The 57,671-nt window shown below is 66.3% G+C and carries 50 protein-coding genes (1 of these 50 running past the window's edge); 27 read left to right on the top strand and 23 right to left on the bottom strand.

The features are described from left to right. The 4 genes in view from ABIR17_RS02625 to ABIR17_RS02610 are tightly spaced (at most 11 nt apart) and all read left to right on the top strand, a layout consistent with a single transcriptional unit that may run on beyond the window. Positions 1–26: the 3' portion of a glycosyltransferase gene (locus ABIR17_RS02625; RefSeq protein WP_348002807.1), read on the top strand. Its footprint begins 1,324 nt before the window's first position; only the last 26 of its 1,350 coding nucleotides appear in the window; its start codon lies off the left edge, out of view; its stop codon occupies positions 24–26. A gap of 11 nt (positions 27–37) precedes the next feature. Beyond that, a complete protein-coding gene (locus ABIR17_RS02620) occupies positions 38–784 on the top strand; it encodes a glycosyltransferase family 2 protein (protein WP_348002806.1) in 747 nt (248 codons plus the stop codon). Beyond that, positions 781–1,122, top strand: a complete 342-nt coding sequence (locus ABIR17_RS02615; RefSeq protein WP_348002805.1) for a DUF2304 domain-containing protein — start codon at positions 781–783, stop codon at positions 1,120–1,122. The genes ABIR17_RS02620 and ABIR17_RS02615 overlap by 4 nt, the downstream gene beginning before the upstream one ends. Then, positions 1,115–2,728 carry a DUF2142 domain-containing protein gene (locus tag ABIR17_RS02610; RefSeq protein ID WP_348002804.1) on the top strand — a complete coding sequence of 538 codons (1,614 nt, stop codon included), beginning with the start codon at positions 1,115–1,117 and terminating at the stop codon, positions 2,726–2,728. The genes ABIR17_RS02615 and ABIR17_RS02610 overlap by 8 nt, the downstream gene beginning before the upstream one ends. 13 nt (positions 2,729–2,741) lie before the next feature. On the opposite strand, the gene ABIR17_RS02605 is transcribed toward ABIR17_RS02610, so the two are convergent. The 4 genes from ABIR17_RS02605 to ABIR17_RS02590 form a co-directional block, all read right to left on the bottom strand. Further along, positions 2,742–4,592, bottom strand: a complete 1,851-nt coding sequence (locus tag ABIR17_RS02605; RefSeq protein WP_348002803.1) for a hypothetical protein — start codon at positions 4,590–4,592, stop codon at positions 2,742–2,744. Positions 4,593–4,708: 116 nt separating this feature from the next. Further along, positions 4,709–6,007 carry a nucleotide sugar dehydrogenase gene (locus tag ABIR17_RS02600; protein WP_348002802.1) on the bottom strand — a complete coding sequence of 433 codons (1,299 nt, stop codon included), beginning with the start codon at positions 6,005–6,007 and terminating at the stop codon, positions 4,709–4,711. A 55-nt stretch (positions 6,008–6,062) separates the two neighbouring features. Then, positions 6,063–7,238 carry a glycosyltransferase gene (locus ABIR17_RS02595; RefSeq protein WP_348002801.1) on the bottom strand — a complete coding sequence of 392 codons (1,176 nt, stop codon included), beginning with the start codon at positions 7,236–7,238 and terminating at the stop codon, positions 6,063–6,065. Continuing rightward, positions 7,235–8,374, bottom strand: coding sequence for a hypothetical protein (locus tag ABIR17_RS02590; protein WP_348002800.1), 1,140 nt, complete (start codon positions 8,372–8,374; stop codon positions 7,235–7,237). The genes ABIR17_RS02595 and ABIR17_RS02590 overlap by 4 nt, the downstream gene beginning before the upstream one ends. 102 nt (positions 8,375–8,476) lie before the next feature. On the opposite strand from ABIR17_RS02590, the gene ABIR17_RS02585 reads away from it, so the two are divergent. Beyond that, positions 8,477–9,601, top strand: a complete 1,125-nt coding sequence (locus tag ABIR17_RS02585; RefSeq protein ID WP_348002799.1) for an N-acetyl sugar amidotransferase — start codon at positions 8,477–8,479, stop codon at positions 9,599–9,601. Positions 9,602–9,633: 32 nt separating this feature from the next. Here the strand turns inward: ABIR17_RS02585 and ABIR17_RS02580 are convergent, their stop codons facing one another. Next, positions 9,634–11,445 (bottom strand): ABC transporter ATP-binding protein, encoded by a 1,812-nt coding sequence (locus ABIR17_RS02580; RefSeq protein WP_348002798.1) that lies wholly within the window; start codon positions 11,443–11,445, stop codon positions 9,634–9,636. A gap of 96 nt (positions 11,446–11,541) precedes the next feature. Here ABIR17_RS02580 and ABIR17_RS02575 point away from each other — a divergent pair, with 96 nt between their 5' ends. Further along, positions 11,542–12,744, top strand: coding sequence for a hypothetical protein (locus ABIR17_RS02575; protein WP_348002797.1), 1,203 nt, complete (start codon positions 11,542–11,544; stop codon positions 12,742–12,744). Here the strand turns inward: ABIR17_RS02575 and ABIR17_RS02570 are convergent. Genes ABIR17_RS02570 through wecB form a run of 3 tightly spaced genes read right to left on the bottom strand, consistent with a single transcriptional unit; the run spans position 12,734 to position 15,986 of the window. After that, complete coding sequence (locus tag ABIR17_RS02570) at positions 12,734–13,798, bottom strand: glycosyltransferase (RefSeq protein ID WP_348002796.1); 1,065 nt, start codon at positions 13,796–13,798, stop codon at positions 12,734–12,736. The genes ABIR17_RS02575 and ABIR17_RS02570 overlap by 11 nt on opposite strands. Next, positions 13,795–14,931, bottom strand: coding sequence for a glycosyltransferase family 1 protein (locus tag ABIR17_RS02565; RefSeq protein ID WP_348002795.1), 1,137 nt, complete (start codon positions 14,929–14,931; stop codon positions 13,795–13,797). Before ABIR17_RS02565 ends, ABIR17_RS02570 begins: the two co-directional genes overlap by 4 nt. Further along, entirely contained in the window at positions 14,928–15,986 is a 1,059-nt protein-coding gene (gene wecB / locus ABIR17_RS02560) for a UDP-N-acetylglucosamine 2-epimerase (non-hydrolyzing) (protein WP_348002794.1), read from the bottom strand. Before wecB ends, ABIR17_RS02565 begins: the two co-directional genes overlap by 4 nt. 179 nt (positions 15,987–16,165) lie before the next feature. Here wecB and ABIR17_RS02555 point away from each other — a divergent pair, with 179 nt between their 5' ends. Genes ABIR17_RS02555 through ABIR17_RS02530 form a run of 6 tightly spaced genes read left to right on the top strand, consistent with a single transcriptional unit; the run spans position 16,166 to position 23,230 of the window. After that, positions 16,166–17,128, top strand: coding sequence for an NAD-dependent epimerase/dehydratase family protein (locus ABIR17_RS02555; protein WP_348002793.1), 963 nt, complete (start codon positions 16,166–16,168; stop codon positions 17,126–17,128). Continuing rightward, entirely contained in the window at positions 17,125–18,243 is a 1,119-nt protein-coding gene (locus ABIR17_RS02550; RefSeq protein WP_348002792.1) for a DegT/DnrJ/EryC1/StrS family aminotransferase, read from the top strand. The genes ABIR17_RS02555 and ABIR17_RS02550 overlap by 4 nt, the downstream gene beginning before the upstream one ends. Further along, positions 18,240–18,860 carry an imidazole glycerol phosphate synthase subunit HisH gene (hisH, locus tag ABIR17_RS02545; protein WP_348002791.1) on the top strand — a complete coding sequence of 207 codons (621 nt, stop codon included), beginning with the start codon at positions 18,240–18,242 and terminating at the stop codon, positions 18,858–18,860. The genes ABIR17_RS02550 and hisH (ABIR17_RS02545) overlap by 4 nt, the downstream gene beginning before the upstream one ends. After that, positions 18,860–20,833: a HisA/HisF-related TIM barrel protein gene (locus ABIR17_RS02540; RefSeq protein ID WP_348002790.1), complete on the top strand. Its 1,974-nt coding sequence runs from the start codon at positions 18,860–18,862 to the stop codon at positions 20,831–20,833. The genes hisH (ABIR17_RS02545) and ABIR17_RS02540 overlap by 1 nt, the downstream gene beginning before the upstream one ends. Then, a complete protein-coding gene (locus ABIR17_RS02535) occupies positions 20,830–22,038 on the top strand; it encodes a hypothetical protein (RefSeq protein ID WP_348002789.1) in 1,209 nt (402 codons plus the stop codon). The genes ABIR17_RS02540 and ABIR17_RS02535 overlap by 4 nt, the downstream gene beginning before the upstream one ends. Before the next feature lie 10 nt (positions 22,039–22,048). Then, positions 22,049–23,230, top strand: a complete 1,182-nt coding sequence (locus ABIR17_RS02530) for a class I SAM-dependent methyltransferase (protein WP_348002788.1) — start codon at positions 22,049–22,051, stop codon at positions 23,228–23,230. 70 nt (positions 23,231–23,300) lie between these two features. Here the strand turns inward: ABIR17_RS02530 and ABIR17_RS02525 are convergent, their stop codons facing one another. From ABIR17_RS02525 to ABIR17_RS02515, 3 genes are read right to left on the bottom strand one after another with little or no spacing between them, the layout of a single operon-like run. Continuing rightward, entirely contained in the window at positions 23,301–24,353 is a 1,053-nt protein-coding gene (locus ABIR17_RS02525; RefSeq protein ID WP_348002787.1) for an ATP-grasp domain-containing protein, read from the bottom strand. 29 nt (positions 24,354–24,382) lie between these two features. Next, positions 24,383–25,039 (bottom strand): metallophosphoesterase family protein, encoded by a 657-nt coding sequence (locus ABIR17_RS02520; RefSeq protein WP_348002786.1) that lies wholly within the window; start codon positions 25,037–25,039, stop codon positions 24,383–24,385. Further along, a complete protein-coding gene (locus tag ABIR17_RS02515; RefSeq protein WP_348002785.1) occupies positions 25,036–25,875 on the bottom strand; it encodes an NAD(P)-dependent oxidoreductase in 840 nt (279 codons plus the stop codon). The genes ABIR17_RS02520 and ABIR17_RS02515 overlap by 4 nt, the downstream gene beginning before the upstream one ends. 172 nt (positions 25,876–26,047) lie before the next feature. Between ABIR17_RS02515 and ABIR17_RS02510 the strand changes: the two genes are divergently transcribed. Next, on the top strand, positions 26,048–28,510 hold the full coding sequence (locus tag ABIR17_RS02510; protein WP_348002784.1) for a VCBS repeat-containing protein: 2,463 nt from the start codon (positions 26,048–26,050) through the stop codon (positions 28,508–28,510). 18 nt (positions 28,511–28,528) lie between these two features. On the opposite strand, the gene ABIR17_RS02505 is transcribed toward ABIR17_RS02510, so the two are convergent. Continuing rightward, a complete protein-coding gene (locus ABIR17_RS02505) occupies positions 28,529–29,662 on the bottom strand; it encodes an acyltransferase (RefSeq protein ID WP_348002783.1) in 1,134 nt (377 codons plus the stop codon). A 105-nt stretch (positions 29,663–29,767) separates the two neighbouring features. Between ABIR17_RS02505 and hisH (ABIR17_RS02500) the strand changes: the two genes are divergently transcribed. After that, complete coding sequence (hisH, locus tag ABIR17_RS02500; RefSeq protein ID WP_348002782.1) at positions 29,768–30,376, top strand: imidazole glycerol phosphate synthase subunit HisH; 609 nt, start codon at positions 29,768–29,770, stop codon at positions 30,374–30,376. After that, the gene (locus tag ABIR17_RS02495; RefSeq protein ID WP_348002781.1) at positions 30,373–31,134 is read left to right on the top strand and encodes an AglZ/HisF2 family acetamidino modification protein; all 762 of its coding nucleotides are present in this window, start codon (positions 30,373–30,375) and stop codon (positions 31,132–31,134) included. Before hisH (ABIR17_RS02500) ends, ABIR17_RS02495 begins: the two co-directional genes overlap by 4 nt. Positions 31,135–31,137: 3 nt before the next feature. Here the strand turns inward: ABIR17_RS02495 and ABIR17_RS02490 are convergent, their stop codons facing one another. From ABIR17_RS02490 to ABIR17_RS02480, 3 genes are read right to left on the bottom strand one after another with little or no spacing between them, the layout of a single operon-like run. Beyond that, complete coding sequence (locus ABIR17_RS02490) at positions 31,138–32,118, bottom strand: Gfo/Idh/MocA family oxidoreductase (RefSeq protein WP_348002824.1); 981 nt, start codon at positions 32,116–32,118, stop codon at positions 31,138–31,140. Beyond that, a complete protein-coding gene (locus tag ABIR17_RS02485) occupies positions 32,115–33,212 on the bottom strand; it encodes a DegT/DnrJ/EryC1/StrS family aminotransferase (protein WP_348002780.1) in 1,098 nt (365 codons plus the stop codon). Before ABIR17_RS02485 ends, ABIR17_RS02490 begins: the two co-directional genes overlap by 4 nt. Further along, positions 33,209–33,811 carry an acyltransferase gene (locus ABIR17_RS02480; RefSeq protein ID WP_348002779.1) on the bottom strand — a complete coding sequence of 201 codons (603 nt, stop codon included), beginning with the start codon at positions 33,809–33,811 and terminating at the stop codon, positions 33,209–33,211. Before ABIR17_RS02480 ends, ABIR17_RS02485 begins: the two co-directional genes overlap by 4 nt. 60 nt (positions 33,812–33,871) lie before the next feature. On the opposite strand from ABIR17_RS02480, the gene ABIR17_RS02475 reads away from it, so the two are divergent. Further along, positions 33,872–35,146: a polysaccharide biosynthesis protein gene (locus ABIR17_RS02475; protein WP_348002778.1), complete on the top strand. Its 1,275-nt coding sequence runs from the start codon at positions 33,872–33,874 to the stop codon at positions 35,144–35,146. Here ABIR17_RS02475 and ABIR17_RS02470 read toward each other — a convergent pair. Continuing rightward, complete coding sequence (locus tag ABIR17_RS02470; RefSeq protein WP_348002777.1) at positions 35,143–36,453, bottom strand: O-antigen ligase family protein; 1,311 nt, start codon at positions 36,451–36,453, stop codon at positions 35,143–35,145. The two genes, ABIR17_RS02475 and ABIR17_RS02470, sit on opposite strands and share 4 nt — an antisense overlap. Positions 36,454–36,478: 25 nt before the next feature. Continuing rightward, the gene (locus ABIR17_RS02465; protein ID WP_348002776.1) at positions 36,479–37,657 is read right to left on the bottom strand and encodes an acyl-CoA dehydrogenase family protein; all 1,179 of its coding nucleotides are present in this window, start codon (positions 37,655–37,657) and stop codon (positions 36,479–36,481) included. 81 nt (positions 37,658–37,738) lie between these two features. On the opposite strand from ABIR17_RS02465, the gene manA reads away from it, so the two are divergent. Then, positions 37,739–38,806, top strand: coding sequence for a mannose-6-phosphate isomerase, class I (gene manA, locus ABIR17_RS02460; RefSeq protein WP_348002775.1), 1,068 nt, complete (start codon positions 37,739–37,741; stop codon positions 38,804–38,806). Here the strand turns inward: manA and ABIR17_RS02455 are convergent. From ABIR17_RS02455 to ABIR17_RS02440, 4 genes are read right to left on the bottom strand one after another with little or no spacing between them, the layout of a single operon-like run. Continuing rightward, entirely contained in the window at positions 38,803–40,785 is a 1,983-nt protein-coding gene (locus ABIR17_RS02455; protein WP_348002774.1) for an acyltransferase family protein, read from the bottom strand. The genes manA and ABIR17_RS02455 overlap by 4 nt on opposite strands. A 38-nt stretch (positions 40,786–40,823) precedes the next feature. After that, on the bottom strand, positions 40,824–41,504 hold the full coding sequence (locus ABIR17_RS02450) for a metallophosphoesterase family protein (RefSeq protein ID WP_348002773.1): 681 nt from the start codon (positions 41,502–41,504) through the stop codon (positions 40,824–40,826). Further along, on the bottom strand, positions 41,501–42,295 hold the full coding sequence (locus ABIR17_RS02445) for an NAD-dependent epimerase/dehydratase family protein (protein ID WP_348002772.1): 795 nt from the start codon (positions 42,293–42,295) through the stop codon (positions 41,501–41,503). The genes ABIR17_RS02450 and ABIR17_RS02445 overlap by 4 nt, the downstream gene beginning before the upstream one ends. Next, positions 42,292–43,311 carry an ATP-grasp domain-containing protein gene (locus ABIR17_RS02440; RefSeq protein ID WP_348002771.1) on the bottom strand — a complete coding sequence of 340 codons (1,020 nt, stop codon included), beginning with the start codon at positions 43,309–43,311 and terminating at the stop codon, positions 42,292–42,294. The genes ABIR17_RS02445 and ABIR17_RS02440 overlap by 4 nt, the downstream gene beginning before the upstream one ends. A gap of 216 nt (positions 43,312–43,527) precedes the next feature. Between ABIR17_RS02440 and ABIR17_RS02435 the strand changes: the two genes are divergently transcribed. The 4 genes from ABIR17_RS02435 to ABIR17_RS02420 are packed head-to-tail and all read left to right on the top strand — an operon-like array spanning position 43,528 to position 48,357. Beyond that, the gene (locus ABIR17_RS02435; protein WP_348002770.1) at positions 43,528–44,034 is read left to right on the top strand and encodes an acyltransferase; all 507 of its coding nucleotides are present in this window, start codon (positions 43,528–43,530) and stop codon (positions 44,032–44,034) included. Beyond that, complete coding sequence (locus ABIR17_RS02430) at positions 44,031–45,167, top strand: DegT/DnrJ/EryC1/StrS family aminotransferase (RefSeq protein WP_348002769.1); 1,137 nt, start codon at positions 44,031–44,033, stop codon at positions 45,165–45,167. Before ABIR17_RS02435 ends, ABIR17_RS02430 begins: the two co-directional genes overlap by 4 nt. A gap of 11 nt (positions 45,168–45,178) precedes the next feature. Then, entirely contained in the window at positions 45,179–47,203 is a 2,025-nt protein-coding gene (locus ABIR17_RS02425; protein ID WP_348002768.1) for a glycosyltransferase, read from the top strand. Further along, positions 47,200–48,357 (top strand): glycosyltransferase, encoded by a 1,158-nt coding sequence (locus ABIR17_RS02420; RefSeq protein ID WP_348002767.1) that lies wholly within the window; start codon positions 47,200–47,202, stop codon positions 48,355–48,357. The genes ABIR17_RS02425 and ABIR17_RS02420 overlap by 4 nt, the downstream gene beginning before the upstream one ends. Here ABIR17_RS02420 and ABIR17_RS02415 read toward each other — a convergent pair. After that, positions 48,354–49,331 carry a helix-turn-helix domain-containing protein gene (locus ABIR17_RS02415; protein ID WP_348002766.1) on the bottom strand — a complete coding sequence of 326 codons (978 nt, stop codon included), beginning with the start codon at positions 49,329–49,331 and terminating at the stop codon, positions 48,354–48,356. The two genes, ABIR17_RS02420 and ABIR17_RS02415, sit on opposite strands and share 4 nt — an antisense overlap. Before the next feature lie 220 nt (positions 49,332–49,551). On the opposite strand from ABIR17_RS02415, the gene ABIR17_RS02410 reads away from it, so the two are divergent. The 3 genes from ABIR17_RS02410 to ABIR17_RS02400 all read left to right on the top strand — a co-directional run bounded on the left by ABIR17_RS02410 (position 49,552) and on the right by ABIR17_RS02400 (position 54,506). Then, the gene (locus ABIR17_RS02410) at positions 49,552–49,923 is read left to right on the top strand and encodes a WhiB family transcriptional regulator (RefSeq protein ID WP_348002765.1); all 372 of its coding nucleotides are present in this window, start codon (positions 49,552–49,554) and stop codon (positions 49,921–49,923) included. A 175-nt stretch (positions 49,924–50,098) separates the two neighbouring features. Next, entirely contained in the window at positions 50,099–52,852 is a 2,754-nt protein-coding gene (locus ABIR17_RS02405) for a glycosyltransferase (protein ID WP_348002764.1), read from the top strand. After that, the gene (locus tag ABIR17_RS02400) at positions 52,845–54,506 is read left to right on the top strand and encodes a DUF5719 family protein (RefSeq protein ID WP_348002763.1); all 1,662 of its coding nucleotides are present in this window, start codon (positions 52,845–52,847) and stop codon (positions 54,504–54,506) included. Before ABIR17_RS02405 ends, ABIR17_RS02400 begins: the two co-directional genes overlap by 8 nt. Here ABIR17_RS02400 and ABIR17_RS02395 read toward each other — a convergent pair. Further along, positions 54,503–55,024, bottom strand: coding sequence for a metallopeptidase family protein (locus ABIR17_RS02395; protein ID WP_348002762.1), 522 nt, complete (start codon positions 55,022–55,024; stop codon positions 54,503–54,505). The two genes, ABIR17_RS02400 and ABIR17_RS02395, sit on opposite strands and share 4 nt — an antisense overlap. Positions 55,025–55,138: 114 nt before the next feature. Between ABIR17_RS02395 and ABIR17_RS02390 the strand changes: the two genes are divergently transcribed. The 3 genes from ABIR17_RS02390 to mtrA all read left to right on the top strand — a co-directional run. Then, positions 55,139–55,360, top strand: coding sequence for a DUF3499 family protein (locus ABIR17_RS02390; protein WP_348002761.1), 222 nt, complete (start codon positions 55,139–55,141; stop codon positions 55,358–55,360). Between the two features lie 39 nt (positions 55,361–55,399). Beyond that, complete coding sequence (gene ahcY / locus ABIR17_RS02385) at positions 55,400–56,872, top strand: adenosylhomocysteinase (protein WP_348002760.1); 1,473 nt, start codon at positions 55,400–55,402, stop codon at positions 56,870–56,872. 176 nt (positions 56,873–57,048) lie between these two features. Continuing rightward, positions 57,049–57,671, top strand: a 623-nt coding sequence (mtrA, locus tag ABIR17_RS02380) for an MtrAB system response regulator MtrA (protein ID WP_348002759.1), incomplete at its 3' end; no start/stop codon positions are given.

Below are 57,671 nucleotides of genomic sequence, written 5' to 3'. Positions count from 1 at the left end.
GCGTGGCGAATCGGCTCGGCGGGTAGGCTCGATAGCCATGAGGGTTCTCGTTGCGATCCCCGCGCTCAACGAGGCGGACGCTATCGGTGAAGTCCTCGCTTCCCTGTCGGCGATGCATCCCCTCGCGGATACCGTGGTCGTTGACGACGGTTCGCGTGACGATACGGCGCGCATCGCGCACGCGACCGGCGCGCACGTGCTCTCGCATGCGATCAACCTCGGGGTCGGCGCGGCGATGGGAACCGCGTTCAAATACGCCGCCGCCAACGGGTACGACGCCGTCATCCAATTCGATGGCGACGGCCAGCACCGCCCTGAGCACATCGCCGAACTGATCGCCGCTACGGCCAACGCCGACATCGTCATCGGCAGCAGGTATGCGCCAGGGGGCGACGCTTTCAAGTCGTCTGCGGCGCGACGGGGCGTTCACCACCTGATTGCACGGGTCGTGTCTCTGTACGCCCGTACTCGGATCACCGACGCCTCGAGTGGCTTCAGGATCGCCGGACCGCGCGCACTCGCCGTCTTCGCTGAGCACTATCCCATCGAGTGGCTCGGCGACACTGTTGAATCGATTGTTCTCGCTACTCGCCAGGGACTCAGCGTCGCGGAGATCCCGGTCGGGATGAACCAGCGGGCGGGCGGAGTTCCGTCGCAGTCGGTTTTCCGCTCAATTGGCTACACCGGACGAATCATGTTCATCCTCGTGCTGGCGAGTTTCCGCAGCGTGCCGCCGCAGTTGCGTGAACTCCGAAGGCGTACCGCCGGGAAGTCCGTCGCGTGACCCCTCAGATTCTCGCTATTGCAATGGCGGCGGTTCTGCTGATCGTCGTCATCGTGCTGCTGCGCTCCTACGTGTTGCCCGAGAAATACGCCGTGATCTGGCTCGCCGCTTCGGTCGTGGCGATCGTGCTCTCGGCGTGGCCGGGCTTGCTCGACACCATCGCCATTTTCTTCGGCATCTCCCAGCCGATCAACCTGCTCTTCGTCGGGGCGTTCTTCGTGTTATTCCTCTTGCTCATGCAGGTGAGCCTTGAGGTCGCGAGGACGCGCGACGAGTTGCGCAAGACAGTTCAGAAACTGGCCCTCGAGTTAGAGAAGCGGCGATCCATCGATGACTGATTCGGCCACCCCCGGCCGTGGATTCACCCGCTTCGTGAGACGCATCCGGCTGATCCACCTCGCCCCCGTTTTCGCGTTCCTTGCGCTCTCGGCCTGGGCTTTCGCCTCGCCGATCGGGGCCGCCCCCGACGACGACTACCACTTGGTCAGTATCTGGTGTGCCGACGGCGGGAACGCCGAGTGCCAGCCAGGTACGGATAGCGATCATCGCAAGCTCGACGTCGCATTCGCGGGGGTCACCTGCTACGCCGGACATCAGGATGTCAGTGCCGCCTGTCAGTTCGAGCAACTGAACGCGCGAGGGAGCTACGAGACCAACCGCGGCAACTTCGCAGGGGAGTACCCGCCGGTCTACTACTCCGTGATGCACCTGTTCGCCGGGCCCGACATCCAGGTGAGTGCTCTCACCATGCGACTTGTGAACGCGGCTCTCTTTGTCGCACTGGCGACGGCGCTCGCGGGACTGTTGTCGACTTCTCGGCGACGCACGTTGCTGTGGGGCTGGCTGGTCGCCGTGATACCGCTCGGAATCTTCCTGATCCCGTCCAACAACCCGAGCAGCTGGGCGATCATGGGCGTCGGAACGGCTTTCCTGGCGCTGCTGGGCTGGTTCGAGACCGCGGGGCGTCGGCGGTGGGCGCTCGGTGCCCTCTACTTGGTCGGCGTGATCATGGCGTCGGGCGCTCGAGGTGACGCGGGCGTCTACGTGGTCGGGGCGAGCGTGACGGCCGCGGTACTGTCGTTCGGTCTCACCCGTTCCTGGGCGACGCGGGCGATCCTGCCCGTTGTGGGCATAGTGATCGCGGTCCTATTCTTCGTGACGGCCGGCCAGTCGGGCGTGGGCGCGATCGGGTTCACCAGCGGGCAAGCCTTCGCGGGTCCCGGTGGCGTTGTCGTCGGCATCCCGGCTGATGTTCCACTCACAGGTTTCGCTCTCGGGGCCTACAACCTGCTGATGCTGCCGTACCTCTGGACCGGTGTCTGGGGCACCTGGGCTCTCGGCTGGTTCGATACCGGATTCCCCGCCATCGTGCCCTGGGCGGGAGCGGCGGCGTTCATCGTCGTGGCCTTCGCGGGCCTCGGGCGCCTCGAGTGGCGCAAGGCGATCAGCATCCTCGGGGTGCTTGTAGTTCTGATCGTGCTGCCGGTCTACGTCCTCACCGTCGGCGGCACCAGAGTCGGCCAAGCGCTGCAGCCCCGCTATCTGTTGCCCCTGATCCTGCTGCTCTCGCTTTTGCTGACGACGATGCCGCGCGGCCGCGAGCTGGTGTTCAGCAGGATTCAAACCTTCACGATATTCGCCGCGATCGCCGGTGCGAACTTCGTGGCGCTTCAGGTCAACATCCGTCGCTATGTCACGGGGGCCGACCAGCAGGGCGCGAACCTGGATGCCGGATCCGAGTGGTGGTGGACGGGCCTCCCGGTCGGACCCACCGCGGTCTGGGTACTCGGCGCCCTCGCCTTCGCAGGATTGCTCGCGGTGCTCTGGCCGGTGGCGCGACGGCCGAGTCTTGACCTCGCGACCACGCCACCGAGATTGACATCGCCGTCTAAGTCGCCGGTGAAGTCGAGGGCACCGAAGCCGAAGGCTGCAGCCCGAGCCTGAGCCTTGCGGGGGGTCAGGCCGTGACGTCAGCTCGCGACGGATCCTGTCGGTAGAGCTTGGGCGTGCGATTGATGGTGTTGATCGCGTAGGCGAAGTCCACCCCGACCACGTCGAGGTACCACTTCAGGTTCGGGTACCGCGGGGTGTTCTCCTCCTCAACCAGTCGGAGCGCCTCGTCGCGGGTGATGTCACCCTCGCGCACCTGGTTGCTGCGAAACGTATCGTGCTCGCTGAATCCTGCGATCGTGTAGTACGCGTAGTTGTAGAACGCCGCGGTACCGTCGCCGATGCGCCAGGTGGTCTGGGTGTCGGGCGCGTGCTCCCAGTCGTACTCGGAGTCGAGGGTCTCTTCGATCTGCTTCTCGTCCCAGCGCCAATAGTCGAAAATGTGGAAGTAGTCCGACTTCGTGGTGAAGCTGCGGTAATACTCACCCAAGAGCGTGTCGGGGATCGACCTGTTGAAGTAGCCGAGACTGCGCGTCATCGCCTTGAGACGCAGCGACTGGTAGCGCAACTGCTTCATGGCGCCGTGGCTGTAGACCCGTTCTTCCTCGAAATCAGGAGGAACGCCGAGAAAGCCGGACTTGAAGTGCGTGACCTCGAGCGGATTGATCCCCCAGAGGTTGAGGGTGACGCCGGTCTGGCGCTTCAGGGTCTCGATGTGGCGGAAGAAGTGCTTGTCGCCTGCCGTGAGAACGCTCAGCATCCCGAGGTTCGGAGCTTTCAGCCAGGCTTCCAGGTTGCGACGGATGTAGTCGCGCTTCTTGGTGATGTCGGCCGCGACGATGATGTTCTCCACGCCTAGCTTGGCCGACATGCGGCTGACGTTTCGGCGCCCGAGGTCGGTCACCATTCCCCAGTCGTAGGTGTAGGTCACCGGCCGCAACTCAAGCTCTTTCACGATGAGGTGCAGGCCGTAGGAGCTGTCGCGACCGCCCGAGAACGGCACAAGCACCTCGTCGCCCTTCGCGCGCCGGAAGGGCTTGATCAGCTCGAAAAGCTCCTCTTTCGGACGTGGGTGGTTACGCGGCTTGTAGGTGAGGCAGTAGTTGCAAACGCCTTGATCGTCGAACTTGATGAACGGCATTGTCTCGGGGAGGATGCAGCGCGTGCAACGCCGGAAGTTCGGCTTCGGGTATTGCAGAAGAGCCTCCTCCTGCGCCGACATACCCAGGCCCGGGACGAGGTCGATGGAGCGGCTGGTCCACTCCGTGATGCTGATCGCATCATCCTGGGCCGGCACGTCGAGCACGACGGCCTCACCGCCCTTGATCTGGCGAATGTTCTCGGCGCCGATCTCCCTCAGCGGGTAGCTCTCGGACGAGAAGACAGTTCCTCCGCTCTTGTCGCCGACGTAGAGACTGCCGTTGTTCGAGAACAGCAAGAGCTTGCCGAGATGCGGAACCAGAGCGGCGCAGGCTACAACGCCCTCGGTGACGCTGAGCACCCGTTCGGCCGCCGACTCAACAGTCCCGCCCGCTTCGAGGTGCGACGCAATGATGGCCGGGATGACTTCCGTGTCGACCGTGAGCTGAGGCGACTTGCCCAGCAATTTCCAGACCGCCTCCTCATTGACGACGATGCCGTTGTGCAGCACCATAATCTGCTCGCGAAGTACGGGCTGATTATCGCCGGTGCCGTTGGTGACCAGTCGGCTGTGGCCGAAGAAGAGGTTGCCGAGCGGGGGGATGCGCTTGAGTAGCCAGTCAATTTGGTAGTCCGCGCGGTAGGCATGGAAGCCGTCCGCCTCACGGATCACCATGCCGCTCGAGTCACGGCCGCGTTGCTGCGCGTGTTTGACGAGGGTTTTCGCCGAGGCGGAGTCGAGGGCGTCGGTGCCGATGAAGCCAAAGATTCCGCACACGAGTTGGTTCTCCGATCCGGGGGGAGCCCGCCGCACGACGGCGGTGGGCAGGCTCGCAGATCTTCAATGATGCCATGCGGACCGGGTGCGAGCCGGGCACGGGTCGTGGCCGAGCGTCAGCTCGTGGCTTTCCCGATTACGCGATAGGCAATCCCGGGCCACCGGTCCGCCGACGAGATGCGGCGGCCATCGATGAACGCCGCGATTCCGGGCAGATCGTCGGGGCCCAGTGACCGGTATTCGTCGTGGTCGGCCTGCACCACGACCGCGTCGGCAGGTTCGCCGAGGTGGTACGGGGTGAATCCGAGGCGGGTCAGCTCGTCGTCGTCGTAGAGCGGGTCGTGCACGACCGTCACAGCACCTCGCGCGTTCAGCGCGGCGACCGCGCCGAAGACTCCGGAGAACGCCGTCTCCTTGACGCCGCCGCGGTAGGCGGCTCCCAGCACAACCACCTTCGCGCCAGCAAGGTCGCCGTAGGCGCCCTCGAGAAGGCCGATCGTGTATTCCGGCATCCCGGCGTTCGCGGCGCGAGCGGCTGACACCACCGTCGCCTCCGGGTCGGTCCAGAGGTAGAGGCGCGGATAGACCGGGATGCAATGGCCGCCGACGGCAATGCCGGGCTGATGGATGTGCGAGTACGGCTGCGAGTTCGAGGCTTCGATCACCTGGTAGACGTCGATACCCGCCGTCGATGCGTAGCGGGCAAACTGATTGGCAAGGCCGATGTTGACATCGCGGTAGGTCGTCTCGGCGAGCTTCGCGAGTTCAGCGGCCTCGGCGCTGCCGAGATCCCAGACACCGTTCGGGCGCGCGAGGTCGGGGCGCTCGTCGAAGTCGAGCACCGCCTCGTAGAACTTCACCGCCTTCGCAGCTCCACCCTCGCTCAGCCCGCCGACGAGCTTCGGATACTTCCGGAGGTCGGCGAAAACCCGGCCGGTGAGCACGCGCTCCGGGGAAAACACGAGGTCAAAGTCCACGCCCTCGGTGAGTCCCGACGCCTCTTCGAGCATCGGCTTCCAGCGGGAGCGCGTGATGCCGACCGGCAGCGTCGTCTCGTAGGAGACGAGCGTGCCGGCAGTCAGGACCGCGCCGAGCGATCGGGTCGCGGCATCCATCCAGTCGAACTGGGGCTCGGCGGTCTCCTCGTCGACGAACAGCGGGACGACGAGCACGACGGCGTCCGCACCGGGAACTGCGTCGGCGTAATCGGTCGTCGCGCGCAGGCGGCCGGCCGGAATGAGCTCTGCGAGCTTCTCCTGGAGGTGGGCTTCGCCGGGGAAGGGCTCGACGCCCTGGTTGACGAGATCGACCGTGCGCTGCGAGACGTCGACGCCGACGACATCGTGACCCTTGCTGGCGAACTGCACGGCGAGCGGGAGGCCGATCTTGCCAAGGGCGATGACGGCGATCTTCACAGGAATGTCTCCAGGGTGGTTGAGCGGGTTCGATTCTACGTGCGCACGGCGTCGACTATCGGCCGATGATCGCCAGGCTCTCGCTGACGACTCGCTCCGCGATCGCGGCGAGCGAGTACTCGCGAGCCGACCAGGCAGCCAGCTCCGCGCGAGCCTTCGGCGGTAGTGGGGATGCGGCTGCCGCATTCATGGCGGCCGCCACCGCCACGATGTCGTAGGCGACCGCAACGCCCGCGTGCGGGTGCTGGGAGTCGTTGAGAAATTCGACCGTCGGTCCGCGTCCCGCATAAATCACCGGACATCCCGCCGCGAGCGAAGAGTAAACCTTCGTCGCAAGCGCGTAGTCGTTCGGCGGGACGGGTGCCAAGCTCGCGACCGAGGCGGTCGCCCCCGCGAGGATCGGCGAGAGCGCCGCCGGCGGTATCGGTGCGTTGAACTCGACGGATGCCTCGATCCCGAGTTCGCGGGCCCGGGCCTGCATCGCCTCGCGTTCTTCGCCGTTGCCGTAGTAGACGAGTCGGGCGCCGGGGTGCTGTTCGAGCACGGCGGGCATGGCGTCGACGAAAATGCCCGGCCCGTGCCATTCGGAGTAGGTGCCGCCGTAGACGAAGACGGGAGGCTCGGGCGCCGGTTGGTCGTCGTAGCGGAAGTGGGTGGTGTCCGCCCCGAAGCCGATCGGCACGGCAGGCGTCGCAATGCCGACCGCGCGCAACCTGTCGATGAGCGGCTGGTGGGCGGCGAACAGCATCCGCGCCCCGCGCAGACCCCAGGCCTCCACGCGGCGCAGCGTGCCGATGACGAATCTGTTGCCGGTCACCAGCTCGGCAGCCTCGGTCCAGTAGTCAGCGGCGCGCACGACGTAGGGCGAGCGCTTGAGGGCGGCGAGCACCCGCACTACGGCGACCGTCGTCGGCGGTGGCTCGACGATGTAGAGGTCGGCCCGGCGGGCGAACAGCAGTCGGAACGCGAGCGGCACGTCGAAGCTCAGATAGCTCAAATAGCCGCGTACGTACAGCTGTTTGTCGCGCTTCACCGGGGCGCGGCGCACCTCGATGCCGGTCGGGTCATCGATCAGGGCGCCCTTCGGGGGCTTCGCGGTCAGCACCGTCACCTGCCACCCGCGGGCGCGGAACTCCTCGGCCCAGATGCGCAGGATTGCCGACGCCGCCGACACTTCGGGCCCGAAGATGCGCGTGGCGATGATCACCCGCTTGGTGCGGCCAGCTCTCATCGGTCGGCGAGCAGGCGCCCGATGAGAGCGTCCTGAGCGGCACGGTCCGGCTCGCTCGACAGCTCACGCGCAGAACGGTCGGCGGCGCGCTTGAACCCGGCGACGTCCTCAACGGTGAGGTCGCGCAACGCCTCGACGAGAGCGTCGGCGCTCGTGTCGCGGGTGATGATGCCGAGCTGGTATTTGGCCATGTGGGCGTCGATCTCGGGCGCGGGCGAGAAGACCATCCCGAGCCGGGCCTGCACGAAGTCGAAGAACTTGTTCGGCAGGTGGTACAGGTGGCTCAGCGTGCGAAGCGGATAGAGGAAGACGCCAAGGTCGTACTGGTTGAGCACGGTCGGCAGCGTTGCGGGCGGCACCGGGTCGTGAACGGTCACGCGGGGCGAGTTCGCCGCCTTCGCCTTGATTTGGGCCAGGTGACCGCCCGGCACCTCGAGCAGGTACAGGTCGAGCGAGAACCTGTCGCCGAGGCGTTCGGTGGCGTCGATGAGTTCGACGATATTGCGCTCCGGATCAGCGGTGCCGCTGTGCACGAGGCGGATGCGGTCGGGATCGACCGGTGTCGGCGCGAGGTCGCCCCGGAAGTCGGCGGAATTGCGGATCGTCTCGGTCGTTAGGTCGTAGCGCTCGGCGTAGAGCCCGGAGAGGCCGGCACTCACGCTCGTCACGGCTGCGGTGCGCGGCAGGTAGGTGCGGCAGAGGTGCTCCATGTACGGACCGACGAGCACGCGCCAGACGAAGATCGTTGCGCGCTCCTCCGCGGCCCATTCGTGCATGTCGGCGTAGACCTTGTCGCCGTCGGCCGCGAAGGCGAGGGGCAGCGCGCGGGCGTCGTTGGCGACGACGAGGTCGTAGTGCCCGGACGCGACGACATCCTTCAGTACCGCCTTTTCGCCGGGCGACGTGAGCTCGACAGCGTCGTGCCTGCGCAGCGCCAGCCGGGCGACGCCGGGCGGCGTCTGCGGCAGCGACGACGCGTCGTCGGGAACCTGGATGTGACGCGCGACGCCCTCGGGGGCGGGGCCGTAGCCGACGGTCGTCACCTCGCCGTGCTGTCGCAGCACGTCAATCTGGCGCAGGACACGGGAATCCGCATGGATCGGCGAAAAGGAGACGCAGAGGATTCGGGGCCGCACGGAGCACGAGTCTACGGCGACGTGTCGACTCTCCGGTTATGACCGCTGATACGAAACGGTGCTCGTAGGATTGCCTCCAGGGGTTAATAAGGGACAGGGCCAATGTCAGATGAGCCGCGACCGTATCAGAGGTGTGCGCGCACCATTATGGATACGACCGACCCCGATATCTGGTTCGACGAGAACGGCGTCTCCTCGCACGCGCACCATTTCGACCAGGTTTTCGCCCCGCTGGTCCTCCCTGCTCAACGCGGTGAGAGACTAGGCGAGCTCGAGAGCCTCGTAGCCACCATCAAGGCAGCGGGTGCGAACAAGCCCTATGACTGCATCATCGGAGTCTCAGGCGGTGTGGACAGTACCTACCTGACGCTACGGGCCGTGAGGCTCGGGCTCCGTCCGCTCGTCGTTCATTTTGATAGCGGCTGGAACTCCGAGCTGGCGGTCGGCAACATTCATAGCCTCGTCACCACGCTGGGTCTCGACCTCTACACGCACGTCGTCGACTGGCGCGAGATGAAGGACCTGCAGCTCTCCTTCTTCAAGGCGTCACTCGCAAACGCGGACACTCCGACCGACCACGCCTTCGGGTGGGTCGCCTACCAGCAGGCGAAGAAGTACGGGATCAAGTACATCCTCTCGGGAGGCAACGCCGCAACGGAGTCGGTGCTGCCGGAGGCGTGGGGCTACAACGCTGACGACGCCAAGCACCTCAAAGCGGTGCACAAGCGCTTCGGCTCCGTGAAGCTCAAGACCTACCCGGTGCTGGGGATGTTCGCGCGGCACATCTGGTTCCCCCTTGTTCGACGCATCCATACTGTTCGGCCGCTCGACTTCATGCCTTACGTTTACGTTGACGCCAAGAAGGACATCGCCGACAGCGTGGGCTGGCGTGACTACGGGGGAAAGCATTACGAATCGGTTTTCACCCGCTACTTCCAGGGCTATTACCTGCCGCACAAGTTCGGCTTCGACAAGCGGCTTGCACACTACTCGTCCCTGATCCTCTCGGGGCAGGTGAGCCGAGACGACGCGCTGGAACTCATGGTTACGTCGAACTATCCCGACCCGCTGCGCGTGCAAGATCACGAGTTCATCGCCAAGAAGCTCGGACTGACGCCTGCGGAATTCGACGACCTGATCGCTCGTCCTCCCGTGGACTACACCGCCTACCCGAACTCAGCGAGATTCTGGCGGGCGCTCGCAAAACTGCGCAAGCGTTTTCGATAGGTACCCGAGCGGTCAGAACCCTGACGAGCCAGTCAGAGTCCTGAGAGAAGGTCCGGCTCGCGTTCGCTCAGGCCCGCGAGCTGCACCTGCAGTCCAAACTGTGGAAGTGCCGCTGCCAGCTCCTGGAAGGTACCTTTGCCGAGGATCCGCCCCCTATCGAGGTAACAGATCTGGTCGTAGTCCTTGATCGTGGAGATGCGGTGGGCGACGGCGATGAGAGTGATCTCGCCGTGGAGTGCCTTCAACGCCTGCACCACATCGTCCTCCGTCTTAGTGTCGAGTGCGCTCGTGGCCTCGTCCAGAACGAGCACAAGCGGGTCCGAGTAGAGAGCGCGGGCGATCCCGAGTCGCTGCTGTTGACCGCCGGAGAGCGAAATCCCGCGTTCCCCGATTCGTTCGTCGATCCCGCCCTTGCGTGCCGCAATCAGTGAGCTGAGCTGGGCCTTCTCGAGCGCCTCGAGGACTTTTTCACGGTCATAGTCGTCGTCCCAGGTGAGTGCGACGTTCTGACCGATGGTCCCGTCGAACAGGGTCACCCGCTGCGGGACGTAGCCGATCCGGGAACGCCACGAGTGGATGACGTCGGACAGCGGCTGGCCGTCGAGTCGGATCGTCCCCGCCGTCGGCATGCGCAACCCGAGTAGCAGATCGATCAGTGTTGACTTGCCGGAACCGCTCGGGCCCACGATCCCGAGTGAGGAGCCGAGGGGCACCTCGAGGTCGAGCCCGAGAAGCACATCCCCGTCGTTGGCTGGATAGCTGAAGCGGATTCCGCTGAGCTGCAGTAAGCGTGGCTCCTCGGGTAGCTCGACCGCGTCGGTTCCGCCCAGGGCATCGGTGGGGTTGGCTTCCGCGCCGCGCAGGTCGCTGATGACGTCTTTGACCCACGGCACGCTGGCCGTCGCGGTGATGACCGAACCTTGGATACCCGTCAGCGCCGGGATGAGTCGGATGCCGGTAGCCCCGAAGAGCGCGACTCCGACGACGGCTGTGCTCAGCCCCCCGATCAGGTAACCGACGCCGCCGATGAGGAGAAAGCCCCCGATGAGGGCGGCCTCATAGCTGTAGCGAGGGATGATCGACAGGAAGGACAGCGTGGCGCGTGCCTTGACGGCGGACTGACGGTGGTGGCCGACGACCTCCTGGATCTGGCCAAGGCGGCCGCGCAGGGTGAGCTCCTTGAGAGCGTCGACCATTTCGGTCAAGAGCTGCGCGATGCGGAAGCTGAAGTCAAGGTTCCTCTGGGCTGCGTCGAGGGTGCGCTTGGTGACGACTTGGTTGATGATGAACGCGACGATTCCCAAATAGACGAGGGCGAGTCCGGCCGTCACGGGCTGGGCGAAGATGAGGACGCCCAGAGTGAGCACGATGGTCAGGACGTTCCCCGGGATGATCAGTAGGGAAAGCACCAAGCTCGACATTGCGACGGAGATGCCGGTATCGGCGATGCGGGTGAACTCCACCGTGTTTCGTTTCGAACGCTCCTCCCACGTCGAGTTGAGGTACGCACGGAACAGGCGTGCCCCTATCTCATACTCGTAAATGGCGAACTGACGGGTGGCGATCCAGTGCATCCCCACCGAGAGGATGCTTTTGATGATGATGAGTGCGCACGCGATCAGAATGAGGATCGGAGTCGCGTCGGCAGAGAGCGCGCCGATCACGGGGAGCACTACCGCCGTCCCAGCCGCGACGGGGGTGATGATGAGCACGAGCAGCGACATCGCGACGACGTCGAAGAGCGCGAGCACTGCGGTACACACGACGTAGGCGACGAGGAATTGCCGAGCGCGACCAGGCAAGAGTGGCAGGAGATCGCGGAACACGCGCCAAAGATGTTTCATCTCGATGACGGTATCAGCGGCGTGCTAGGCCTTCCTGACCGACATCCCACGCCGATCGGTAGACTCTTGCGAAGTAATGTCTGGGGCGGAGGTGCGATGCGCGACACCGTCATGCTGCTAGACGAAGGACCTGCGTGGTTTCGCCGTTTCGCCTACCGCATCGCCCGAGGCGAGGGGCACTTGGGTCGACTGGCGGATGTCGCGCGCTTTCGCTACTCCGATGACGACGTGCCCCCCGTCCCTCCGACGGCCGGACAAGCTGTACGCCTCCTGATCGGCCCGGCCAATTCGGCGGGGCAGGGCTACGAGTGGGCCCGTTCCGTGGAAAGCCATCTGCCGGCAGTCGAGGCTGTGGCCATGGAGGGGATCGTCGATCCGTATTTCCCTAAGGTCGACCTTCGCGTCCCGGTCGGTGTCTACCAGCGCTCCGGCAAGTGGCATGACGAGTTCGAGGCGTTCATGGCCGGGCAGACTCACGTGATTTGGGAGTCCGGGCTGCCGCTGCTCGGTCGCGCCTACGGCTCCGTTCTCATCGAACTTGCGCGGCTTCGCGCGCTCGGCATCAGTGGCGCGCTGATGTTCCACGGGAGCGACATCCGTCCGCCCTCGCGCCATGCCGCAGGGAGTCTCTGGTCACCATTCCGGAGCCCCTCGGGGCCGGTCCACGCGCTCGAGGAGAACGCCGCGCGAAACTCATCACTCGCCGCGGAGTCGGGGCTGCCCGTGTTCGTGTCAACGCCCGACTTGTTGCGGTGGGTGCCCGATGCCGTTTGGTGCCCTCTCGTCGTCGAACCCTCGGTGTGGCACAAAGCGGTCGCCCCCCGATCGCCCGGGCCCCTCGTGGTCGTGCACGCACCGACGCAGATGTGGCTTAAGGGCACCGAAAGAGTCGTGCCGATGCTCAATCGGCTCGCCGGGGAAGGCGTCATCGATTATCGGCAGGTCGTCGGCATCCCGCACGCGTCGATGCCGGACTTCTACGCCGAGGCCGACGTCGTACTCGACCAGTTCGCGATCGGCAGCTACGGCGTGACCGCCTGCGAGGCGATGTCAGCGGGGCTGCTCGTGATGGGGCACGTCGACGACACCACCCGAGCCGCCGTGCGATCAGCTACCGGGCTCGAGCTGCCGATTCACGAGGCGACCATCGAGTCGCTTGAGGGTGAGCTTCGGCGCGCCGCGGCTGAGCCCGCAGCGTTCGACTCACTTCGTGAGGCGGGTCCAGCCTTTGTGGAGACCGTGCATAACGGCGCCCGATCGGCTGCTGCGCTCGCGCCCTTCCTCGGGATCAGCGCATGAAAGCGTTTGCCGCGAGGAATCGTAGTGGCGCTTCGCGGTGAAGCAACCGCGGTAGCGATGCCGGGATGAGGTTAGCCGGACGGCGAAAGTCGGTCAGGATCGCGAGCTCGGCACCGAGGCGGTCACGGTCGGCGCCGCGGCCCAGCTCGGCGACGATACGTGCCTCGCGTCGACTGAGGATTGCGGTGGCGGTGGGAGCGAGTTCGACAATGCGTCGCACCCCTGCGGAGAGCGCGGCCAGGTCGTCTGCCGGACCCCCCGCTTGGAGGCTCGCCCCGAGAATGTCCATCACGTGAGTGCGCAACAGTTTGATCGCGAACGACTCGCGCTGCGATGAGCTCAGCGTCGCGACGAATCCCCGTTCGAGGATGGCTTCGAGGAAGAGCAGTGACTCGGCGGCGGGCTTGACGCTGCTCGACGTGCGAGCATGTGGGTCGTCCTCGTGGATGAGGTAACCCGGACCACGGGCGGCGCTGATCCGCGCGTCGGAGTACCAGATTGAGGCGCCCTGGATGACGTCTTCGCCGGACCGCAACCCGGTCGTCATCCTGATGTCACCGAACCGTCGCCGCGATACGAGTCCGAGTTGCACGGTGCGGTAGGCGAGACGGTCGCGGACGCCGTCAAGCCGACTCGTCCGGAATGGTCGCGTCGGGGGGCTGCGTGTCGGGCCTCCCTGCACAGTGCGGAGCGGAGGGATGACCACATCCGCGCCGTCTCTTCGCGCGACCGCGAGCCAGGCGTCGATCGCTCCGGGCTCGTACTCGTCGTCTGAGCCGAGGAGCGCGGTGAACTCGCCGGTTGCCGCGTCGAGCCCCGCGTTGAGCGGACCAGCGGGACTGGGGATGCCGTCGACGAGAGACAGTAGCCGCACCCGCCGGTCGCCGCTCCAAGGCCCGAGGGATGCAGCGATCGCGTCCGCTGCGACGTTGTGGCAAACGACGGTGACCCGAGTGTCGGTCGAAGTGTTCGCGAGAACCGATGCCGTCGCCCGAGCGATCGGACGGCGATCGGTGTGCACCGGGATGATGACATCAACGACAGGGCTGGTCACGTGTGCGCCCGATCGGCGAGCGCGTCCACCGCTGCACCCCAGATCTCCACCTGAGTCTCGGATGAGAGTGCCTGGGCGGCGACAACAGCATGCGCCTTCCATTCGTCGACCTGTGGCGGTGTCAGGTCGTCGAGCACCCGGGTGAGAGCCGCCGCTCCGAAATCGTCGGATACGGAGCCGAACCCGTGAGCGACGAGGATCTTCTGCATCTCGGCCGACGGGCCGATGATCAACCCGAGGCGCGCTTGCACGTAGTCGAAGAACTTGTTGGGAAGCGCCCAGCGGTTGTTGAAGTTGGTCGGGGCCATGACGTGCACTCCGATGTCGTACTCGTTGAGACGGGCGATGAGTTGTGCGTAGGGCACGGCATCGGGGAACCGCACGCGGCCGGCGCCCGCGGCGCGTTCGCGCAGCTCGACGACGTACTCGGGGTCATTGCCCATCAAGTAAAGGTCGAGCGTGACGTCATTCGTCGTCGCGGCCACCGCGTCGACGAGCACCTCGAGTCTCCGGTTGCGAAGCGACGCACCGCTGTGCACGAGGCGGATCGGGGAGCCGGCGGGCCGTGCCTCCAGTTCGGAGTAGGGGGCGGCGTTCGTGACCACGCCGGCGCGAAGACCGTAGACGCGGCGGTACTCGTCGGCGATGCCGTGGCCGACAGTGGTCATTGAGGCGGCACGCACCAGGAACCGTCGACACATCCAGCGCATGTACGGAGCCTCGAAGGCCCGCCAGATCAGCAGCTCCTCGTTTTGTCTGGGTGCGTACTCGTGGATGTCGGCGTGGACCCCCCGCGCGGGTTTCAGAGCGAGGGCGAGGCCAACCGCGTCGACATCGTTGGCGAGGATGACGTCGAACTGCTCGAGGCGTTCGAGGTCGGCTTGTGCCCGCTGGATCGCCGGCTGGCCCCAGTAGATCTTGTGAAAGCGTCGCAGAACGAGGTCTCGTCGGGTCCACCGTCGTACGCCAAGCGTGTCGTCGAGGCGCACATGCTCGACTCGGGGGTCGGGGCTCGGCCCGTAGCCGTAGGTGGTCACGTCGTAGCGGTCGGCGAAGAACCTGACCTGCTTGAGCACTCGCGCATCTGCCGAGATGTCGGAGAACGACAGGATGAGCAGGCGCGCCCGGGTCACCGTGCCTCCCCCAGGAGTTCGTCGACGACCGCCTCTGCGGCGTGCCCATCGCCGTATGGTGCGGCGTCCGTTGCCTTCGGCACCGGACGTGAAACGGCAGCTGCGATCTGTTCCGGGTCGTTCACGAGAACATTCCAGCCGAGGTCGACAGTCTCCACCCACTCCGTCTCTGGGCGCACGGTCGTTGTGGGGACGCGCAGTAGGAAAGCCTCCTTCTGCAAGCCACCCGAGTCGGTGACAACGCCCGCGCTGTGCAGAACCGAGGCAACGAGCTCGGGGTAGGAGAGGGGGTCCGAGACGCGCAACGCGCCCGTTTCGAGCAGGATGCCATGTTGCGCCGCGAGCGAGCGGAGCCGGGGATGCGCGAGCAGGAGCACCGGGAGAGGAAGGTCGGCGAGCGCCTCGACGATCGCGCGAAGGCGCTCGGGGTCGTCGGTGTTGTCGGGGCGGTGGATGGTCGCTACGTAGTACCCACTCGCCGGGAGGCCATGCGGCGCGAGTCGAGATTCTGCGAGCACGCGGTCGCGAGTGCGATGGAGCACATCGGTCATGACATCTCCGACGAGACGTGACCTCTCCGCGAGTCCTTCGCGCTCAAGGTGCGCCATCGCCGCGCGAGTCGGTGCGAACAGCAGATCGGCGGCGTGATCGGTGAGAACGCGATTGTGCTCTTCCGGCATCCGGCGGTTGAACGAGCGAAGGCCCGCCTCGAGATGCGCGACCGGCAGATGGAGCTTCACCGCGGCGAGCGCGGCAGCAACTGTCGAGTTGGTGTCGCCGTAAACGAGCACCCAGTCGGGTGAGAGGCGCTCGAACTCGCGTTCGAGGCCTTCGAGCATGCGCCCGGTCTGCCGCCCGTGGCTCCCGGATCCGACCTCGAGGTTCACCGCGGGAGCAGGGATGCCGAGATCGCGGAAGAACACGTCGCTCATCAGGTCGTCGTAGTGCTGGCCGGTGTGAACGATGAGGTGGTCGGCGCGGCCTTCCATTGCGGCGGCGATCGGCGCGACCTTCACGAACTGCGGTCGCGCACCGACAACGCTCAAGATCCGCATGGCCTCGAGCTTAGGAGGCTCCTCCGTTGCGCGGCGGGCAGCCATCGCGGGTCGTGGCGTCTCGAATGCACCGAAGCCGTTGGCGATGCGGCACGACGCAGGAGCGCCAAGGTCCGCCTCCGTATAATCGACCGGGGCTGGGTAGCGTCCCCCCACACCTCTTAGAAGGGCAATCGAACGTGTCGATCCGAAATCGTTCAGTGCTGGTGACGGGAGGCGCGGGCTTCATTGGGAGCCACCTCGTCGACCGCCTGGTGCTCGAGGAGCCCAGCACCCTCGTGGTCGTCGACAACTTCTTCCTCGGTAACGAGAGCAATCTTGACGACGCACGCAGCAAGTACGACCTCGAGATCCTGCGTCTCGACGCGTCGGACCTCGCCGCCATGCAGGACGTCGTGATCGCGCACGAGATCGAGACAGTGTTCGACCTGGCTGTCGTCCCCCTGCCCACGTCCCTGACCTACCCGTCCTGGACGATCCACACGAACATCGGGATCACGACTACGTTCTGCGAGCTGGCGCGTCGCGGGCTCATCCAACGACTCGTGCACATGTCGAGTTCGGAGGCCTACGGCACCAGCAGGTACACCCCGATGGATGAGGACCATCCGCACGATGCCATCACGCCCTATGCTGCAGCGAAGTCAGCCGAAGATCACATCATCCGCTCCTATGTGCGTACGTTCGGCATCGACGCGACGACCGTGCGGCCCTTCAACAACTACGGACCGCGCCAGAATCCCGGCTCCTATGCGGGCATCATCCCCATCATCGTTCAGCGCGTGATGAGCGGCGTGCCGATCGAAATTCACGGCGACGGGGAGCAGACCCGAGACTTCACCTTCGTCCGCGATACTGCGGATCTGACGGTGGCGATCGCCGAAAGCCCGGAATGCAGCGGCCTAGAGTTCAACGTAGCCACCGGGGTGCCGACGTCGATCAACGCTCTCGTCTCCCAGATCTTGCAGATCATGGATGCGCCGAATCATCCGGTCGTGCACACGCCCGAGCGGCCGGGCGACGTGAGGTCTCACCAGGCCGACGTCTCCCGCCTCACGTCTTACCTCGGGCGCCAGCCTGCGGCTCTCAGCGACGAAGGACTCCGTGAGACGGTGGCTTGGTATCAGGCTGTGTTCGTATGAGGCTGAACATCCCCCTCACCGGAGCCGAGGAGCTCCGGCTCGTCGGGGAGGTGCTCGAGTCTGGGTACCTGACCCAGGGTCCCCGCGCCGCAGAATTTGAGCGGCTGATCGCCGCACGCACGGGGAGCGCGGAGGCATTCGCGGTTAGCTCCGCAACGACCGGCCTTCACCTGGCCCTTCACGCGGCCGGGGTGAAGCCCGGTGACGAGGTCGTCATCCCGGACTTCAGCTTTCCTGCCACCGCGAACGTTGTCGTGCAGCAGGGCGCGACGCCAGTCTTTGTCGACATCGACATCAATACCTTCAACCTTGACCCTGCGCTTCTCGAGGCCGCCATCACATCGCGCACGACGGCGATCATGCCCGTGCACGCATTCGGGCTCACCGCCGATATGGACCCGATCAACGAGATCGCGATGCGTCACGGCATACCCGTCATCGAAGATGCGGCGTGCGCGCTCGGCGCGACGTACCACGGCCGCGAAGCTGGAACCCTGTCTCTCGCGGGTGTCTTCTCCTTCCATCCTCGCAAGATCATCACGACGGCGGAGGGCGGCATGGTCACGACCTCCGACGAAGCCCTTGCGGATCGGATGCGGGTGCTGCGATCGCATGGCTCTGTGCGCGGTTCCCACTTCATGTCCTTCATCGACGCCGGTTACAACTACCGGCTCAGCGATGTGCACGCGGCCATCGGCATTGCCCAGATGGCGCGGCTGGATGAGATCCTCCGTCGACGGCGCGAGGTCGCAGCAGAATACGACGCCGTGCTGTCCGGCATGGACGGCGTGCGCGTCCCCGCCGTCCCGGCGGGACTGCAGCACTCCTATCAGTCGTACGTCGTGCTCCTCGACGAGGACATCGACAGGAACAGGATCATCGACATCATGAAGGGTGACGATGTCGAGGTCACCCTCGGCACCTATTCGATGCACCTTCAACCGTATTTCCGCGAGCGCTTCGGCATCCCCGACGAGTCCCTACCTGCGGCAACCCGAGCTCACCAGTCGGCGCTCACGATTCCTCTGTACCCCCAACTCACCAGTGTTGATGTCGAGCAGGTCGCCTCGACGCTCGCGAGCGCGATCGCCTCGGTGAGATCCGGGCGTCGATGACCGTCGACATCACGATCGTCGATTACGGAGTCGGCAACGTCGCATCGATCGCCAACATGATCCGCAAGACCGGTCTGAGCAGCGAGCTGAGCGCAGACGCTGACGTCATCTCCGCGGCTGAGCGGATTATTCTGCCGGGAGTCGGCGCGTTTGACACCGCGGCGTCGAGACTTCGACTTTCGGGACTCGGCGAGGTCGTCGCGGCGAAGGCCGCCGCGGGGGACCGTGTGCTCGGCGTCTGCCTCGGCATGCAACTGCTGCTGGACGGCAGCGAAGAAGGCGACGAGCCCGGGCTGGGAATCGTGCCGGGAACAGTTCGACGCTTCCCGCGGACCGTGGGCGAGGAGGCGCTCCGCGTTCCCCATATGGGCTGGAACACAGTCACGCGGCAGGGGAACGCCGACGTGCTTCCCGCCGTCCTCGACGGCGATCGCTTCTATTTCGTGCATTCCTACTACGCCGACCCGTCCGACTCGTCCGACACGATGGCGATCACCGACTATGGCGTACCGTTCGCGTCGATGATCCGTCGCGGAAACGTCGTCGGTGCGCAGTTCCATCCCGAGAAGAGCCATCGCATGGGTGCGCGCCTCCTGGCCGACTTCGGACGGTCCTGATGCTCAGCATCCGTCCGCGTGTCATCCCGGCCCTGCTCCTCGAGAACGACAGGTTCGTGAAGACCCGTCGGTTCGAGGACCCGCAATACGTCGGCGATCCGGTCAACGTCCTCAGCATCTTCAACGATCTCGAGGTCGACGAGATGCTGCTTCTCGATATCGGGGCCGCGCGCGGCGCGCCGATCCAGCTCGACTACCTGCGAAGGCTCACCACCGAGTGCTTCGTGCCCCTGGCCTACGGCGGCGGAGTCAGCTCGGTCGAACAGGCCGACCGTCTGGTGCGCGAAGGCTTCGAGAAGATCGTCTTCAATACGACGCTGCTTAACACTCCGGAGATTGTCGCCGACGCAGTGCGGGCGCTCGGGGCGCAGGCAGTGATCGCAGCGGTCGATGTGCGTGCATACGACGGGGAGTACCGCATCTTCGGTCGGGGAGGCACCGAACTCTCGCCGCTTCGGCTGCAGGAGTGGAGTCGACTCGCAACGGAGGTCGGCGCTGGCGAGATCATGGTGACGAGCATCGACCGGGAGGGAACGCGCGCCGGTATCGATCTCGAACTCGTTCGGGAAGTAACCCGCCTCCTGCCCGAAGTGCCGGTCATCGCGCACGGCGGTGCTGGCACGCGGGAGCACCTCGCCGAGCCGATCCTCGAAGCTGGCGCGTCGGCAGTCGCCGCGGGCAGCCAGTTCGTGATGCAGGGTGGACGTGACAGCGTGCTCATCAACTACCCGAGCGGCGCACAGCTCACCGCCCTGTTCCAGGAAGAACGAGAGCATCGATCGGTCGGGGTAGAGGATGACGCCCACGTCGATGCGCGGTACGAGATCCCGGGACGGGATCTCTCGACGACTGTCATGTGCGAGCGGTGCATCACGACGTCCGACGTACCGGGCGCGCGTCTCGACGAGGGCCCGATCTGTTACTACTGCTCGCTCCACGACGAGCTCGACGCGCAGTACCCGACCGGTGCCTCCAGCACTGCGGCGATGCACGCCTTCGCCGAGCGGCTGAAGCGATCGGGGGAGGGGAAGAAGTACGACTGCATCATCGGGGTGAGCGGCGGCACGGACTCGTCGTATCTTGCCCACTTGCTGGTCGAACTGGGGGTACGCCCCCTCGCGGTGCACTTCGACAACACCTGGAACTCTCCGGTGGCGACCTCCAACATCTACGCCGTGCTTGACAAGCTGGGCGTCGACCTCGAGACCTATGTCGTCGACAACACCGAGTACGACGACATCTACCGGTCGTTCATCGAGGCCGGGGTCATCGACATCGACACGCCGACAGATATCGGTTTCATGGGAGTGCTCTACCGCGCCGCCGAGAAGCACGGCATCAAACACATCGTCGAGGGGCACTCGTTCCGCACCGAGGGAATCGCTCCCCGCGGATGGATCTACATGGACGGCGGATACATCAAGTCGGTGCACCGCCAGTTCGGGACTGTCCCGATGAAGACCTACCCCAACCTCGACTTCCTCAAGTTTCTGAAGTGGTCGGCCTTCTCCGGGATCGAGCGCACGCGCCCCCTCTACTGGGTCGACTACCACAAGGAGGAGGCCAAGCGCTTTCTCGCTGATCGCTACGGGTGGGAATGGTACGGCGGCCACCACCTCGAGAATCGCTTCTCGGCGTTCTGTCACAGCTACTTCATGCCCAAGCGCTTCGGCGTCAACTTCCGTCAGATCGAGTTTTCAGCTCTCATCCGATCCGGGCAGATGGAGCGTCAAGTGGCCCTTGAGCGATTCATCGCCCCCCGGTATCCCGATCCGCAACTCATCGAGTTGCTCAAGAAGCGTCTCGGCTACGACGATGCGCGGTTCGACGCGCTCATGACCGCGCCGAAACACACCTACCGCGACTACCCCACCTATAAGAAGTGGTTCGAGAGGCTGCGCCCGCTGTTCTGGGTGCTCATGAAACTCAACCGCGTGCCTAAGAGCTTCTACGTCAAGTTTTGCAGGCCGTGACCATCGTGCGGCGGATGATCGGGGGTCTGCGGTTTGTCGTGCAGATCGTCGTGCTCCGGCTCGCCTACCTCATCGCGAGGATCCGCCGGGGCGGCTCGAGTTCCGATATCGACTGGGTGGTCGGACCTTACGAGATCGCGTCGCTCGTCTTCGACATCGCCCGCGCCGTCCCCGACTCCATGTCCGTCGTGCTCGCTCGGCACCGCTACTACGACGTGCCTTATGGATGGTCTCCGGGTCCGCTCAGCAGGCTGCCCGGAGCAGCGAATCGGCGCGACCTGTTCCTCGGACCGTGGAAACTCGGAAGCCTCGCGGCGCGCACTAGAGGATTCGTGTATGTCGGCTCCGAGGGGTTCCTGAATTCGGGACGCGATTACCGCGAACACGAGTTCCGATTCCTTCGACGCCGTGGCATCGCGATCGTCTGCTCATTCACCGGCAACGACATCCGCTCCCCGAAGCGCATGCGTGAGCTCGAGCGTGAGTCGGGGCATCCAAATCTCGCCACCTACCTGGCCGACGTTAATCCGGTGTTCGGCTCCGACGCCTACGACGACATCAAGCGGCGGGTCGCCGCGGTCGCCGACAGGTACGCCGACCTCATCTACAACGCGGATGTCGACCAACGCAGCTATCTCGAACGCGCCACCTTGCCCACGCGGTATTTCTACCCGGATGACGAGATCACCACCTCGTTCGATCGTTTCGATGACCTCGATCGTCTCGTCGTGGTGCACGCCCCCTCGTCGCCGATCATCAAGGGCACCCAGCTGGTGAGGGCCGCCGTCGCCGCGTTGCTCGAGGACGGCTACGACTTCGAGTATGTGGAGCTCATTGGTGTGCCGAACTCGGAGGTCAAGACCGCCCTCCGACGCGCGCACATCGTGATGAACGAGTTCTACGCGTTCACCCCGGGCGTGTTCGGCGTCGAGGCGATGGCCGCCGGCGCTGCGCTGATCACGAGCGCGGATCCGCGGGTCGAGCTGCAGCTCCCCGAGGACTCCGCGGAAGCGTGGCTGGTGACGCCGCCGCACCGCGTCCACACCCATCTGCGCTTGCTGCTAGATGAGCCGCATCGGCTCGAGCCGCTCGCCCGACGCGGCGCCCGTTGGGTGCGCGATCACGCATCGGCGAGCGTCTCCGGGGCAGCGATGACACGGGAGTTGCGCCGGGTGCTGGACGAGCCGCTCCAGCCGTTGCACTAACGTCGGTCACGTGTCGACTTTGCCCCACTCGCGCGTCATCGCCCTCTGGCACGTCGACTCACTTCCGTTCGTTATGGGTGCACTCGATCGCCCGCACAACATATCTGGCCTTCCCGACGCGTTGCCATTTGTGCTCGGAGTCGACACCCGCACGGGCCTCGTCAGCCAGGGTCAGAACCTGGCCGTCGCTGATGCACTCGGCATCGCGTACCGCACTGCCGACGCGATGCCGAGCAACTTCGACGCGTCGGGGATCGGGCGTATCTACGCCGACGACTTCCTCGCGTTCATCGACCGGGAGATCGGCGAGTTTAAGGGACGTCGCGTTTTGGAGATCGGGAGCGGAACCGGTTACCTCCTCGGCCAGCTTCGAGACCGTGGTGGCGTCGTACTCGGGATCGAGCCGGGCGCGCATGGGCAGGATGGGGCGAGGGAGATCGGCGTCGAGATTGTGCACGACTTCTTCCCTTCGCCCGAGGTGACCGGGCTGTTCGATTTCATCGTGCTCAGCAACGTGCTCGAGCACCTCGAAGACCCGGTCGATTTCCTGGGCGTGATCGCAAGCCAGCTGGCTATCGGCGGTCGCATCATCATCGGTGTCCCCGACGAGAGCGCTTACATCAACTCGGGTGACGCCTCGACGCTGTTCCACGAGCACTGGAGCTACTTCGATCGCCGGACGCTCACCAACACGGTCCGGATGGCTGGGTTGAACGTCGATGTTCTCGAGACCGCGTCCTTCGGCGGTTCTCTCTATTGCGTCATCACTCCGGTCGAGCAACCGGTCGAATTGGTTGAGGTGCCGGAGGCGCTTGAGCTGGCGGAGCGCTACGCGCGCCAGATGCAAGCCCAAAGCGCGCTCATCCGCGAATTTGTCGAAGACAGCACCCGCGACGGTCGAGGACTCGGAGTGTACGTACCGAGTCGGTTCGTGAACGTCGCCAAGATCGCTGGGCTCCGGTTGGACGCGGTGCGCTTCTTCGACGACGACGAAAGCGCGCATGGCAAGTTCTACCCTGGGTTCGTCGCGCCGATCGAGAACCGCGAGGAGCTTCTGGCCCAGCCGCCCGTCTCGGTGCTGATCATGTCGCAGACCTTCGGTCCGAGGCTCGCGCAGACCTTGGCTGGACTTCTTCCGGGCGTCCGCATCACCTGCGTCGCCGACGTGTTGGCGCTGAACTCTTCGCACTGAGAGTCCCGCGCAGTGGCCTGGAAGCCCCCACGTTTTCCTCACCAGAGCGGACGGGTCTGGCAGGTCGTCCCTAGCCAGCCACCGGCACGAAACGCTCCTGGAGCCCGCGGAGCACGTAGCCGTGACGATAGGCGAAACCGCGCTCCGGCTCGATACCCTCGAAGCGTGCTCGCAACAGCACCGCCAGTTCGTTATAGCCGACAAGCGCTCGACTCGACGAGGTGCCACTGAAACGCGGGTTGACTTCGAACACGATGGCTTGGCCGTCGACCCAACGACATTGGATGTTGATGGCGGCTCTCGCGCCCAGCTCCACCGCGATCCGTTCGCATTCGCGGTTGAGTTCGAAGGGAGCGACGAACTCGCCCTGAGAGATGCCACTGCTGATTGCGAGGTACTCGCCGAGCTCCCCTCGTGCCGTGCGGTTTGCCACGCGGAGCTTGGCACCGAGACCGCTGCGAATGATCCTGCGCATCGCGATCGAGTTCACGAGCCCGCCATCCATGTCGAGCAGTACGCCGACGGTGTATTCGGACTCTTCGGTGCCGACGTACTCCTGCACGACGAACTCCGGGTAAATACGGAGCAGGTACTGCCCGAAGACCCGTAGTTCGTCGAGCGACTGGGCGAGCATGATGTTGGCTGATCCGCCACCGCCGATCGAGGGCTTCAAGACCGCGGGCAGGAAGTCCACGCGCTCGAGGTCTTCGGCGCTCGTGATCGTCGCGCTCCGGGGGAAAGCGAGAGCGTGCTCGGTAAAGAACTCAGCAGTACGGCTCTTGTCGAGGCTGAGATCGATAACCGACTTCGGGTTGATCGGCAAGAAGATGCCGAGCCGTTCGAAGTGCTCGCGGTTGTCGCTGATCACCCGAAGTTCAGCCTCCGAGCCCGGCAAGAGCACGTCGATCCCCTCGCGCTCGCTGAGGGCGAGGAGTTCGTTGAGGTAGCTCTCGTTGCGCGCAATCGGGACCACCGCGAAGGCATCCGCGTTCACTGTCGCGGTGCTTACCCTCGACGTGTCCGTGGCCACGATTCGGCTTTCGATCCCGGAGAGGCGCACGGTCTTGATCAGCTGTTCGCCGACGCCACCGCCCCCAGCGCCGGTCACCAGAATGTTCAACACCGTCTGCCGTCCTCCGGTCGTGCCGACAATCACCGCTCCGCGATCCGTGCGCGTACATCGGGATGCACGTCGGGATACTCCGAGAGGATGGCCCTCCCATCGAGTGCGAACGGGTGCACCTGTACTTCGCCGCTCGCGGAATCCCAGACAGCGTAACAGCCGTGTCCTGTGCCATCGCGGGGCAGCCCGACCGACCCGATGTTAACGAGGGTCGAAGATCCGACCCGACGGATAAAGGGTCGGTGAGTTTGGCCGACGAAAACGAAGGGGTTCGTCAGGTCGCCGATTTCACCATCGGGCGTGTTGGCGTAGAGGCGCCCGAGCAGCGGGTCGCTCGGGCTCCCGTGCACGAGAAGCGCACCGCCCAATTCCGCCGTGAGGGGGAGTTCCTCGAGGTAGGACCGGGCCAGGTCGGGGAGCGACGTGAGCTGCTCGGTGAGGCGGTAGACCTCATCCGCGACGGGGTCGATCGGCAGCACGCCCGTGATCATCGCGTCGTGATTGCCCTGCACTCCGATGTCGGCGGTCGAAAGCAAGATCTCGACGACTTCCGCCCCCGCAGGGAAGTAGCCCACAGCATCGCCGAGGAACGCCCTCACGTCCGCGGAGGCGAACCCAGGCTCCTTGAGAAGTTGGTGGAGCGCGACGGCATTCCCATGCACGTCCGAGAACAGGGCGACTCTCACATCGCCTCGACCAAAGATCGCAGACCTGTCTCTAGGCGGATCGACGGCGACCAGTCGAAGGAGTCCAGTGCAGGACCGAGGTCGTAGTCCGCCCGGAATTGTTCTTGAGGGTCGGGTTCGTCTGCGTACTTGATGGTCGAGTGTGAGCCGCAGATCCTCACGATCAGACGAGCGAGTTCGATCATCGTGACCGGTTCGCCGGAGGCGACGACGACCGGCTCGCCTCCGGCGAACTCAGCGGCGGCGATGGCAGCGGTCGCGATGTCATCCACGTGAACGAAGTCCTGCGTGCGTTCGCCGCTTCCGAAGATGGTGATCGGGTCGCCCGCGCGTGCTGCTTCCACGAACCGCCGCAGGACATTCAGATGCCGCATCCCCGGGCCGTACGGCGAGCTGATTCGGATGCTGCGTGCCCGGTCCGAAAATGCGAGCGTCGTACTTTCCTCGGTGGCGGCCTTCTCCCGCGCGTAGGAGCTGGTCTCGCGCAGCTCCGGAGACTCCAGCGCGACGCTTGACACGTAGACCCAGGCTCCTCCGAAGGAGCGGTAGTGATGGAGCAGTGTGTCGTCGGTGCGGCGGTTGACCGCGGCCGCGGCCTCATCGGACCAGTCGCCCGCGGGGATGCGCGCAGCCGCGTGGATCACGGCGGTGACATCGGAGGGCAGCGAGGACACCGCCGAAGGGTTCCCGAGGTCGCAGCGGACGTCATATGCGCCGGACAGGGCCGGGATCGGCGCGGAATTCCAGACTCGGATGACGTCGTGACCGAGGTCAATGGCCCGCCGTGCGATGGCGCCACCGACGAGGCCCGCCGCTCCGGTAACGAGCAGCTTCACGGCCCCGTGTGTCGACGGCGGGTCAATGCCGACCAGAGAGTCTCCACGGGGTCCCACGATACCGTCGGGCAGGCTCGCCCACTCCCATATCGCTCGACTCGGTCGGCTCTGACTCCGAGATCTCAGCCCATCCTGTACGTATAGTGTTCGGGACGACGACGCGGGGGTGGCGATGACACGGCGGTGGCTTGGGGGCCTGCTCGCTCTCTCCCTCGCGATCCCACTCGGCACCATCATTTCCCCACCGTCGGCGATCGTAGCGCCGACTGTCCTGACCGCTTCACAATTCGATCCCGAGCTGATCATCGCCGACTCGCTGTTCTACGACGCCGCGGCAATGACCGCGTCCGAGATCCAGGACTTCCTGCAAGCCCGCATCGGCACGTGCAGCAACGGTCGCTGCCTCAACGTCGCGGTGATCCCTTACGCGGGACGCGCGCGAGAAGTGTCGTCGACGGGCTCCGGCAAAGTCGTGTGCGACGCAATCCCCGCGGGCGACTATCGCGCCGCCGATCTCATTTACACGGTTCAGGTTGCATGTGGAATTTCGGCAAAGGTCATCCTCGTGACGCTCCAAAAGGAGCAGGGACTCGTCACAAGCAACGCGCCGAGGGACTGGGCTCTTAACCACGCGATGGGCTTGGCCTGCCCCGATACCGCACCCTGCGACGTCGCTTTCGAAGGACTGGGCAAACAGATCGTCTCCGGCACGCGCCAGCTCAAGGCCTACATGGCGAACCGCTTCGCCCGCCAACCTGGGCCGCAATTCGTGCAATATTCGCCGAACGCCTCGTGCGGGGGCACAAATCTCGCGGTCCAGAACTACGCGACGGCCGCCCTCTACAACTACACGCCTTACCAGCCCGACGACGCGGCCCTCGCCAATCTGTATGGCACCGGTGACGAGTGCTCGACGTACGGTAACCGTAACTTCTGGCGCTTCTACACCGAGTGGTTCGGCAACACGCGCGGTGAGGAGTTCATCACGACGACGGCTGGCGCCGACTACCTGATTGCCATCGATGGCAACTGGGAGATGTGGGCCTACCCTCGGAGCGGTCGAGGCAGCTGGAAGCCGCGTGTGAGCCTCGGCCCGGGCTGGGAGGGTATCAAGACGCTCGTCGGGGTGGGCGACTTCGACAACAACGGCTACCGAGACGTCATCGGGGTCGACGGCGGGGGGCATGCCTATTTCTACGCGGGCGACGGCACTCTCGAGTATCCCGTGGTGCGGAGCCTTGCCGTCGATTGGTCGGATGCGGCCTCGATCGTGTACGCGGGCGACTTCAACGGCGATGGTTTCGCCGATGTGTTCACAACGGATTCCGTCGGGCGGCTGTGGCTGTGGCCGGGTATGGGAAACGGCACGTTCGGGTCGCAAATCCAGATAGCGACGGGGTTCAACTCGACGACCCTCCTCGCCGGCCCCGGCGACTTCAACGGTGACGGCTGCGGCGACCTGGTCACGCGTCGTTCCAACGGGGATCTCATGCTCTATCCCGGGGCATGCGACTCCACCTTCAAGCCGCCGATCCGAATCGGCGTCGGATGGAGCGGGATGACGGGCGTCTATTCCGTAGGCGACTTCTCGGGAGACGGCATCCCCGACCTGATCGCGCGGGATGGGGCCGGTGTCCTCTATCTCTTCTCGGGTGTCGGCGCCGGCGCCATCACCTCCTCTGGTGCGATCGGAGTGGGTTGGGACTCGATGCGCGTCATCGTGGGTCCGGGTGACGCTCCTGGCACGCTCAAACCCGTCACGCCAACGCCAACGCCAACGCCGACGCCGACGCCGACTCCGACTCCGACTCCGACGCCGACTCCGACTCCGACGCCTACGCCGACCCCAACACCCGACGCGGTGTCGCCGCAGCCGGGTGGGGCGGGGGACCTCGATGGCGATGGCGACCGTGATGTGCTCGGGGTGACCCCGGCGGGAGACCTACGCCTGTTCCGCGGCGACGGCGAGGGCGGGATGCATCAGGAAATCTCGACTCTCGTCACCGGGTGGGGTGCTGCATCCATGACGGTCACACTTGGTGACTTCACCGGCGACGGCCACCCCGACGTTGGCCGGATCGCGAACGGGATATTCGAGCTCTACCCAGGCGACGGCGCTGGCGGTCTCGGGGCTCCGATCGTAATCGGACGGGATTGGGGCGGGATCAATCGCGCGTTCGGGATGGACTTCGACGGAGATGGCAAGCAGGACGTCGTCGTGCGCGACCAGGCGGGAGACCTCTGGTACTACCGCGGCAACGGCGCTGGGGGATGGCTCTCGAACAACGGCGTGAAGATCGGGATCGGCTGGGCTCCGTTCACCGAGATCTTCAACGCCGGCAACTTCGACGGGTCCGGCGGTGCCGACGTCATCGCCCGAACCGCAGACGGGTCGCTTTGGCTCTACCCGACGAACGGCGCGGGTGTGTGGCAGTCCCCCCGCCTCATCGGAATCGGGTGGTCTAGTTTCGTCACGATCTTCAGCCCGGGAAATTGGGATGGCAAGGGCGGCACCGACGTGCTCGCGCGGCTCCCCGACGGGCGCCTGTTCCTCTACCGCGGAAGCGGAGACGGGTCATGGTTGGGTAACCGCCAGATCGACTCCGGCTGGAACAACATGCGCGGCATCGGCTGAGCCTGACCGCCCTGCGGGTCAGACAATCCCTCGACCGCTCGTGCGGTTGAGGTCGCGACGCTCCTTCCATCCACGGATGGCACGCTCCGCCGGGGTCTCGACCCAGTGATGGATTGCGCCGGCGAGCGCGAGTGCGACTGCGAAGATCCCAGCGCCCCAGACCAAGTTGCTCCAGCCAGGGCCGCGGGGTGCGCCGATTACGTTGAGCACGGCGTACATGACTGTGGCGTGCACCAGGTAGAAGGCGTACGACCAGTTGCCAAGGCGAACCATCACGGGATGCTCGAGCCAGCTCCGTCGCCCTCGGAGGGCATTCCCGGCTATCGCGACGATGAGCAGCGCGCACGCCACGGTCGCGAACTCGTTCGAGAACCGGCCAGCGAGCTCGGACAGCACCCCGAACTCGAGGGAAGGACCGACGGTGAGCCACCCGATGATGGCGGCGAACGCGAGCCAGGCGGCCCAGACGGCGACTCTAGGACGCCATCCTCGCGCGAACGCCCAGGCGATCGCCATGCCGAGTACGAACTCGGGGACGTGTTCGAACGGCAGCGGCACTCCGCTAGCCCAGCCGTCAGGACCCGTCTGCGTGAGTGCCCGGTATCCGAATGCGACGGCGACGGTCACTGCCGCGATGACGAGCGCCCCACGGCGATTCGCGCGGCGCAGGAGTGCTCCCAGGAAAGGGTGGATGGCGTAGAACAGCGCTTCGCAGCTCAGCGTCCACGCCGCCGGGTTGCCGGAGAAGAGGATTTCGGGGTTGCGGCTGAAACCCTGGAGGAGGACGACCGAGAGCAGCAGGATCGGGATGCTGAACGTCTTGACCCAGCTGTGGTCGGGGTCGGCCGACAGCGTGTAGAACACGGGAATCGCGAGCAGAAGCGCGACCATGTGGGACGGCCAGATGCGGGCGAAGCGGCGCAGGTAGAACGTGCTAATGGGCAGAGACGGCCTCATCGACCAGGTCAGAACGAAGCCCGACAACACGAAAAAGAATGTCACGCCGAGAAAGCCAAGCCGGTTTGGCTGGTCGAACGGGTACGGCAGCGACCCGAAAACGGCCATGTGGTAGCCGAATACCCAAAAGGCGGCGAGCCAGCGAAGGCCGGTCAGCGCGTCCAGCCGAGGGCGGGCCACGTCGAGGTCAGTCATCCGCCACAGCCTATCGACCAGGTCGGTCAGCCTCGGCCAGCTCGCGGGGCGCTAGCATCTAAAGCTCGAAGAGTTACCGGCTAGTCCGGAGGCAGGTGGTGGTCGGTGAGTGAGGTCTCGATCATCGACTACGGGCTCGGAAACCTGGGCTCCGTCGCGAACATGCTCAAGCGCGTTGGAGCTGCGTCGCGTCGGGTGAGCACGCCTGCAGAGGTCGCCGCGAGCGAAAGGGTTCTGTTGCCCGGGATCGGAGCCTTCGACGCCGGCATGGATCTCTTGCGAGATCAGGGACTCGTCGAGGCTCTCCGCGACTTCGTGGCAACCGGTCGCCCGATGCTCGGTATCTGCCTCGGGATGCAGCTCCTGCTGGATTCGAGCGAGGAGGGTGTCACGGCCGGCCTTGGCCTCATCCCCGGCGTGAGCCGGCGGTTCAGCGAAGCGAGCGGAATCCGGGTGCCGCACATGGGATGGAACTACGCCAACCCGTCTCGCGACGATCCACTCATCACCGGACTTGCCGACGACAGTCGCTTCTATTTCGTGCACAGCTACCGCGTCGTCCCCGATCGCGACGAGGATGTGCTGGCGACGACGCAGTACGGGGTCCCTTTCGCCTCGATGATCCGCGCGGGTAACGTCATGGGAGCCCAGTTCCATCCTGAGAAGAGCCACGCCTTCGGGATGACCGTCCTCGGCAACTTCGCGCAGCTATGAACGTTTTCCCGCGGGTAATCCCCGTGCTCCTGGTGAGCGATGGATACCTGGTAAAGCCGGTGCGCTTCGCCGGGGACAAGTACGTCGGCGACCCGATCAACGCGGTGCGGATCTTCAACGAGAAGCAGGTCGACGAACTGGTCATCTGCGATATCGACGCTTCGGTGAGGGGTACGGGGGTCAACTACGGGCTCATCGAGGACATCGCGAGTGAAGCGTTTATGCCGGTCGCCTACGGGGGAGGCATCACCTCGGTCGCCGATGCCCGACGCATCACCGGGATCGGCATCGAGAAGGTCGTGCTGAATACCGTCGCCTTCACGCGACCCGAGTCGATCACCGAGATCTCGACGGCCCTCGGCGCGTCCAGCACAGTCGTGAGCATCGACGCGAAGAAGAGGATGACCGGCGGCTGGGACACCTTCATCCGTCGCGCTTCGAAGCGCGTGGGGCTTACGCCCGCCGAGGCCGCTCTCCGCGCTCAAGAGCTGGGCGCGGGGGAGATCATCGTGTCCTCGATTGACCGCGAGGGCACCTTCAGCGGCTACGACCTCAAGCTCGTCGAGTCCGTGGCGTCCGCAGTCACGGTCCCTGTCGTCGCGCTAGGCGGGGCCTCCGCCTTCGACGACTTCCGCACCGCGCTCGAAGCTGGTGCCTCCGCTGTCGCGGCCGGCAGCATGTTCGTGCTTAACGGCAAACACCGGGCCGTGCTCATCTCCTACCCGGCCCCCGAGCAGGTGCGGTCGCTCGGGATCTGACGCTCATTCGAGTCGGGTCGACAGCCCGTCCGCGAGCATCCGCTCGGCGATCTCGACGACGCGTGCACCCTCCTCGAGGGTGACGATGCCGCGGGGCTCACCAGCGAGTACCGAGTCGCGGAACGCTTCGTGCTCGGCGAGCAGAGGCTCCTTGCGATCGAGCGCGTACCGCGTCGAGTCGCCCTCCGAGACGCCGCGGAACTCGCCCGGGTCCCACGAGACCTCGATGCGGCCGTTCTCGTAGTAGGTGAGGTTGGCGTTGAGCGTGTCGGCGACGAGTACGCCGTTCTCGCCGGTGATGACCGTCAGGCGCTCTTTGAACGGGGTGAGCCAGTTCACGACGTGTGAGGTGATCGTTCCGTCGCTCAGGGTGCCTACGGCGAGCACCATGTCTTCGTGCGGGCGCCCACTTCGGTGCGCGGTGCGGGCGTTGACCGAAACGAACTCGTGCTGGGCGACCCAGGCCGTGAGATCGATGTCGTGCGACGCGAGATCCTTGATGACGCCGACGTCGGCGATGCGCCCCGGGAATGGACCTTGCCGCCGCGTCGCGATCTGGTAGATCTCGCCGAGCATCCCGTCTTCGAGGCGCTGCCGGGCGCCCTGCAACGCAGGGTTGTACCGCTCAATGTGGCCGACGCCGCCGATCAGTCCCTTGGCGGCGAACAAGTCGCGCAGCGTGCGCGAGTCTTCGGCGGTCGAGGCAACCGGCTTCTCGATGAGGGCGTGGATTCCGGCCTCCGCGAGACGCGTGCCGATCTCCATGTGAAAGACGGTCGGAGCCGCGACGACCGCGTAATCGATGCCGATCGCAATCAGGTCTTCGAGATCGTGAACGACCGGGCGGCCCTCGACCGACTCGGGCACGTTCGGCGCCGGGTCGGAGATGCCGACAAACTCGACACCGGAGAGGGAGCCGAGCACCCGCGCGTGGTTGCGACCCATCACCCCGAGACCGACGAGACCGGCCCGAAGCGACATCAGGAGCCCGCCTTCGCGAGCGCGTTCACGGCTTCGACGATGCGCTCGAGGTCGCCCTGGCTCAGTGACGGGTGCACCGGGAGTGAGACGACCTCGCGCGCGGCACGCTCCGTTTCAGGCAGATCGAGCCCGGGCGCATAGGAAGCGAGTGACGGGAGCCGATGGTTCGGGATCGGGTAGTAGACGCCGCTGCCGATCTGGTGCTCTTCACGGAGCGCGGTGACGAACGCGTCGCGGCCCTCGGGCACACGGATCGTGTACTGGTGGTAAACGTGCTCGGCGCCCGGCATCACGGGCGGCACGACTACGCCGGAGAGGTGCGCGTCGAGGAACGCGGCGTTGGCCTGCCGAGTCGCCGTCCAGGCATCCACCTTGGTGAGCTGCACGCGACCGATCGCGGCGTGGATGTCGGTCATGCGCGCGTTGAAGCCGACGACCTCGTTCTCGTACTGCTTCTCCATGCCCTGATTGCGGAACAGCCGCACGCGGCGCGCGAACTCCTCGGTCGAGACGGTGACCATCCCGCCTTCGCCACTCGTCATGTTCTTGGTGGGGTAGAGGCTGAACATCGCGAACTCCCCGAACGTGCCGACCGACCGGCCGTCGAGCTTCGCGCCGTGGGCCTGGGCCGCATCCTCGTAGATCGCGATGCCGTGACGTTTCGCGATCTCACCCAGCTCCGTCATCCGGCCCGGGTGACCGTAGAGATGCACGGGCATGATGCCCTTGGTGCGCGGAGTAATCGCGGCTTCGACCGAGGCGGGATCGAGGGTGAAGGTCGCGGGCTCAATGTCGGCGAACACCGGGGTGGCCCCGGTAAGTGCGACCGAGTTGCCGGTCGCGGCGAACGTGAAGGACGGCACGATGACCTCGTCGCCGGGTCCGACTCCGACGGCCAGCAGGCCGAGGTGCAGGCCCGCAGTACCCGAATTCACGGCGACCGTGGGACGACCGTCGACGAAGTGTGCGGCGAACTCGCGCTCGAAAGCGGCGACCTCGGGGCCTTGCGCGACCATGCCGCTGCGCATGACCCGCGTTACCGCGTCGATCTCGTCTTCGCCGATGATGGGCTTGGCCGGGGGGATGAAGTCGTTCATGAATCAGCCTCTTTCAGGGCGCCATTGGTCTCGAGGTAGCGTTCGCCGGTCTGCGGGCAGATCCACTCGTCGTTCGGCGCGGACTCAAGCGGAACTCCGGCCTTGCCCACCCAGCCGACCCGGCGTGCCGGGCTGCCCACGACGAGGGCGAAGTCGGGAACGTCTTTGACCACGACGGCGCCGGATCCGACCAGGGCCCAACGCCCGATCGTGACGGGAGCCACGCAGGTCGCACTCGCGCCGATCGAGGCACCTTCGTGGATGGTGACGCCGACCGGCTCCCAGTCGTGGGCCGACTTCAGCGATCCGTCGCCGTTGATGGCGCGCGGGAAATGGTCGTTGGTGAGCACGACGGCCGGTCCGATGAAGACGCCGTTGCCGAGCTTCGCGGGTTCGTAGACCAGCGCGTAGTTCTGCACCTTGCAGTTGTCGCCGAGTTCGACGCCGGTGCCGATGTAGGCCCCGCGACCGATGATGCAGTTGCGCCCGAGGCGCGCACCTTCGCGCACCTGGGCGTAGTGCCAAACCTTCGAACCCTCACCGATGACCGCCGAGTCGGCAACATCGGCGGTGGGATGCGCGACAGACACACCGGCCATGTTATCCGGTCACTTCGGGCCTCTCCGGCACGGCCGGGTCGGACGGCTACGCTGTGGACGGTGAGGGACGACGGCGCTCAACCTGCCGACGGCGACCTCGATCACCGTCGCAGCGAGAACGGCGGCTTCATGCGCCGCGTGGTCGCTTTCGCGGGATTGCCGTTCCTCTCCCTGGTCACACCCTTCCTCTTCCTGCCGCTGCTCTCCCGTCTGGCGGGGGCCGACTCTTGGCTGGCGATCGCCGTCGGGCAGTCGGCCGGAGCGTTTGCCGCACTCTTCATATCGCTCGGCTACAACACCGTCGGGCCCACGATGGTGGCTCGTGCCCAGCCGGGGGATCGTGCAGATGTTCTGCGCGAAAGCCTTCCGGTTCGGCTCGTGATGTTCCTGCCGTTCACCGCGGCAGCCGTGGTTGTCGCGTCGATGGTGGCACCTCCCGGTCATGTGCTCGAATCCGCTCTGATGACGGTCGCGCTCGCCGTGAGCGGGCTCTCCGCCGCCTGGTACATGGTCGGCGTTGGCAAGGCCGGTCTGCTGGTGCGCTATGAGATCGCACCTCGGATGGTGGCCACCCTCGCCGCGGCGGCGCTGCTGGTGACCACCGGCGTCGTGTTCTGGTATCCGCTCCTGCTGATCGTCGCCTCACTCGTCAGCACGGCCATCTTCACGGTCCGCACGATCGGCGGGTTACGGGACCATCGGGGGGCGCGCGGTGAGGTCGGACGGATGCTGCGCCGCAACGGTTCGGCGATGGCGATCGAGGTCGCCGGGGGTGCGTACAACGCCCTGGCTGTGACGTTCGTCAGCGCAATGGCCACCGTCGCCCAAGCCGCGACCTACGTCTCGGGCGACAAGTTCTACCGGATGAGTCAGTACGCCGCGTCGGCGCTCGGCAACGCGGCTCAGGGCTGGGTGGTGGAGGCCGGGCACGCCCGCTTCCCGCCACGAGCACGTCTCGCGGTGTTAGCCCACCTCGGACTCGGGGTGATGGGATTCGTGGCCTTCGCTACTCTCGGCCCGCTCTTGACCTCGCTGCTCTTCGGACCCGCCGTGGCGATCGACGAGTTCACTGCCCTGGGGTTCGGGGTCGCAACTCTGGGGATCGCGGTCGGCACCGCCCTCGGCCGCGTCATTCTCGTTGCGCTGGGCGCCCGTCGCGACTTTCTGGTGTGCGTCATCCTGGGGGCGACCGCCGGGGTGCCGGCCATTCTGGTGCTCGCCGGGCTGTTCGGCGCGGCGGGCGGTGCTTGGGGCCTCGCGATCGGCGAGATGGTCTCGGTGACCGCTCAGACCATCTTCGTCATCCGGCGCTGGTCGCGCGCTACGACCGTTTAGAGAGAGCGCGTCGCGACCGGAGCGGTGATCGGCGCCCCGCCACTGTCGCCGCGAGCCCAACGATTCGTCGCCGTTCGAATGCTGACGATCACCAGAAGGGCCCAGCCGATCTCGATCAGCAGTCGGCTCTCAGCGAGAGACTGCACGAGCAGTGCGGTAACGATTGCCAACGGCAGGAGAGCATTCGCGCGCGGTCCATCGAGGGCGTATGACCAGCTACGCATGATGGTGGTGAGCACATACAGCCCCATCACGACGAGCCCAATGATCCCGAGCTGCAAGAAGATGTCGAGCCAGGCGTTGTGGGCCTGCAGATAGGTGACGCCGTTGAACACCGCGAGGTGACGGAACGGTTCCACCCAGGGCGCCCAATAGCTCACCCACCCCCAGCCCGCGACAGGGTGTTCGATGGCGAGATTCGCGACCGACGCCCAGATGTCGAGCCGGTGGGAGAGGTCATCGCTCTTGCCCAGCAGGTCGAGCAGGGGCTCGCGGAATGCCACGGCGGTCGCGACGACGGCCGCAAGGAACGGGACGAACGCGACGAGCGTGATCGTTCGCCGTCGACCCGAGCCGCGACGAGCGAACCACGCGACGAGGGTGACAACCCCGACCGCGACGGTTGCGATCAGCACGGTGCTCGACCGGGTCAGGAGCAGCACCGCGACGCCGACGATCGACCAGAAGATCAGGCCGAGGCGGTTGCCGCGTCCGGCGATCGACCGCGCGAAGCCGACGATGAGGGCGATCAGGGCGGTAATCGCCAGGAGGTTCGCGTTGCCTTGGATGCCCTGAATGCGACCGCCGTCGAACAGCAGCGCCTGCGACCAGTAGAACGCCGCGGGGATGATCGGCAGCGAGTGGTAGTTGACGAAGAACGGCAGCATGGGGTAGCCGACGAAGACCTCAACGTAGAGCTCGAAGAGGAGCGAGACGCCGAGGATGAAACGTGTCGTGAATACGAGGGCATCGACAATTTGGTCCCACGTGAAGCAGGTCGCGAGGAACACCGCGAACGTCGTCGTGACGGCCATCGCGACGACGCCGATCACGCTCTCGAATCGATAATTCGACCAGGCGATCGAAAGCGCCATCAGGGCGAGGGTGGCCAGGAGCAGGATGGGCAGCCGGCGCAGGTCGATGCGGCTGCGTACCAGCTCAATGATTCCGAGCACGGTGAGGATCAGGACGATCGCACCCCAGCCCCACCAGGTGAGCATGTAACGCCAGGTGTCACCCGACATCAGCGTGAAGATACCGGCAATGGCCAGCGTGCGGCGGTATGCGCTCGCCCCGGCCGTGGTCATTCGCTCAGGTTAGCGGTCCTGGGTTTCAGACGAACGCAGCTTTGCCGGTAATCGCGCGACCGACGATGAGGGTGTTCATCTCCCGGGTTCCTTCGTACGAGTACAGCGCCTCGGCATCCGCGAAGTGCCGCATCACGTCGTAGTCGAGCACGATGCCGTTGCCGCCCATGCTCTCTCGTGCCCAGGCCACGGTTTCGCGCATCCGCGAGGTGGTGAACTCTTTCGCGAGCGCCGCGTGCTCATCTCTCTGGATGCCCTCATCGAGCATTGCCGAGACCCGCGTGCAGAGCGCGATCGACGAGGTGATGTTGCCGAGCATTTTCGCGTAGTGCTCCTGGATGAGCTGGTGACCGTCGATCGTCTTGCCGAATTGGATGCGCTCCGACCCGTACTTCACGGCGGCCTCGTAGGCGCCGATCGAGTTTCCGACGGCAGCCCAGGCAACCTCGGCGCGAGTGAGACGCAGCACGGCGGCCGTGTCGCGGAACGAGTTGCCGTTCTGCAGGCGGTTCGCCTCGGGAACCCGCACCTTGTCGAGGGTGATGTCGGCGTTCTGCACGATCCGAAGCGCCTGCTTGTTTTCGATTTTGGATGCCGACCAGCCGGGCGTCGACGTCGGAACCAGGAAACCCTTCACCTGACCGTCTTCGGAACTCTTCGCCCAGACGATCGAGTGCGACGCAATCGTGCCGTTGCCGATCCAACGCTTGGAACCGCTGATCACCCAGTCATCACCATCGCGCTCCGCGACCGTGCGAAGTCCCTGAGCGGAGTCGGAGCCCGACAGTGGCTCGGTGAGGGCGAAGCATCCCAACCATTCGCCGGTCGCGAACTTGGGCAGCCATTCGGCGCGCTGTTCGGTCGAGCCGGCGACCCCGATGGCTCCCATCACGAGGCCGTTCTGCATGCCGACGAGTGTCGCGACCGAGGCGTCGACGCGCGCGAGTTCGAGGGCGACCCAGCCCCGGAAGACCGCAGTGTTCTCGAAAGGGCGGGTCTCTTCCCACGGCATCCCGAAGATGCCGAGATCGGCGAGACCCTTCACCAACATCATCGGAAACTCCGCCCGAGCCCAGTGGTCGTTGACGATCGGCTTGACCTCGGTTTCGAGCCAGTGCCGCAATTTCACCAGCAGCTCCTTCTCGTTGTCGGCGAGTCCGTTCTCGAAGCCGTAGAAGTCGCTGGTGAGCGTGCTGAATTCCATATCCGGAGCCTACGAGCCTGCGCGTGGCGTGGCCTATGCCGTTGGTACTTTGGTGCAAGAGCGGCGGGATGGAGGTGTGCGATGTTCGTGGAGATCACCAATGAACCGCGCGATTACACGTGGGGTTCTACCACGGCCATCGCCGAGCTGCAGGGTCGGGCACCGTCTGGGCGCCCCGAAGCCGAGCTCTGGTTTGGCACGCACCCGGGCTCGCCGTCGCGTCTGGTCGGCCGGGAAGGGTCGCTGAGGGATGTCGTCGGCGACCTGCCGTTCCTGATGAAGATCCTCGCTGCCGCGTCATCACTGTCTCTTCAGGCCCATCCCACGACCGAGCAGGCGCAGGACGGTTTCGCACGCGAGAACGCCGCGGGTATCCCGCTCGATGCGCCGAATCGCAACTACAAAGATCCGTATGCCAAGCCTGAGATGATCTACGCGCTGAGTGACCGGTTTCGCGCGTTGTGCGGGTTTCGCCCCGTCGCCGAGACCCGTGCCGTGTTGGCTGCTGGTGGGGTCGGGCACCTCCTCCCGGGGCTGCGTTGGGATGCCGATATCCGCCCGGTCTTCGAGTGGCTGCTGTCGGGGACCCCGGAGGTTGCGAGTGTGGTGGGCGAGGTATCGGCGGCCGCCGCTGGGGCTACGGGCGAGTCGTGGCGCACCGTGCGTGAGCTCGTCCAGGCGTTCCCGGGCGACCCGGGGATCGCGATCTCGCTGCTGCTGCACACCGTCGTGTTGCGGCGGGGCGAGGCGCTCTATCTGCCGGCGGGAAACATCCACGCGTATCAGGAAGGGCTCGGGATCGAGCTGATGGGCCCGTCCGACAACGTGCTGCGCGGCGGTCTCACCCCCAAGCACGTGGATGTCGCCGAACTGGTGGCGGTGCTGGACTTCCGGGCGTCCGCGGCCCCGAGACTCCTTCCGAAGGTCCAAGGTGGGGTGTCTACCTTCGCCCCGCCGGGAGCGGGCTGGCAGCTCAGGATTCTCAGTGCAGGGGCTTCGGCAGCTGTCGAGGCGCCTGCGATCGTGGTTGCAATCGGGCCTACGAAAGTTGCTGGGCAGCGGTTGCGACCTGGCTCCGGGTGGGTGTTAACCGACGGCTCCACCGAGGTGGTGGCCGAGGGGCTCGTCGCGATCGCTTCGCCGCTCTAGCCGAGGAGGCCGAGCCGGGCAAGCTCGCGGGCGAGCGCGGGTTCGAGAGTTCGGCCGTAGGTGGCCGTGAGGTGGTGCCGATCGCGATAGACCAAGACATTGCCGACGACGACTGGGCACGTCGCGGGGAGGCAGATCGCGTCGGACAGGTCGATCAGCGCAGTGTCAGACTCCTGTGCCGCGATCACGATCGGGTCCGGATGCACGTCGAGCACCTCCGCGCGCACACCCGCACAGCGGTCGGGGTCGTTGGGCGACTCTGAGACGCACGCGGGCACGTCCTGGGGGAAGTACGGGGTGTCGCGAAACGCCCCAACTCGAATACCGGCGCTAGCCAGTCGATCCCAGACGTCGATGTAGCCGTGGACGAAGGCATCCAGATCATCCACGTGGTAGTCGATGGTCTCGTAGCCGTCCGGGGTGAGACCGCCGACCAGCACGACATCTGGTTTCTCGCGCACGAGCAAGTTGATGGCATTCTCCCGCCAGAGGGCGCACTGACCGTCGTCGCCGATCCCTGGCACGTCGACCTGGGTCGGGGCGAGCGGGCAGGAGGGGCGGACCAGGGTCTCGATGCGCCAGCCCTGCCGGGTGCCGAACAGGTCGAGGGTCGGCAGCCATTGCCAGGCGTGCGAGTCGCCGGCAAGCACGAGAACCCGGTCCGCGTCGACGTCTCCGTAGGCGCACGGGACCGGGTCGACCGCGGGCCGCAGGCATCGCAAGTCAGGACCCGGGTCGCCGTAGTCGTCGACCGCCACGCGCACGTCGGGGACCATCGTCGCCTCGGGCACGAGCGCCGCCGCGCCAGGATCGAGTGCGAGGGCGCCGGGGTGATCGGGATCAAGCGCGGTCTCGAGCTGGCTCCGTAGCACGGCCGTGGAAACGACGACCGGGGTCGCGATCGCGGGGCCGAGAAGCGCGCAGGTCGCCACGAGGGCCAGAGCCGGGCGGAGCGGGAGGCGACGGCGAAGGGGGTCGTCGATCCAGCGCAGGGAGACCGACGAGATCACGAGCGTCGCGACGAGGATCGCGATCACCGACAGCGGTCCCGCAGGATGGCCGGATAGCGATACGAGCAGCACCAGGATCGGCCAGTGCCAAAGGTAGATCTCGTACGAACGATCGCCGATCCAGGTGAGCGGTCGCACGGACAGCGCGCGCCCCGTCGCCGTCGCCGAGTCGCCCGCGCCCGCGACCAGGACGGCGCACGTGCCGAGCACCGGGGCGAGCGCTGGCAGCCCCGGATGCGTGGCCGGGTCGAGCAGGAACGCGCTCGCCACGATCGCCGCGAGACCGCTCGCGGCGAGCACCTCACGGGCGGCGCTGCGCAGGGGCGGACTCGGGAACAGCGCCAGCAGCGCCCCGGCCCCGAACTGCCAGATCCGCCCCGGGGTTGCGAGATAGGTCGCGCTCGGCCATCCGAAGCCGACCGTCACGGTCGCCGCGAGGCTCAGGATGGCGATGACCCCCACGATGACAGTCGTCAGTCTGCGCCGGCCCGCAAGCCGGGTGAGACCCACGAGTGCGAACAGCGCGACCCAGAGCAGGTAGGTCTGCCATTCGACCGAGAGCGACCAGAAGTGCTGCACGGCGCTCGGGGAGTGATCCGCCGAATACTCCCGCCCGGTGACGATGAGGAACCAGTTCTCGACCTGGAGGCTCGACGCGATCACTTGGGTCGCGAGGTCGTTCCAGCGGCTCCGCGGCAGGACGATGAGGCCCGCGAGAAGCGTCGCGGCGAGCGCGATCCCGGCTGCGGGCAGCAGGCGGCGAGCACGGCGCACCAGGAAGCGGCCCAGACCGCGCAGGGTGCCGCCGCCGTCAACCAGGAGACTCGTGACGAGGAACCCCGAGAGCACGAAAAACACGTCCACGCCGACGAAGCCCGCCGGAACCGCTCCTGGAGCCAGGTGGTAGCCGAGCACGAGCAGCACAGCCACGGCGCGGACTCCCTGGATGTCGTCACGCCGGCGCGACATCTCGCGCGCCGGCCGTCCACCCGAGGACATGGTGCTCGTCAGTTCGCCGAGAACGGACGGAAACCGGGAAGCGGGTCGCTCGTGATCCAACGCTCCTTGCTCTCGTAGTACGCGAGACACTCCTCCGGGTAGTCGCGCCGTCGCATTTCCGCGATCACGAGGTCGATGTCGTGGCGCAGAGCGCGGGGCTCGAACGTCATCGTGTCGGTCTCCAGCAGGAGGTAGTTGGCGATATTGATATACCGGCGGTTCTGCCCGACGCTTCCCGGGTTAACCAGCCGGAAACCCGAGTCCTCGACCACGAACTGGTGATGAGAGTGCCCGATCACAGAGTCGGCGGTCAGGGTAAGGACAGAATCCGGGTAGACGTAGCGATCGTCGATCGTGTGGCGGAACTCGAAGCCGTAGAGTTCGGCCGTCGTCGGGAGGTCGCGGATGATGTCCTGCCGAGTGAAGGCCGGATAACAGTGGTCGAAGAACGCGCGGGCGATCGGGTTCGTGCCCGGGTACGCGCCGGTCGAAAACGCCACCTCGTGGTTGCCCGCCAGGTACACGCTGTTCTTCAGCGCGGCGACCACGTCCACGCACTCGTCCGACCATGGCCCGTAGTTGACGACGTCGCCGAGACACACGTAACCGTCGACTTCGCCCGCGTCGCCGATCACTGCCTCGAGCGCCGGCAAATTCCCATGCACGTCGCTGAACACCGCGATCCTCATGAGAGGAGACGCTCCAGGTAGTCGGCCACGGCGTCCTCCCATCGAGGGCCGACGAGGCCGATCGCCGTGACGTCGCGGAGATCGAAGTCCGCAAGCACGGGCGCGGCCGGGGACGTTGCGGGCCGGTCGGCAATCTCGAGCTGTGGGAGTCGCGCGGCTAGATGCCGCGCGACATCGAGGAACGAGGTGCGGCGTCCGGTCGCGAGGTTCACGGTCGGTCCCGCCGGAAGCGATCCCACCGCCATGCGGTGAAGGTACCCGGCGGCGGCGTGCAGCGGCAGGAAATCGCGTGCGGCGGCACCGCCGTCGGTCAGGGTCACACGGCCCGTGGTCGCCGCGTCGCTCACAAGTTGCGAGAGTCCATCGCGGGTGGGATTGCCGTAGAAGAGCGTCGACATCCGAATCGAGTAGGCCGTCTCGAGGCTCGAGTCGAGCACGGCGCGCTCGGCGAGGTACTTCGATCGCGCGTACGGTCCCAAGCTGTCGAGCGGTGCATAGGAACGCGAATCGCCAAGGTCGAGGTAGCTCATGCTGCCGATCGAGAGCAGTCGCGCGCCCGGGTTCCATCGCTCCAGGAGTGTCACGATGCGCGCCGTGAGCCCGAGATTCGCTGTCAGAAGCTCCTCCTGCGAGTCGGCCCGGATGAGGGCGGCGTTGTGCACCACAACCTCAGCCTGCTCGAGTGCCGGAATGAGGTCGTCGTCCGCGAGAGAACGCGCGGACACGACCCGTCCGCCGAACTGCGCGACGTAGGCCTCCGCGAGGGCGCCACCCCCCGTGAGGAGCGTCATAGGGGTGTCGGAGCCGGGCGGCGGAGCCGGCCGCTGCTGCGCAACTCCTCGATGAGAGTGTTCTCGACGACCAGCTCCTTCCAGTAGCGGAGCACCGTCTGCTCGGTGACCTCGAACACGGGGTCGACACCGCTCACGAGGAAATCGAGGATCGCCTTCGGCTCGTTGAATCCGGAGAGGGCGCGGGCACCCGTCGTCCCCGAGCAGCGGGCGTTGATCTCGAACACGTAGATGAGGCCGTCGCGTACTCGGAGCTGGACGTTGCACGCCCCGAACGGCCCGAGCGCCTGGACCAGCCGGCCCACCTCGGCTTCGATCGACACATCACGCACCGTGAAGCACTTGTAGGTGTCGCCGTCCCGGAGGATTCGGCGCATAACGATCACGCCACGGCAGGTGCCGTCGAGGGTGACGGAGCCGCACGTGTATTCGTCGCCTTCGATGTACTCCTGAGCGATGTACGCGGTCAGATCGACGCCGCGGAAGCTCAGGCTGTCGACTTCGTGCCGGTCGCGCACGATATAGAGGTTCAGCGATCGCGATCCCCCGACGCGTTCCTTGAGCACCATTGGGTAGTCGAGGTCCACCTCGTCGAACGGTGTCGCGCTGAGATCGACGGTGCGGGGGACCAGGGCACCGAGCGCCGTCAGCTCGGTGTAGGTGAGCTGCTTGTCGTTACTCAACGCGACGACCTCGGGCCTGCTGACCACGACCGTGATGCCCTCGGCCGCGAAGCGGTCGCGGCTGCGACTCAGGATCTCGAGTTCCGCGTCGAGCCCCGGGAACAGCACCGTGCAGCCCTCGTCCTGGCAGATGCGGATGAGTTCCTCGACGTAGTCGGGCGCGGTCGCGTACGGGATCAACCGGGCGGTCTGCGCGCTGTACAACCCGGTTGCGAGGATTTCGCCGTCAAGTGCCACGACCTCGTACTCAGTGCCCTGAAGCGCCTTGATGATGCTTTGTCCGACTCCGCCGCCGACGCCTGTGACAGCGACCCTGGTCTTCGTACGCTCCACGATCGCTTAGCCTAGTGGCGGCGTCCAATAGCCCCCGCGAGGTCGAGGAACGTCCGGATCTTGCCGAGTGTCGTGCCCGCAGAACTCTGCGTGTACCCGGGTAGATCTGGCGATGCGGACCGGTCTCGCGTGACCCAGGAGGGCTGCCAGGTTCGCTCCAGGGCTACTACGATCTCCGTAGGTGGACGACACACACCCGCTGCTCGGATTGGGACGATGCTGACGATCTACGAATCCGCCCGCATAGTGGGACGCGAGAACATCCGCTTCGGGGATCCGGTTCTCATCGACGACTTCGTGCTCATCATGGCCCGCGAGACGATCACCATCGGCAACTATGTCCACATCGCGTGCTTCTCGTCGATCACCGGCGGCCAGGAGGTCGTCATGGGTGACTTCACGGCGTTGTCGCAGGGAGCCCGCATCTTCACCGCCACCGACGACTTCACGGGTCACGGCTTCGGCAACACGACGATCGACGAGAAGTACCGCAACACGACGCGGCGGCCCGTGCATGTGGGCAGGTTCTGCATCATCGGCGCGAACTCAGTTGTGTTGCCTGGTGTGACGATCGGCGAGGGCGCGGTCGTGGGGGCCGGCAGCGTCGTCTCGCGCGACCTCGAGCCGTGGGGGGTGTACGTCGGTAACCGTCGGATCCGTGAGCGCGATCAGGCGGGCGTCGAGCAGAACCATCGCCGCTTCCTTGAGGATCGACTCGCGTGAACTCCCCCGAGCGATTTGCGGAGCCCCTCTATGTGAGCAAGCCTGCGCTGCCCCCACTGGCCGACTACGTCGCCCTGCTCGACGAGGTGTGGGCGAGCAGCACCCTCACTAACCTGGGACCGCTCCACCAGCGTCTCGAGGTCGCGGTGGGCGAGCGGATCGGCCGAGGCGCGACGAGCCTCTGGAGCAGCGGAACGGCAGCGCTCGTTGGAGCGATCCAGGCACTCCGATTCCAGGGCTCCGTCGTCGTCACCCCGTTCACGTTCCCCGCCACGGTGCACGCGCTCGCTGCACTGGGGATCGAGCCGGTCTTCGCCGACGTTGACCCGGAGACCTTGACCCTCGACCCAGCGAGTGTCGCGACCAGGATCCGCGCTGACACAACCGGGGTCGCAGCCACCCACGTGTATGGAGCGCTGTGCGACACCGACGGTCTCGCGGCGATCGCGTCCGACGCGAATCTGCGCGTGCTCTACGACGGCGCGCACTCGTTCTCCCGTCCCGGCGCGCTCTTCCCCGACCGCGACTCCGTGCTGGGCGACATCACGATCTTCAGCTTCCACGCCACGAAGCTCTTCCACACGGCCGAAGGCGGAGCGGCGACGACCGAGGACCCGGAACTCGATCGCCGACTGCGGCTCGCGCGCAACTTCGGGATCACCGCGGAGGATCGGGTCGAGGGCGTGGGGTTGAACGGCAAGATGTCGGAACTGCACGCGGCCATGGGTCTCTCGGTGCTCTCCCTTCTCGACGTGGAGTTGGAGCAACGGCGGGTCCTGGCAGCCGTGTATCTCGAGGGTCTGACGGACCTTCCCGGACTCTCTGTTGTGGCGGGTGCCGGCGAGAATCTCCCCTACTTTGTGGTTCGAATCGACCCGACCGAGTTCGGCTCGACGCGCGACGAGCTGCACGCGACGCTGCGCGCGATGAACGTGATGAGTCGCCGCTACTTTTTCCCGCTCTGCGCGGACCTCGACCCGTATCGGCACCTCCCCTCCGCTCGCGACCTCCCGGTGGCGAGGCGCGCTGCAGACGAGGTGCTCGCGCTGCCGTTCCACACGGGGATGAGTCCCGTGGACGCGGCGCGGGTCGCGTCGTTCGTGCGCTGGCATCGATCCGGGGGGCGCCCGTGAAGCGACCGCTGGTGAGCGTTTTGCTGGTCACCTACAACCACATCCGATTCATCGAACGAGCGATCGCCTCGATTGAGGCGCAGGTCGTCGACTTCGAGCTGGAGGTCGTCGTCGCCGACGACAACTCCGACGATGGAACGCGTGAGCGCCTGCTCGAATGGGCGGACTCGACGTCGCTCACGGTGCGCGTGCTTCCCGAGGAGGCTCGCCTCGGTATCACTCTCAACTATGCCCGCGGCTTCTCAAACGTCCGCGGAGAGTTCATCGCCGTCCTCGAAGGCGACGACGAATGGATCTGGACGGAAAAGCTCCAGATCCAGTCCGATCACCTCCGGTCGCGACCCGATCGAACGATGGTCGCCAACCGGGTGCTTCTCTACGACGATTCCACTGGTTCGTCGACCGTGGTTCCCGCGATCGGGTTCGAAGCCTTCTCGCTGACAGTCACCGCTCAGCGTCTGGCCGAGACGAACTGGTTCGCGACCTTCAGCGCGTGCATGTACCGCGCCGACGTCATCGAACGGATCGGCGCACGAGTCTTCGAGACCACGTCCTTCGATTGGATGATTAACCTCGCGGTCCTCGGATTCGGACCCGCAGGGTTCCTCCCGGAGGTGATGACGCTCTACCGCTTGCACGGTGGCGGCGAGTGGTCCCGGTCGTCCGAATACCAGCGCGACGTGCGCATCCGCGATCTTCTGCCCGAGTACATCGAACTCGCCCCACCCCAGGCCCGGCCCGAGCTCACCCGCACCCTCCACATGTTGGAGAGCAGGCTGCGCGTGTCCCCCGAGGCGAACGGTCTGGACCGCCCTGCACCGCCCGCGAGCGACGCGCCCGCCACCGCGATCCCGCGCGTCGGGGGGGAGCGCGCCCGCGTGTCGGTCCTCATGGCCACGTACAACCACGAGGCATGGATCGAGGAGGCGATCCAGAGCGTGTTGCAGCAGTCGATGGGCGACTTCGAGGTGATCGTGGTCGATGACGCGTCGCAGGACCGCTCCTCGGCTATCGCCGCCCGCTTCGCTGATCCGCGCATCCGGCACTATCGCCTGCCCACGAACCAGGGCGGGGCCGCAGCGCTCAACTTCGCGATTCAGCAAGCCCGCGGAGATTTCGTCGCGGTCATCAGCTCCGACGACGCCTGGGAGCCATCGAAGCTTGAACGTCAGCTTCGCGAGTTCGAGGAGTATCCGGCCTCCATTGCGGTGTTCACCGGGGCACGCTTCGTGGGCGAGGACGGCAAGCCGCTGACCGCCGCTCGCATCCCCCCCTGGCATGACATCTTCCGACAGCGCAACCGGAGTCAGGGTCAGTGGCTGCGCTACTTCTTCGAGAACGGCAACGCGCTCTGCCATCCGAGCGTGCTCATCCGGCGCGATTTCTATCTCACGCACGAGTTGTACGACAACCGTCTGCGTCAGATCCCCGATCTGCTCATGTGGATCGAAGTCGTGAAGGCAGGGCCGATCCGCGTGATCGGCGACGAGGATCTGGTGCGCTTTCGCGTACTCTCCGGCGAGAAAAACTTGAGCAGCACAAGTCGCGCGAACGTCGTGCGGGGGATGCACGAGCACCTCGCAGTCAACGAGCGGATGTTCGAGGGCATCACGGACGAACTCCTGCTCGACGGCTTCGGAGAGCTGCTGGTCGATCCTTCGTTCAGCTCGCCCGAGCAGCGCGAGGTCGAGATTGCACTGCTCTGGTGGAACCGGCACTGCGCGATGCGCGACATCAACCGCATCACCGCCCTGCGCTTACTTCGAGAACTTCTCGGCCGTGAAGACACCGCACTCATCCTGAGAACGCGATACGACTTCCGCGACCTCAACCTCCATGCTCTGGCCGGGGAGGATACGGTCGATCTGCGTGCGGGCCAGAACGCGATCGGCGCCCCGGTGTGGTGGGAGGGCGCACTCGCGGCTGCGCCCGCCGAGGAGATGGTACGGGCGGTCTGGTCTCGGATTCGTCGAGCTCGGTTCAGGACGGTCGTGCGCCGGGGCGTCCGGATGCTCCGCACCTGGGGACGGCCTTGACGGTAACGGCCCCGGTGGTCGTCGTCCTCGACGACTACTTTCCCCGGCTCGAGACCGGGTTCCGCATCGCCGAGTTCACTTGGCTTCTCGAGCACTCCGTCGTTGACCGGGTTGCGACGACGTGGCCGCTGGAGGTGCCGCTACCCCTCTACGCCGAACTGCATCCTGAGGTCGCCGATCGCGTCCTGCCCTACGACCCGGCGATCCTCGAAGATGCCGACTTGGCGGTGCTCGTCTTCCTCAACAACGCGATCCTCTTCCTCCCCGACCTCGAGGCTTCGGGCACCCCGTTCATCGTGACTCTCTACCCGGGCGGCGGCCTCGATCTCGGCGATGCGGTGGCCGAGCAGAAGCTGCAACGGCTGCTCGCGTCGCCGCTTCTGCGCGCGGTGGTGACGACGCAGCCGCGAGTGACCGAACACGTGCGGGCCCTCGCCCCGGAACTGATGATTGCGGAGATCATCGGCGTGGTCGTCAACCCGCTGTATCACTTCCCGGGCGCGGGTCGCCGTGAGAACTATTTCGGCTTCGGCAAGGATCAGCTGGATGTTGTGTTCACGGCCCACAAGTATCACCCGTCGGGACGCGACAAGGGCTACGACGTCTACCTCGATATGCTGCGGGAGCTCCGGGATGAGCTGCCGATCCGTGGACACGTGGTCGGGGGGTTCGAACCCGGCGACCTGCCAGACGACGACCTGCGCGACATCCTGAGTTTCCACGGCTCGCTGACGACGCTCGAATACCGGCGCACGATGCTCGAGATGGATGCCGTCGTCACTCCGGGTCGCCCGGGGATCACTGGGCCGTTCGTGTTCGACGGATTCCCGACGGGCTCGGCGATCGAAGCGGCGTTGTGCGGTGCGGCGATCGTTGCTACCGACGCTTTCGACCAGAACGTGGCCTTTCGCGATGGCCGTGACATCCTGATCGTCCCGCCCGAGCCAGGGGCGATTGCCGCGCGGCTGCGTGACACGATCTCGGCTCCGGGAGGCCTTCGGGTGTTGGCGCAAGCGGGCCTCGAGGTCGCGCGGGCTCAGTACAGCGTTGACACTCAGCTATGGGGTCGGCGGCGTCTCATCGAGCGAGTGCTGTCGGAGCTCGGTGCGGAGGCGCAAGTCGAGGCTTGGGCCGGGCTCGCGAGCAGCGGCTAACTCGCCACGCGTCCTTCGCCGTCCGCCCGGTACGAGAACGCGCGGCGATACGCCGTCGGGGTGGTCTGCAGCACTTTCAAGAAGTGATGCCGCATCACGGCCGCGGTGCCGAAACCCGCCAGACGCGATATTTCTTCGAGCCCCGAGTCGCTCTGCTCGAGCAACTGTTGCGCTCGCAGGATCCGCTGGCGATTGAGCCAGGCCGCCGGCGTCGTGCCGAGATCGGCGCGGAACCGCCGGGCGAAGGTGCGCGACGACATCAGCGCCTTGCGGGCAAGTTGGTCGACGGTCAGTTCCTCGCCCAGATGCGAGAGCATCCACTCGGTCACCTCCGCGAACGAGTCGGCGCGACGTTCCGGGATGGGGCTGACGATGTACTGCGACTGCCCGCCGTCGCGCTGCGGGGGCACGACCATGCGGCGCGCGACCACGTTGGCGGCGGCGGCTCCGTGTTCGACCCGCACGATGTGCAGTGCGGCATCGATGCCGGCGGCGGTGCCCGCGCTCGTGACGATGTGGCCGTCTTGCACGAACAGCACGTCGGGGTCGACCGCGATCTTCGGATACCGGCGGGCCAGTTTGTCGGCGTGCATCCAGTGGGTGGTCGCGCGGCGCCCGTCGAGGACGCCTGCCTGCGCGAGTGCGAATGCGCCGCTGCAGACGCTGAGCACCCACGCGCCGCGCGCAGCGGCATCCCGAATCACCGTGAGGTAGCGCTCGTCCACCGCCTCGGTGCCGATGAGGTGGGCGGGCACGGCAATGAGGTCGGCGTCGGCCGCGATCGAGAGGTCATTCGGGATGATCATCGGAAATCCGAGGCTGGTCGGCACCTGGCCGGGTACCGCTGTCGCGACGTGGAAATCAAATGCCGGGCCGCCTGCCGACGATCGGTCAATGCCGAAAACCTCGCACACGACGCCGAATTCGAACGGCGCGGTGCCCGGAAGCACGAGGCAGACGACTTTTTTCAGCACGGCATCCCTTTGGCAGGTGTTCATCGAACAACGCGATCTTGCCAAGTGTGGCTGGATTGCGCAACCCGGGCCGTTCCTGCCAGATTCGAGCCGAAATCCGCGCCTACCCCCCGTTGGGTCAAGCTCCGATCAAGACGGCGAGTCGCGCGGGAAGCTGCCGTGCCGACCCACTTATGATCTGCGACTTGACTTAGGGGGAATCACACGGGTGTAATTAGCCATGCGCGCAGCGGGGGTCACGAGTTCACCGAAGGTGTCGCCGGAGACGACGAGCACTCAGTACAAGCCGTCAGTGCCGGACGATTGGTTTGTCGATCCGGTCCGCCTGGGCATCCCGGGACTGCGCCCCGCTGTTCAGGAAGACGAGAACCAGCTCTCCTGGCAGACCGACGCACTCTGCGCCCAGACCGATCCCGAAGCCTTCTTCCCCGAAAAGGGCGGATCGACCCGCGACGCGAAGCGCATTTGCACGACCTGCGACGTTAAGGCTCAGTGCCTGGATTACGCCCTCCAGAACGACGAACGTTTCGGGATCTGGGGCGGTCTTTCCGAGCGCGAGCGTCGCCGCCTCCGGCGCGCGCGAACCGCATAGCGCGCGCTCCGCATGGAGCGAGGCGCTTTCGCGCCTCGCGGCGGCGCCAGCGCCGACGCCCGTCCCGGGCGTCGGATCACGTCGGGTACGCATCCCGCGGTTCGTCGGGTACGCATCCCGCGGTTCGGGAGTGTTCGCACCCCCCAGCGCGAATCCCACGCTTAGCCTCTAGAAGATGCCACGGGTCACCGCGATCCTCGTCACGCGCGATGGCGAGGCCCCTGCCGAAAGCGCGCTCGCGGCACAGACCCGACGCCCCGAGGATGTCATCGTCGTCACGGCGGGCACCCGCCTGGTTCGCTCGACCGCTGCCCTGCCCGCGGGAAGTGCGGACGACTGGCTATGGTTCCTCCCCGGTGATGCCGCCCCCGACCCTGAGGCTCTGGCTCGGCTGCTGCACGCGGTCGAGGTCGCCCCGTCGGTGGTGATCGCGGGGCCGAAACTCGTTGATCCAGAAGATCGTTCGCTGTTGCGCTCCTTCGGGGAGAGCGTGACGGGTTTTGGAGCCACCGTCGCGCTCGCGGACGACGAACTCGACCAGTCCCAGCACGACTCTCACGACGACGTGCTCGGCGTGGTGCTCGCCGGGATGCTCGTGCGTCGCCCCACCTGGGATGCGCTCGGCGGGCCCGATGAGGGTCTTCCGACGATCGACGCGGGTCTCGATCTGTCGATCCGTGCCCGCCTCGCCGGGTCTCGCGTCGTGCGCGTTCCGAGCGCGAGGGTCGCGATCTCGGGCGGGGCCGAAGACTTCGTTCGGCGTCGACCTCTCACTGCTTCCGGTCGCGAGCGGGCGCGACGCCATGCCCAGTTGCATCGTCGGCTCGTCTACGCACCGTCGATCGCCGTGCCTCTGCACTGGCTCTCTCTTCTGCCGCTTGCGGTGCTGCGGTCGCTGGGACTCTTGATCGGCAAGCGCCCCGGCACGATCCCTGCCCAGTTCGCCGCTACCTTCGCCGCGATCTTCGACGGGTCGGTGTTGCCGGCGCGCGCCGCCCTGCGCCGCACTCGCCGCGTCGGCTGGACCGCTCTCGCATCGCTGCGCATCCCGAATGACGTCGTTCGCGAGCGGCGGGCCACCGCGCGGGATCTGGCCCACGCGCGCTCGGGAGCACCGGATCTGGTGCGTGCCGGTTTCTTCCCCGGCGGGTTTGCTGTGACAGCGGTGGCTGCCGTTTTCGGTCTTGCGCTCTCCGTGCACCTGCTGGGCGCCCGCGCCCTGGCCGGCGGTGCCCTGCGGCCACTGTCGGCCACCCCTGGCGGGCTGTGGGCTCAGTTCGGCTGGGGGGATCGGGATGGGCTCGGGTTGACGGGTCCAGCGGATCCGTTCGGCGCGGTGGTGGCCACGCTCGGCACCCTGACGCCCTGGAATCCGTCGTTCTCGCTCGTCGTCCTGTGGCTGGTTGCCCCGCCGATCGCTGCTCTTGGAGCCTGGTGGTGTGCGACGCGGTTGAGTACCCGGGCGTGGCCGCCGGTATTGGCTGCTCTGCTCTGGGCGATCGCGCCACCGTTCCTCGCGGCACTCTCGGACGGCCGCCCCGCCGCGGTGATGGTGCACGTGCTGTTGCCCTGGCTGGTTCTCGCCGTGCTCGAAGCGCCGCGGTCCTGGAGCGCCGCCGGTGCTGCCGGCCTGCTGGGTGCGGCGGTGGCAGCTTGTTCCCCCGTGCTGTTGCCCGCACTTGCGGTTGCTGTTGTGGTGTGGTCGTTCGCGCATCCCCGGGCCATCCTGCGGGTGCTGTCGATTCTGTTGCCCGGCCTGGTGCTGGGGGCGCCTCTGTTTGCGGCTCAGTTCGCGCGCGGCACGCTGTTCGGGCTCCTGGCCGACCCCGGCCCCGTTGTCGCGTTCCCGGCGCCGTCGGGATGGCAGCTGCTGCTCGGCTTTCCGAGTGCTGACTCTGAGGGGTGGCATGCGGTTGTCCAGTCGATGGGACTTCCGGTCGCGCTCGGCACCTTCCTTCCGATCGGCGCTCTCGCCGTGTTGGCTGCCGTTGTGCTGCTGTCGACTTTCCTGCCGGGGTCGGCCCGCGCCATCCCTGCTACGGTGATCGGTTTGGCTGGTCTCGCGACGGCGGTGATTGCCGCGCATCTCGAACCGGCGACGTCGGGTGCATCAGCGGTGGGGATCTGGCCGGGCAGCGGCCTCAGCCTCTACTGGGCGGGGCTTGTGGGCGCCGCCGTGGTGGCGATGAACGCGCTCGGACGCGCATCCGCGGTAGTGGGATTGGTGGTGCTGGCCGGAGCCGCCGTGGTCGTTGGACCGATGGTTGCCGGCATTGTCACCGGCGGCGGGCAGGTCGTCGCGGGCGACGGGAGAACCCTTCCCGCGATTGTTGCGGCTGAAGCCGTCGCCGACCCACAACTGGGAACCCTGGTGTTGCGATCCCAAGACGACGGGTCGCTGGCCGCCTCGGTCGAGCGGGGCTCCGGCGACGGCCTGGAGGACTTCTCAACCCTCGCGCTCACTCGGCCGGCGGCAAGCGTCGAACAGTCGTCGCTCGCCGAGCTGGCCGGCAACCTGGCGTCGAGGGGGGGCTACAACCCCGCACCGGCGCTCGACCAGTTCGGGATCGAGTTCGTGGTCCTCGCCCCGCAGGTCGGAACGGATGTCGCGACGGCCGCCATCCGCGACCGCGTTGCCGAGGCGCTTGACGCGCAGTCTGCGCTCGAACCAGTCGGCGATACCGAGCGGGGATCACTGTGGCGTTATTCCGCACACCAACCGACCGGCGGTCTCGAGGGGCCGTCGGGGCCCGCCCTCGGCATCCTGGCGGGTCAGACCGCCGTGTTCGTCTTCACCCTCCTGCTCGCGCTTCCCACCGACCGTCGTCGCCGTCGAGTCGCCGGCGGAGCGCAGGCCGAGGACGACGCAGAGGACGCCTTCGGCTCGGATTCCTTCGAGACCGACGAGTTCGGAGACGATCGTGACTGAGCCGCTGTCGACTGAGCCGATGGGGACTGAGCCGATGGCCACGGAGCCGACGGGGACGGAGCCGCTGTCGAGCACCCCCCGCCCGCGCGCACGCCGCGGTCTCATGATCGGCGCACGCATCGTCACCGGCACCATTGCCTCCGGTGTCGCGTTGGTCGTGGTCGCGGCGGTCGGGCTGATCCCGCTGCCCACCGTCTCGGCCGCGCCGCGCACGGCCACCGTCCAGCCGGCTGCCGCCGACCAGGTTCGCGTCTGCCCGGGCGCGGCAGTGCGACTCGGCGACGAGACCGGGGGCCAAGCCGACTCGGCTTTCGCGATCGGCACGCCGAACGTCGACTCGACGGTTGTCGATGGCCAGCTCGAGGGCGCGTCCTTGGCTCACAGCGATGCGGGCTCGGGCGGCACCTCGTCTGCCCCCCAGGTGCTCCGAGTGGCCACGGCCGATGGCGCGCTTCTGGCCGGGGCGCAGAGTCAGGATGTCGACGCCCCTGACTTCCACGGGCTGACCTCGGCCTCCTGCGCGGAGCCGAGCGGATCGATTTGGCTCGTCGGCGGTGCTCTGACGGTGGGGCGAACCACGCTCCTCCTGTTGGCAAACCCGACCGACGTCGATTCCGAGGTGAGCCTCGAAATCTGGGGCGAGCAGGGCGCGGTCGCAGCTCCGGGGATGGCCGGTATCGCGGTCGCCGCCGGAACCCAGGTGGTTCTCTCGCTCGCGGGATTCGCCCCGGGACTTGCATCGCCCGTTGTTCACGTCACAGCTCGGGGTGGCCGCGTGGTCGCCGATCTGCAGCAGTCCGTCGTGCGCGGGCTTGATGCGGTGGGAGTCGACACGATTGGCGGTTCGGCAGATCCGTCGATGTCGGTCGTGGTTCCGGGTATCCGCATCCTCGATGCTGTGGGAACGGCGCGCGCCTCGGCGCTCGCCGACTGGCAGGACGTCATCGCCGCGGTGCGGATCGCAGCGCCCGGGGGAGTGGACGCGACCGTGACGGTGCGGGTAGTCCCCGAAAAGGCGGGCGACCTCGGAACGTCGTTCAACATTTCGGTGCCGGCGGGCACGGTTGTCGAGATGCCGCTGGACTCCGTCGCGGACTCCGAGACCGTTGATGGGTCGGGCGGCGGCGCGACCGGTTCGGGCGACTCGGCCGGCTCCGGTGACTCGGCAGGCGACGGATCTGAGGAACTTCGGCTGGGCGACGGCCGGTACACCGTTTTCGTCGACTCCGATCAGCCGGTGGTCGCCGCGGTTCGGGCAACGACCGCCGTCGACTCCGCGAGCGACTCCGGACCTCGCTCGACCGCTGCGCCACCGAGCGACCTCGCCTGGTTCAGCTCCGCGCCCGCGCTCGGCGACACCACCCTGATCGCGGTGCCGAATGCGCCCGAGCCGGTGATCTCGATCGTGAACCCAGGATCAGAGGATGTTCAAGCTCAGCTCACCTCACGCGCCGGCGGTTCGGTGCCGACCCAACTCCTGGTGCCTGCTGGCGGCACTGTTTCGATCGTGGTTGCGCCCGGCAGCAGCTATCTGCTCACCGGCGGTACCGGGCTCGGCGTCGCGGTGACGTCGGCGGCGCCGGGTGAACTCGCCGCGTTCGTGGTCAGTCCGCCGCGACCGGTCTCGGGACCGATCGTCATCCACACCGACTAGAAGTGCCGGTAGCGCTCGGGCGCGATGTCCCAGGGGTCTTTGCCGAGCAGCTCGGCAACGGCACGGAAGACGCAGCTCTCGGTCAAGGACCGGCGGTGCCACTCGTCGTCCTTGTGCAGGTGAGCAAGGCGTTCGATGGGGACCCGGTAGAGCACCACGATTCGTCGCGTCACATCCACGCGCCAGCGGTCAACACCCGCCTTGCCCGGTTCGCCGTTCGGCACCCCGGCCACCTCAAAGCGCACCTGAGCCATCTCATCCGGCCACAGCTCTTGGAGATACTCAACCGCGGAGGCGATGCAGGTGTCGAAGAAGTCCATGCGGGTGCGCAGCCGCGCCAAGCTCGGGCCGGTGACGGAAGATCGGATGCCGCGGCCGTGCCGATCACGCGAACCGGCACGGGAGATGGCTGTCTGCGAGGTGCCCGACTGCCCGGTGCCCGACTGCGAGGTGCCCGACTGCCCGGAGTTCGACTGCGCTGCTCCCGACTTTGCCGGGCGGCGTCCGATCCTAGCCACGTCAGAAGTTTAGCGGGGGTGGCGCACAGAGGGCGGGCCAGCAGAGGGCGGCGTGCCGAATCTCAGCTCCGTCCGGCGAGGTCTAACCTGACCACCAACGATGAAGGGGGCATGGTGAGAGGTCGACCGTGCAGCAAGGTGGCCTGCAGCGAAGACGCCGTTTCCACCCTGACCTACGACTATCAGGATGCGATGGCGGTGCTGGGACCCCTATCGATCCGCCGGGAGCCACACAGTTACGACCTGTGCCCCAAGCATTCGGAGCGACTGTCGGTCCCTCTGGGCTGGCAGGTCATTCGGCACGTGATCGTCGAAGAGCTGGCCCCCGGCGCCTAACGGCTCGCGAGCAGTCGTACCGGCTGGGATAATGGGCGCATGACTGCCATGACGACCGTGCTCCCGTTCAAGGTCGCTGACCTCTCTCTCGCCGAGGCCGGCCGACACCAGATTCGCCTTGCTGAGCACGAGATGCCGGGTCTGATGGCCCTCCGCAAGGAGTTTGGCCCGGCGCAGCCCCTCGCGGGAGCACGCATCATGGGGTCGCTGCACATGACGGTGCAGACGGCGGTTCTGATCGAGACCCTCGTCGCACTCGGCGCCGAGGTCCGTTGGGTCTCGTGCAACATCTTCTCCACCCAAGACGACGCGGCCGCGGCCGTTGCGGTCGGCCCGAACGGCACCGTTGACGCCCCCGCCGGCATCCCGGTCTTCGCCTGGAAGGGCGAAACCCTCGAAGAGTACTGGTGGTGCACCGAGCAGGCCTTCGACTGGTCGACGGCGGCTGGCTACGCGGAGGGCCACGACGGCCCGAACATGATCCTCGACGACGGTGGTGACGCCACCCTCCTCGTGCACAAGGGCCGCGAGTACGAGCTGGCCGGTGCTGTTCCCGAGACCCCGTCTGACGCCTCCTACGAGTGGTCGATCATCCTCGACACCCTTCGTGCATCGCTCGCCTCCGATCCGGGCCGTTGGCAGCGGGTCGCAGCAGGGCTGCTCGGCGTCACGGAAGAGACCACGACCGGCGTTCACCGCCTCTACGAGTTGCATGCCGCCGGCGCCTTGCTCGTTCCGGCGATCAACGTCAACGACTCGGTCACGAAGTCGAAGTTCGACAACAAATACGGCATCCGGCACTCGCTGCCCGACGGCATCAACCGCGCGACCGACGTGCTGATCGGCGGCAAGGTCGTCTTCGTCGCTGGCTACGGGGATGTCGGCAAGGGCGCCGCTGAGGCCATGCGCGGGCAGGGTGCTCGCGTGATCGTCAGCGAGATCGACCCGATCAATGCCCTGCAGGCGGCGATGGACGGCTATCAGGTCGCCAAGATCGAGAGCGTCTTGGGCGACGTCGACATCTTCGTCACCGGCACCGGAAACAAAGACGTCATCACGCTCGAGCACCTCACGGGCATGAAGCACCAGGCGATCGTCGCGAACGTTGGACACTTCGACAACGAGATCGACATGGCCGGCCTCGAGTCACTCGCCGGGGCCACAAAGGTGCAGATCAAGCCGCAAGTTGACGAGTGGCGCATGCCCTCGGGCCGCAGCATCCTGGTGCTGTCCGAAGGTCGCCTGATGAACCTCGGCAACGCGACCGGCCACCCGAGCTTCGTCATGTCGAACTCCTTCGCGAACCAGACGATCGCCCAGATCGAGCTGTTCTCGAAGAACGACGACTACGACAAGCAGGTCTACGTGCTGCCCAAGCACCTCGACGAGAAGGTCGCGCGTCTGCACCTCGACGCCCTCGGCGCCCAGCTCACCGAGCTGACCAAGGAGCAGGCCGCCTACATCGGGGTCGACGTGGCCGGTCCCTACAAGCCGGAGCTCTACCGCTACTGAGGCGACGCCTTCACTGGCGGTTCCGCCCGCCACGCACCACCTCGTATGCCGTCCGCTCACCATGAGCGGGCGGCATACGCCGTTGTGGGTCGCGTGGGCTTCCGGCGCCGCGTGCGTTCGGTGTGTGATGATTCGGGAGGGAATCTGTACTCACTGCTGGGAGAGGGCTGACGTAGGTGAACGGTCGCGTACTCATCGTCGATGACGATCTGGCGCTGGCGGAGATGCTTGGCATCGTCCTGCGCAACGAGGGGCTCGAGGTCTCGCACGTCGCCGACGGGGCCGGCGCCCTGGGTGCGTTCCGTGACAGCCGACCCGACCTGGTCCTCCTTGATGTCATGCTCCCCGGGCTGGACGGCATGGAGGTCTGCCGCCGGATCCGGGCCGAGTCCGGGGTCCCGATCGTCATGCTCACGGCACGCACCGACACGGTCGACGTCGTGGTGGGGCTCGAGTCGGGCGCCGACGACTACGTCGTCAAGCCGTTCAAGCCGCAGGAGCTCATCGCCCGCATCCGCGCAAGGCTTCGTCGCGGCGACGAGCCCGAGCCGGAGCGCCTGGAGATCGGTGACCTCGTCATCGACGTCGCCGGCCACTCGGTCAAGCGCGACAGCACTGCGCTGTCGCTGACGCCGCTCGAGTTCGACCTCCTGGTCGCGTTGGCCCGCAAGCCGTGGCAGGTGTTCACCCGTGAGGTCCTCCTCGAGCAGGTCTGGGGCTACCGCCACGCCGGCGACACGCGTCTCGTCAACGTCCACGTGCAGCGGCTGCGCTCCAAGATCGAGCACGACCCCGAGCA

This window comes from Pseudolysinimonas sp. (genome assembly GCF_039912695.1).
Classification (GTDB): domain Bacteria; phylum Actinomycetota; class Actinomycetes; order Actinomycetales; family Microbacteriaceae; genus Pseudolysinimonas_A.
The sequence above is the reverse complement of the archived record's forward strand: the minus strand, read 5'-3'. Positions and strand labels throughout refer to the sequence as shown.

Bases quoted from the DNA above. Each gene is read 5' to 3' on its own strand.
- ABIR17_RS02620 (WP_348002806.1), top strand. From the start codon at position 38: ATGAGGGTTCTCGTTGCGATCCCCGCGCTCAACGAGGCGGACGCTATC.
- ABIR17_RS02610 (WP_348002804.1), top strand. From the start codon at position 1,115: ATGACTGATTCGGCCACCCCCGGCCGTGGATTCACCCGCTTCGTGAGA.
- ABIR17_RS02595 (WP_348002801.1), bottom strand. From the start codon at position 7,238: ATGAGAGCTGGCCGCACCAAGCGGGTGATCATCGCCACGCGCATCTTC.
- ABIR17_RS02585 (WP_348002799.1), top strand. From the start codon at position 8,477: ATGTCAGATGAGCCGCGACCGTATCAGAGGTGTGCGCGCACCATTATG.
- ABIR17_RS02580 (WP_348002798.1), bottom strand. From the start codon at position 11,445: ATGAAACATCTTTGGCGCGTGTTCCGCGATCTCCTGCCACTCTTGCCT.
- ABIR17_RS02575 (WP_348002797.1), top strand. From the start codon at position 11,542: ATGCGCGACACCGTCATGCTGCTAGACGAAGGACCTGCGTGGTTTCGC.
- wecB (WP_348002794.1), bottom strand. From the start codon at position 15,986: ATGCGGATCTTGAGCGTTGTCGGTGCGCGACCGCAGTTCGTGAAGGTC.
- ABIR17_RS02550 (WP_348002792.1), top strand. From the start codon at position 17,125: ATGAGGCTGAACATCCCCCTCACCGGAGCCGAGGAGCTCCGGCTCGTC.
- hisH (WP_348002791.1), top strand. From the start codon at position 18,240: ATGACCGTCGACATCACGATCGTCGATTACGGAGTCGGCAACGTCGCA.
- ABIR17_RS02540 (WP_348002790.1), top strand. From the start codon at position 18,860: ATGCTCAGCATCCGTCCGCGTGTCATCCCGGCCCTGCTCCTCGAGAAC.
- ABIR17_RS02510 (WP_348002784.1), top strand. From the start codon at position 26,048: ATGACACGGCGGTGGCTTGGGGGCCTGCTCGCTCTCTCCCTCGCGATC.
- ABIR17_RS02505 (WP_348002783.1), bottom strand. From the start codon at position 29,662: ATGACTGACCTCGACGTGGCCCGCCCTCGGCTGGACGCGCTGACCGGC.
- ABIR17_RS02495 (WP_348002781.1), top strand. From the start codon at position 30,373: ATGAACGTTTTCCCGCGGGTAATCCCCGTGCTCCTGGTGAGCGATGGA.
- ABIR17_RS02485 (WP_348002780.1), bottom strand. From the start codon at position 33,212: ATGAACGACTTCATCCCCCCGGCCAAGCCCATCATCGGCGAAGACGAG.
- ABIR17_RS02480 (WP_348002779.1), bottom strand. From the start codon at position 33,811: ATGGCCGGTGTGTCTGTCGCGCATCCCACCGCCGATGTTGCCGACTCG.
- ABIR17_RS02470 (WP_348002777.1), bottom strand. From the start codon at position 36,453: ATGACCACGGCCGGGGCGAGCGCATACCGCCGCACGCTGGCCATTGCC.
- ABIR17_RS02465 (WP_348002776.1), bottom strand. From the start codon at position 37,657: ATGGAATTCAGCACGCTCACCAGCGACTTCTACGGCTTCGAGAACGGA.
- manA (WP_348002775.1), top strand. From the start codon at position 37,739: ATGTTCGTGGAGATCACCAATGAACCGCGCGATTACACGTGGGGTTCT.
- ABIR17_RS02455 (WP_348002774.1), bottom strand. From the start codon at position 40,785: ATGTCGCGCCGGCGTGACGACATCCAGGGAGTCCGCGCCGTGGCTGTG.
- ABIR17_RS02450 (WP_348002773.1), bottom strand. From the start codon at position 41,504: ATGAGGATCGCGGTGTTCAGCGACGTGCATGGGAATTTGCCGGCGCTC.
- ABIR17_RS02445 (WP_348002772.1), bottom strand. From the start codon at position 42,295: ATGACGCTCCTCACGGGGGGTGGCGCCCTCGCGGAGGCCTACGTCGCG.
- ABIR17_RS02435 (WP_348002770.1), top strand. From the start codon at position 43,528: ATGCTGACGATCTACGAATCCGCCCGCATAGTGGGACGCGAGAACATC.
- ABIR17_RS02410 (WP_348002765.1), top strand. From the start codon at position 49,552: ATGCGCGCAGCGGGGGTCACGAGTTCACCGAAGGTGTCGCCGGAGACG.
- ABIR17_RS02405 (WP_348002764.1), top strand. From the start codon at position 50,099: ATGCCACGGGTCACCGCGATCCTCGTCACGCGCGATGGCGAGGCCCCT.
- ahcY (WP_348002760.1), top strand. From the start codon at position 55,400: ATGACTGCCATGACGACCGTGCTCCCGTTCAAGGTCGCTGACCTCTCT.